This window comes from Coleofasciculus sp., from assembly GCF_046565525.1.
Taxonomy (GTDB): Bacteria; Cyanobacteriota; Cyanobacteriia; order Cyanobacteriales; family Coleofasciculaceae; genus Coleofasciculus.
This window is the reverse complement of the sequence record NZ_JBKHUP010000030.1, coordinates 1-57,671: the sequence shown is the minus strand read 5'-3', so window position 1 is coordinate 57,671 and position 57,671 is coordinate 1. Positions and strand designations below refer to the sequence as shown.

Sequence of the window (57,671 nt, the reverse complement as noted above, 5' to 3'; positions counted from 1 at the left end):
ACTGGATGATACTCGGAAAGATGAGTTAGGACGTTTAGCCAATCTATTTAACTCAATGGCGATTAAAGTTTACGTCCGTGAGCAATTCTTAAAACAAGCCGAATCGGAAGCGAAGCGCTTACAAAAAACCGAAGCCGATACCCGGCAGCGGGTTGAAAGTATTAATCAAATTCTCGAAGGTAGAGTCGAAGAACGAACCGCTCATTTAACGGCGATTATTAATAATTTAGTCGATGGTTTACTCGTTACCGATACCCAAGGAAAAATATCCCAGTTTAATCCCGCTCTCTTAAGAATGTTAGGGTTAGGAGAACTCGATATTACAGATAAAAATGGTCAAGATGTATTAAGCCGTAAGTTAGTGGAATTAATTACCCAAACCCAGAACCACCATCGGGAAGTCTTTACCGCAGAAATTGAGCTTGCGGAGGGACGTGTCGGTAAAGCTGTAGCCACGGCTATTGATAAAGTGTCCTCGGCTGATGGTGCAGTTGAGGAGTTTCTTGGATCGGTTATTATGATCCGAGATATCACTGTTGAAAAAGAAGTGGATCAGATGAAAACGGATTTTATCTCTACCGTTTCCCATGAACTGAGAACACCGCTGACTTCTGTACTGGGATTTACTAAAATTATCAAGAAAAAACTTGAAGATGTAATTTTTCCCCAAATCCAGACCGAAAATAAGAAAATTCAGCGCACGGTTCGCCAAGTGAAAGATAATGTGAATATTATTGTATCTGAAGGAGAACGATTGACCGCATTAATTAATGATGTTCTTGATATTGCCAAAATGGAGGCAGGAAAAGTTGATTGGAACATGCAGCCGTTATCAGTCAAAGATATCATTGAACGGGCAGTAGCCGCGACAAGCTCTTTATTTGAGGATAAACAAATACAATTTATTAAAAATGTAGATAGCAATTTACCGGAAATTTCTGGAGACAAAGACAGACTGATTCAAGTCCTCATTAATTTAATTTCTAATGCTGTTAAATTTACTGAAAAAGGTTCGATAACTTGCCGTGCTAGAAAAAGGCATAGTGAAATTATTATTAGTGTTATTGACACGGGTATGGGTATTTCTCCTGCCGATCAGCCTAAAGTATTTGAAAAATTTAAGCAAGTCGGCGATACACTAACTGACAAGCCTAAAGGAACAGGTCTAGGATTACCCATTTGCAAGCAAATTGTCGAACATCATGGCGGCAGAATTTGGGTTGAAAGTGAGCTAAAAAAAGGAAGTAAGTTTTCTTTTACACTTCCTATCCATACTGATTTACCCGTTCAAGTGAATATGATGGATATGGATACGTTAGTTAAGCAGCTTCAACGCACCGTCACCACCCAACCCTCATCAACTAAAAACACTGCTAATAAAACTGTACTCGTTGTCGATAATGAAGCATTAATTCGTCAACTCTTGCGACAAGAACTAGAGTCACGGGGATATCAAGTCCGAGAAGCAAAAGATGGTCTAGAAGCGATCAAACTCATCAAGCAAGAACGACCCGATCTTATCACCCTAGATGTAATGATGCCGGAAATGAATGGCTTTGATGTTGCCGCCGTATTAAAAAATGACCCATCAACAATGGATATTCCAATTATTATTTTATCCATTATTGAAGACCACGAACGAGGATATCGGTTAGGAATAGATAAATATATCACTAAACCGTTTGAATCAGAACAGTTGCTTCAGGAAATTGACTGTTTAATCGCTCAAGGAAGTTCAAAAAAGAAAATATTAGTGATTGATGAAAATATCTCCACTGTTAAAACTCTAGCTGATATTTTAACCACCCGAGGATATAATGTGATTGAAGTCTTTGAGGGAGAGGATTTTAAAGAAAAAGCCATTGCAGTCAAGCCAGATATGATCATTGTGAATTCTGAGCTATCTGAACGATATAATATTGTTAAAACCCTGCGATTTGAGAAAGGTCTGGAGAATGTCTTTTTTCTCCTATTAGCGAATGAAAAACCCGATGGTTACTATCAGTCTAAAGAAGTTGCTGAATAAAAAAGATGTTTTATCTCTGCTCAAAGAGATGAGTTCTGTCATGGAGACACCCATTCTGATTCAGGATACCCAAGGTCGTCTCCTTTTCGGTGAAGCAACCCAAGAGAAACTGGAAAGCTATCCGGTAAAACTTGCTAATGATATTATTGGTTGGATCAGAGGTAGCGAAAAAGCATCATCTTTGGCATCTCTACTGAGTTATATTGCCAATAAAGAGCTTCAGGAAAAAATGTTGGCAAGGGAAACCTTGGATAAATATAAAGAAATTAACTTGCTTTATAATATCTCAGGGCGGTTAACAGCTTGCCTCGATCTCAAACAAGTTGCTAATCTGATTATTGATGAAGCCACCCGATTAATTAAAGCTACCAGTGGTTCACTTATGTTATTAAATTCCGACACGAGTGAGTTTGAGTTAATCGCCGCCATTGGTCAAGAATATGACCCAAAAGCACCCTTGGCTTTGGGAAAAGGAATCGCGGGTCATTTAATCTTGACGGGTAAAGCTGAAATTATTAATAATGTACAATCGGATATTCGATTTATTGAAGGTTATAATCAAATTTATTCTCTAATTTGCGCTCCATTAAAAACTAAAGATGGTATAATTGGAGTGATTAATATTAGTCATCAAGAGCCGATTAACTATACGGCGGCTGATTTAAAGCTATTGACTGCCCTCGCCTCCCAAGCAGCATCTGCCATTGAAAATGCGATTTTGCATGAACAAAAACTAAAAGAAGAGCGGATCAAAAGTAATCTTGAACGTTATGTATCCGCTAAAGTAGTTGAGGCAATTTTGGAAGAAAAAGATGATTTTTCCTTCGAGCCAGCTAAACGAGATATTGCTATTTTATTTTCAGATATTAGAAATTTCACCACTAAATGCGAAGAATTACCTCCGGAATTAATTGTCGAATACTTGAATGAGTATTTTACCCACATGGTTGATGTAATTTTTAGCCATGGCGGAACTGTAAATAAGTTTGTGGGTGATATGATTGTGGCAATGTTTGGCGCTCCCTCTCGTTTAGTTTATAGTGAGCAAGGCGCGATTAAAACGGCGATTGAAATGCAAAAGCGGATTAAAAAAATCCCTGTCCATTGGATTCGACAAAATTTTATCACCGGAATTGGTATCAGTTCTGGGGAAGTGATTGTCGGTAATGTTGGCTCTCCTCAGCACATGGACTATACCGCCATTGGTGATAAGGTCAATATTGCCTCTCGCTTACAATCAATTGCCAAAGGGGAACAAATTTTGGTGTGTCGCAGTGTCTATGAAGTTACCCATAATCTGTTTAAGTTTAAGGAAGTTGGCACGGTTCAAGTTAAGGGCAAGAAAAAACCCGTAGATGTGTTTGAAGTGATCTATTAATATGAACAAAAAAGTCTTGATTGTTGATGACGAACCACACATTCGCCTGTTAATGGCACAAACCTTAGAAGAGTTGGAAGACGAAGGGGTAGAAATCCTGATTGCTGAAAATGGGGAAGAGGCGATTGAAACCATTAAGACTGAAAAACCTGATCTAGTTTTCCTGGATGTGATGATGCCTAAAATGAATGGTTTTGATGTTTGTTATGCGGTTAAAAATAACCTGGATATCAAAGATGTCTATATTATTATGCTAACCGCAAAGGGGCAAGAATTTGACAAAGAAAAAGGTCAACAAGTCGGCGCAGATTTGTATATGACTAAGCCTTTTGATCCCGATGAAGTCGTCGAAAAATCCTGGGAAGTTCTGGGGTTGTGAAATCAATTTTGATTAAATTATTTCCCTGGGATAGTTAATAAGGTTTCTGGGCAGAAAGTCAGGGCGTGTTTAATCTAATTTGATAGCTTAGTTTTATACCCAGAACCCGTAGGGGCGCACCGACGTGCGCCCACCGCGCCCACCAACACGGTGTAGTACAGTAACTATGAGATAGTGCTTTTCTACTCTTGGAAAGGGTGTATCACCTCGAGTTTGAAAACGCTGTAGAAATAGGGGAGTTCTCTTGTTAATGATTGTCCAGAATTGGGGCGGGTTTAGTTGCATCTCCTGTGAAGTCAAAAAGGATAATCGTAAAACCCGCCCCTACACAACACTTGACTTTTATTAAATTTATTTCATCGCAGTGCTGTACATTTTATTTCCACAATGAGTCCCGGCTCAGACAAAGCCGTTACACCCACCTTTGTCCAAGTCGGATATTTCTCAATGAAATAGCGATCTTTTACGTCCATAAACAGCGACAAATGGGGAATTGTTAGTGGTTGTGATCCTGGAACCGAAGCGGGAGTTGTGACATGATAGGTCACCATTTTTACAACATCCTCAAAGGTTACGCCTGCGGTTAAAAGAACTTTATTGACATTTTCAAACGCCTGGACAAACTGAGCTTCTATCCCCTCAACCACCTGTAAATTTTCGTCGCGACCCACTTGACCGGAGACATAAACGGTATTTCCGATTCTAATACCCGGACAATAGTGATACTTTTCATAGAGGATTTCCATACCCGTGGGAATAATGACTTCGCGAGTCACGACCATAACTAATCTCCTTTGGTAGACAATTATGCCAATACTCTACCTCTAAACCTGGGGATAATCAGGGTAGCTTTTAGATTTTGAAGCTTGGATTTTAGAGTTTAGAACTATTGCTGCTTGATTAATTGTCTAACTAATTCAGCCAAATGGGAACAACGTGACATCCTCCTACACCGAATCAAGATTACGGTGTAGGCTTCCAAGCCTCACGACTTAGCTTTCCTGCTTGTTCCCTTACGGGGTTTCGCCACTTGCCTAGACGAAGTTCCCTTCGTCCCCAGTAGACCGACTTCACAGGCAGTTTCCATTCCTGTCTGCCCGACAGTACTAATGAGGGTTATCCCTCGATTTCTAATCACCTGACCACTGGCAACATCTCTGTCCGTCGTATAGTTACAATTCGGACATTGATGAATCCTTACACTCAGGTCTTTTTTGACTTCACCACCACAATTAGGACACTCCCCTGATGTGCCTCTAGCATCGACAACAGCAAAGAACTTTCCACGTTTGAAGCAGATGTACTCAGTGATGGCACGGAACTGACCAAAGCCACCATCTAACATCTGTTTTCCCAGGAACCCTTTAGCGGTGATGCGGTAATCAATGTCTTCCATGAAGATCATGTCACCCTCATCGCACAAGGCATGAGCTTGTTTGAAATGGAAGTCTTTGCGAGTGTTGTCGATTTTGTGGTGTAATAGAGCCACCTTAATTCGGGCTTTCTCGTAATTTTTTGACCTCTTTTGTTTCCTGCTTAGCCTGCGTTGCAGTAATTTCAACTTGCCTTGTAGCTCGGCAAAAAACCTGGGAGGTCTTACAAGAGTGCCTTCAGAAGTTGCTAAAAACTTCTCTAACCCAATATCAACACCGATGGGATACCCATGTGGTTTATGGTCTGGGACAGAGACATCACACTGAATATTGATAGATGCGTACCATTTATCGGCTTTCTTGATAATACGAACCTGTTTCACCGTGAATCCAGAGGGGATAGGACGGTGCAGATTAATTGGGATTATCCCCAGCTTGGGTAGCTTGATATGCTCCTTTGTTACCGGATTTTCCTTGAACTGAGGAAACAGTAACGATTTGAACTGCCCAACCTTTTTGAATCTGGGAAAACCAAACCCTCTGTGTTGGAAGTGTTTCCAAGCCGTGTGCAGTTGTTTAATAGCTTGCTGGAGAACCTGAGAAGGAACTTCGCTCAATCGAGGGAATTCCTTCTTTGCCTTGGGCAACTTATTAAGCTGACTGGTTTCGTTGGGGAACAGAGCATCAGCCGGGATGATGTACTCTTTTTCGATAGAGCATCTATCGATTATACACTTTCTACTATTGCACCAATCTTTGATTTGCCTAAGAGCGTAGTTGTACGCTTTCCGGCAAATCTCCATCCAATCAAGCAGGATAAACTGTTGATTGACGTCTGGATAGATGCGGTAGCGATAGTTAAGTGTCAGCATCGGTGTTTATTGGTGCATGAACTGATTATAAAACATTTACAGGCTAACGCAACACCGTTAAATGTTAATTTAGGTGACAGCGATCCACCTAAATTAACTTGGGGGAGTTGTATATCCCAACGCTGAATAAAATTACAGCGTGGGTCTTACAACTCCCCCAAACCCCCTGGTAAGATAAACGGGCAAGTAGTGCGATATAGCCTAAAAAACTACTTTTTATAACAAAATGCCACACTAAGTGATGGGAATGACTAGCACACCGCCGCAGAGATAGCCACAGGGGGGTGAGGTGTCGCGATCGCGTAACCCAGTCTTAGTGTTGCGCCTGTTGCCAATGCTGGTGAAAAGGGTATCAATAAAGGTTTTAACCGCTGGTCACGGTCAATTTAAATCAAACATGTATTGCAAATGAATTAAGATTCAACTAGAATTAAAATGCAGGCACATTAAAGCGAAAATTACGGATTCGTTATAGGAGTTTTACATTATGAGAACCCAATCCACTCAGCACCTCTGGCGATCGCGTCAACGGTTCATGGCTCTAGTGCTAGCAGGGGTAGCCATGAGTAGCGCGATCGCAGCTTGTTCCAATCCCCCCAGTAACACCGCTGACGCCGACAGTCCCGTCAAGTTAACCCTGGTATCCTATGCGGTAACCCAGAAAGCCTATGAACAAATCATTCCCCAATTTGTTGAACAGTGGAAAGCCAAGACCGGTCAAACCGTCACCTTTGACCAAAGTTATGGCGGATCAGGCTCCCAAACTCGCGCCGTCATTGATGGCTTAGAAGCCGATGTTGTCGCCTTAGCTCTAGCTTTGGATACGCAAAAGATTGAAAAAGCCGGACTCATTGAGCCGGGTTGGGAACAAGAATTTCCCAATGATTCCATCGTTCATACATCGGTGGCGGCTCTGGTCACACGGGATGAGAAAGTAAACGTGACTCAATGGTCTGATTTGACGAAAGATGGCGTCAAAGTCATCACCGCCAATCCCAAAACCTCTGGGGGAGCCAGATGGAATTATCTGGCGCTATGGGGAGTGATTACCCAAGCCGGGGGTAGCGACAAGGACGCCGAAACCTTTGTCGAAAGCGTCTATAAAAATGTCCCCGTTTTGCCAAAAGACGCTCGCGAAGCCAGTGATGTATTCTTTAAACAAGGTCAGGGTAATGTATTAATTAATTATGAAAACGAAGTCCTTCTCGCCAGGGAACAGGGAGATAATCACCCCTTTATTATTCCCACGGACTATAACATTTCTATCGATAATCCCGTCGCTGTTGTTGATGCCAATGTAGATGAACATGGGACTCGCGAAATCGCCGAAGCCTTTGTTAAATTTCTATTTACTCCAGAAGCACAGCGAGAATTTGCCAAAATCGGCTTCCGTCCTATAGATGAAACTGTTGCTCAAGAGTTTGCCAGTAAATATCCTACTGTCGAAAATCTGTTCACGGCGAAAGATTTGGGCGGCTGGGATCAAATTCAAGCCAAATTTTTTGAAGATGGTGCCGCCTTCGACAAAATGCAAGCAAAACTAGCTCAATCCAAATAGAAAGAATAACCCCTAAAGCCCACCGACTCCAATGACTCACAACACTTACACCACTCCAATTAACTCAGACAATAGTTCTGAGAACCACAGACTCACTCACACTCGTGTCCGAGTCCGCATTCCTCAGATATATCATCAGGAACCCCTCCTCTCAAATCTAATTTCCCAACAAGGATTAAACATTACGATTAATGCCGCCTTGTTAGGAGGGAATGCAAAAGGAGATGGTTGGTTTGACCTAAGACTTCAGGGTACTGCTAAGCAAATTGACAGTGCCTTAATCTACCTTTCGGACTTGGATGTCGAGGTTTGGCATGAATCCAGTGCGGAAGCAGATGGCTGGTAGTCAAGGAGTATTAAAACTATCATGATTGTTTTCCTAGGATTTTACAGTTCTGTCGCCCTCTACTGTTTTGCCGTTTACTTGAAAGCGTTTCAGCAAGAAACTGACTTATCGACTGAGGAATTACGTTTATCTTGGCTCATTATCGTGTTAGCTCCTCTGTTGTGGTTCATTGTTGTTCCCATTTCTTACCTGGAGAAATATCATAAATCTTCAACCTCCCATGACTAATTCAGCGGATTATTTTCAATCTTTAACCACCTGGGGGCGGCATAAAATTGCCACCATTTCTATACCCTGGACGATCACTTTCGTTTACCTCAGTCTAGTTTTATTACTGCCGATCGCGGCATTGATGAGCAAGTCCCTCAGCCTAGGAGTCTCAGAGTTTTGGCGGATTGCCACTTCTGACGTGGCTCGCTCGGCTTACAATGTTACCTTCGTTACCGCTCTCCTCGCCGCCCTGATAAATGGTGTGATGGGAACTCTCGTGGCTTGGGTTTTAGTCCGCCATGATTTCCCCGGTAAAAAATTCGTTGATGCGGCGGTCGATTTGCCTTTTGCGCTCCCAACTTCAGTGGCTGGATTAGTGTTAGCTACTGTTTACAGTGATAAAGGTTGGATTGGACAATTCTTTGCTCCATTTGGCATCAAAATTGCTTTCACTCGCTTGGGTGTATTTGTGGCAATGGTATTTATCTCGCTTCCGTTTATTGTCAGAACTTTACAACCCGTTTTGCAAGAGATGGAAAAAGAAATCGAAGAAGCGGCTTGGTCTTTGGGTGCATCTAGCTATCAAACCTTTTTCAGAGTCTTACTTCCTCCCCTAGTTCCACCCATTCTGACGGGGGTAGCGCTGGGTTTTTCGCGGGCGGTTGGAGAATATGGTTCTGTGGTGATTGTTTCATCGAGTATTCCTTTCCAAGATTTAATTGCGCCAGTACTTGTGTTTCAACGGTTAGAACAATACGACTATGGGGGAGCCACTGTAATTGGTACAGTTTTACTTGTCGGTTCATTACTGTTGCTGCTGGTGATTAACGGACTACAACAATGGGGGCGTCGTTATGCTGCGTAATTTGTTTTCTCGTGTCTCCATTAAGGAAAAGGGGGGCGAGTTTGGTAACATTAAGGTGACAAAAAATGAGAATCGTAAAACTCACCCCCAAACACAATTGTTAATCGCGATCGCGTTAGGTTATCTGTTCCTTGTTTTATTCATTCCCGCCTTAGCTGTGTTCTATGAAGCCTTTCATCAAGGGATTGGTGAATTGTTCGCCGCGATGGGGAGTCGGGAATTCTTACACGCTGTCCGCATGACTGTGATTATGGCTGCGATCGCGTTACCTTTAAATACGGTGTTTGGACTCTGTGCGGCTTGGGTAATTGCCCGTAATCAGTTTCGTGGACGTGCTTTACTGATTAGTATTCTTGACTTACCCTTTGCCATTTCTCCAGTTGTTGCGGGTTTAATGATTGTCTTACTCTATGGACGAAATGGCTGGTTTGCGCCGCTACTCAATAGTTTAGACATCAACGTTCTTTTTGCCATACCTGGAATGGCAATGGCGACAATTTTTATTACGTTACCGTTTGTGGCGCGGGAAGTTATTCCAGTGATGGAAGATATGGGTTCAGATCAAGAAGAAGCGGCGCGTATCTTGGGGGCGAATGACTGGCAAATTTTCTGGCGTGTCACTTTACCCAATATTCGCTGGGGTTTACTCTATGGTATTTTGCTAACTAATGCTAGGGCGATGGGGGAATTTGGGGCGGTTGCTGTAGTTTCTGGTGGCATTTTAGGTCGGACTCAAACGTTACCTATTTTTGTGGAGCAAGCCTATAAAAATTATCAAACCCAAGCCGCCTTTGGTGCAGCGGCAATTTTGGCACTTTTAGGATTTGTGACGCTGATTGTCAAGGAGATTTTAGAGCGCAATACAAGCCGTCCGGTTCATCATTAAGGGGTCATTGGTCAAATGGTCATTGGTCATTAGTCATTAGTCATTAGTCATGATTTGTGTAGGGGAGAAGCATTCGTGCAGCCAACCTTGTCCGAAGCAAAAAACCTTCATTCACGAATGCTTCGCCCAACCCTCAACGTCATTGGTCATTCGGACACAAAGTACAAAGGACAAAGAACAAAAGACAGGAGTTATTATGAGCATCATTGTTGAACAGGTTTCTAAGCAGTTTGGTAATTTTGTTGCCTTGGATCGAGTCAATTTGACGGTAAAAGAAGGGAGTTTGGTGGCGCTCTTGGGTCCATCGGGTTCCGGGAAATCTACACTGTTACGGGCGATCGCCGGATTGGAACCTCCGGATAGTGGGTCAATTGTAATTAATGGTCAGGATACAACCCATTTAGATGTCAGTCGGCGTAATATTGGTTTTGTGTTCCAGCATTATGCCTTATTTAAACATTTAACCATTCGCCAAAATATTGCCTTTGGTCTAGAAATTCGTAAGCGTCCCCGACGATTTGTCAAGCAACGGGTTGAGGAATTATTAGAGTTAGTCCAGTTGCAAGGATTAGGCGATCGCTATCCGTCTCAATTGTCGGGGGGTCAACGCCAGCGAGTCGCATTGGCGCGGGCTTTGGCGGTACAGCCGCAGGTACTGCTTTTAGATGAACCTTTTGGTGCTTTAGATGCTAAGGTGCGGAAAGAACTTCGGGCTTGGTTGCGGCGGTTACATGAAGAGGTTCACGTTACCAGTATTTTTGTTACCCATGATCAAGAAGAAGCCATGGAAGTGGCGGATGAAATTGTGGTGATGAATCAAGGACGAATTGAGCAAATTGGCACCCCTGACCAAATTTATGATCATCCGGCTAATGCGTTTGTGATGAGTTTTATTGGTCCAGTGAATGTGCTACCGAGTACCGCCCATCTTTTCCGAAATAATGATATGACGGCGATAAAAACTCAGATGTTTGTTCGTCCCCATGATATTCAGGTACAAACCTCGGCTAATGGAGTTACGTCACCGGCTATCGTCAAACGGGTTATTCATTTGGGCTGGGAAATTCAAGTTGAGTTAGCCTTTATGGATGAACAAACGATTGTGGCACATTTGAGTCGCGAACAGTTTGATACACTTAATCTAAAGCCCGGTCAGCAGGTGTTTGTTAAACCCAAGGATGTGAAGGCGTTTCCAGCGTTGACGTCGATGATTTATCAAGCGTCTTGAAAAAAACTAGAATACCTATTTCATAATCCGGTTAAACTCCAAAATTGCAACATTTGCTACCTGATAACCCATTGTGTTCCAGACGTAGGATGCTACGTCTGGAACAACCACCAAATAACCTATGAATATTCTAGAATTTTCTGTACTGGTTTGGGCGGGATCATTCACCGCTGGTTTTTTAGGCGCAATTACTGGCTTAGGGGGTGGTGTGGTTATTGTTCCCTTTTTGGTGTCCGTATTTGGGGTAGATATCCGATATGCGGTGGGTGCGTCTTTGGTGTCAGTGATTGCTACGTCTTGCGGTGCAGCTTCTTCTTATTTAAAAAAAGGCTATGCTAATTTGCGAATTGGCATGTTTCTGGAAGTCGCCACCACAATGGGTGCTATTATGGGTGCCTTGATTGCCGCTTATGTATCGGTTAAAGCCTTGACATTGGTGTTAGCGATCGCACTGATTTATTCTGCCTACTTTTCCTGGCAAAATCAACCCAAGCCGGACACCCCTGAATCCCCTGATTCCCTGGCTACTTATCTGAAACTTAATGGAACGTATCCCACCCCTGATGGATTGATGATGTATCACGCTAATTCTATTCCCATGGGTTTTGGTGTGATGATGGTTGCTGGCGTATTATCGGGGTTACTGGGTATTGGTTCGGGGGCGTTTAAAGTGCTAGCCATGGATCAAGTCATGGGTTTACCGTTTAAAGTGTCTACCACTACCAGCAATTTTATGATTGGGGTAACGGCGGCGGCGTCAGCCGGAGTTTATTTAAGTAGGGGTTATATTGACCCTGGATTGGCAATGCCTGTAATATTGGGGGTATTACCGGGTGCTTTATTGGGGGCAAATGTTCTTATCGGCGCCAAGACAGAGATTTTGAGAATCGTCTTTAGTCTGGTACTTTTAGTGATGGCGCTTAAGATGATCTACCAGAGTTTTATCGGGGTGGGATAAAATGAATCGAGTTAATTTCAAGTTGCTGAAACCCGAACCTGCGATCGCGAATTCTACCTGTGAACGAAAGGTGAGACAGAAGTCAGAGGGTAAAGGAGTTTCAGAAAAGGAGGAATGTGGCGATGTCGCCGGAAATGATAACGGTTTAGAGGGATATGAGATAACGGATTTATCCCGTAATTTTCAGGTTAATGATCAAGAATCGGCGACGGAATCCGCTAATCCGCTACAACTTGAACAGTGGATTGGTAATCTGCTGAACTATGGCGTAATTTTGTCAAGCAGTCTCGTTTTGGTGGGGGGAATTCTTTATTTAATTCGCCACGGATTTGAACCGGTGAATTACCGGATGTTTCAAGGAGAACCTGCTGAATTTCGCTCGCCTGTTGGTGTCATCCAAGGGGTGTTGTCCGGTCGCCGTCGGGGTATTATTCAATTGGGATTACTGGTTCTCATTGCTACTCCGATTCTCCGAGTTGCTTTTTCCTGCATGATGTTTATCCGACAGCGAGATTGGATCTATACTGTTTTGACGTGGCTGGTTCTGTTTGGGTTGATTTACAGCTTTGTCGGCGCGTATTACTAATTTATTATGAAATTTATTTAATGGGGGGTCAGACCCCTCCCTAGCTCTCCCCTGGGAGGGGAGGGAAGCAAGCCAATAGGATCATTTATTTCCTGGCGTCTAAGGATAGCGACATTCTGCTTAAGTCAGAGATGATTTGGTAGCTTTTGTTACAATTGCGGAGAAATTTTTCCTTCGATTTTGATTATTGGACGGGTATTTTAGCATCGGGGAATTCACTCCAATGGCGTTTGGACTGGCTCCGTAATAACACGGTGTGAAAAACTCGGTCAGATTCTGTAAACTGAAGATATCAGCTATCGAATTAGTGATAGTGAGCCTCCTAGCTCAATTGTGGATTAAGCCTATTTCAGGTGATAACCAACAGCAATATCGCTCTTGCGATCGCGTACTCTGTCGGTAAAACTCTCTTTCTTAGCGGGAGATCAGGGGAAGTCACGGAATATCTGGGACTTCTCGTCACGTTTACCCGAAAAGCCATGTCCTGGAAGTGAATTGCACTATACGATCCAACTTTAAGATCCCTCTTTGCGATCCCTCTTGGGCATGTCATTATTAAACTAACTATCAAGTTTTGATTTTTAGGGGTGCATCAATTGAATCATAAATCTTTGTCTGGGGCAAATCTTGCTCCAAATGTTATTACGGTATCACTGCGATCACCGTCTTATAGTGTGCCAATTCAACAATGGCACTTTACCGATCAACCGATTATTAAAATTGGGCGATGTGCGGATAACCATATTGTGCTACGGAGTTCGGTTGTCTCGCGTTACCATCTAGAACTGCGGTGTGTGGGGAACCGATGGAAACTGATTAATTTTGGCAACAATGGGACGTACAAGAATGGTCAACCGATTACGGAATTGGAAATTCCCGATGAGATTATTATTCAACTCGCCCTTTCGGGTCCCCAATTGCAGATTAATCTCAGTACCAATGTACCAGAACCGTTGTTAAAGCTGCTTCGCCATCAAGATTTAGACCACCGCAATCTTCCGGGACGGTTACGTACCATGTTCAGCGGAAGTTGAGCATAGATAGGGCGACCCGAGTTAATTAAGCGGACTCCCGTTCGTTGTTCATTTGTGGAAGCGGGTCGCCTCTAGGTGAGAACTAGGGATGGGATGCCAAATGAATTTCAAATGAATTTCAATCAATTTCTATTTTAAGAGCAGGCTGGGTAAGCTGGTAATATATGTGCAGCCCGGATTAAGAGATGGCAAAAGCAGCCAAACCGCCTAAATCTGACTTGACAACACGACTCCAGAGTAATTACCTATTTAAGGAATTAGACGCCGACTGGTTGGGTGATTATCTGAAAACCTTAGATCTCAAGGGAGAAAAGCTTTACTCTAGTCGTCCCGTCTATACCGCCTTTCGTCCCGGCGTTTCCTTGGATTTCCTGTATGTAATTGTCAATGGCGGACCGGTGATTACTCGCAGTACGCCGTTAGATCGGGTGATATCCATTAGCTATCCCGGTGGTTGTTTTGGGATGAGGAACTTGGCATTTAGCTATGGACAGGTGTCGAGATCCTTTCCGAGTTTGGTGGAAGCCTATAAAACTACAGATGTATTCCAGATTCCCTTGGACGTGATTGAGTCCATTTATAAAGAAAACCAGACATTTCGCGATCGCTACGATTTGCTGTTTGAGTTGCGGGAGAAGTTTCAGTACCATTTACTCAATTGCAGCACCTATCCCCCTCAAGCTGTTGCGGCGCTGTTGCGAGCCTTGGTGTATCAGGAGCGATCGCTAGGGAATCAACCGGATGCCAATGGTGTTTATGTATTTGATCTGCCTGTGGATGTGATTGCTCATGCCAGTCAGCTTAACCATCGTACCGTAGAACAGGTACTCAAGGGAATGCAACAAGTTGGATTATTAGCCTCCCCAACCGCCAAGGATACCTCTAGCGATATCGTGCGCGTTGCTGATCCAGAAGGGTTAAAGGAAGTCTACAGTGCGACTAGGGATAAAGTATCCTGGTGGCCCCTAAAGTGAGCGACTATTAGTTGAAGTTTATACCTCACTTACTCAGTAAAAAATGCTGGATACACAAAAGCAAATGCCGTCGAACTGGGAATAGGGGTTCCATCTAGTTCTTCAACAATAACGGTTTCCAGTTCATTGTCCCAACGGGCACTAATTTGCCGACCATTGAAATCTACAATCTGTGTACCCACTTGCTTGAGTTCTTGGTGAGGAAACTGATGACTGATACCAGAAAAGCGATTGTTTGGGGTTTGATTATCTGGTTCCCACACATAGCTAATAATGGCTTTCGGATGAAGCATCAGCTCATCCTGATTGCGAACCGGAAACACAAGCTCGTTGTTGGTGTAATACCCGATTCCCCAAGGTGAATCGTAAAGTAAACATATTCTCCCTCAATGACGAGTGGATGAGAGGGGTAAAGATAATTAATTTTTATCAACTGTCCAGATGATATCTAAATCTCTGAGATAGTAAAGGGCAAAGCAAGCCGCAAGCATGGGCCAAGCCGCGAAAAATAGCAAATTTTCAAAGGGAGCGAAATATTGCCGAAAAGATGAGAAGGTGGAAACAGAATGGAAAAATAGCACTAACAAATAAGTCCACCGCTTTTGGAAACCTGCTACAAATCCCAGAATAATTATAAGCTGAATCCCCCCAATGATGTAAATTGGCACATTACTCAATCCACCAATCAAATAAAAATTCTGGAAAATTGCGGCGGCATGGTCAGGGTTCACAAATTTATCTAAAGTCCACATCAGCATGACCAGAAACACACTCAGTCGTAGCAAGAGTAATACAACTGGAATTCGGCGATCGCTATTCATCGGGCTTTTATCAACTCCTAACTATACCTAAACAGTGAAATGTTCCTTTAATAGTCCTCAAGAATTCGATAAAAAGCGTTAAGACAACTTAGTGAGCAATCCCAAGATTTTTTTCGAGGTTGGTGTAAGCAGTGTACGGCGATAAGCATCCGCTGCTTTCTTTCTTAATGCCTTCAGCTTGAGTTGGATAGGGATGAATTACACCCGATAACCCACTCAAACCCACCTTATTCACAATCGCTGTAGTCACTTCACTAATCATCTCACCTGCATGACGAGCGACAATGGTTGCTCCCAAAATTGTATCGGAACCTTTCTGGTGATGAATCTTAACAAATCCATCTTCTTCACCATCTGCGATCGCGCGGTCTACACTACTAAACGGAATCTTGATCGTATTGACCTCAATCCCCTTTTCCTGAGCCTCATGTTCGTACATTCCCACATGTGCAATTTCTGGATCAGTATAGGTTACCCAAGGCATCACTAAGCTGCTGAGTTGGGAACGTCCTAAGCCAAACGGAGACTCTTCAATTTTTGTTACTATCGAGCCATCACCAGGATTCTCGCAGCCCACTGGAGAAACAGTAATGACCGGAGGCGGGGGTATGTCACTTTAATTTGCGACTTTGGACAAACTAAAAATAAGCTTATCGCCCATCTAGGTGTCAAAACGAAAGCAGTTTTTGTCGAAAAATGGATTGAAACCCTTGTATTGTATAGTTTTCACCTTAATACAGCAAGCCCTGCATCGCCATCATCCATCACGTTTTCACTTCCCCAAACTTGGGACTCCAAAACGTCCCCTTTTTCGTCCAAAAATAAGCCACATTTTTACATTTCCCCTGGCGAGACTTGGGATTCGCACAACGCAGCATCTTCTTAGACTCACCCTCTTTCTCATATTCATACAACTCCAACGGCTTCCCACAACTCGGACAAGCATACTCCGTTAACTTGTCTGGCTTGGCTGGCTTGGCTGGCTTCGCTTTCGGTGCAGGGCGATCTGAACGCGGTAACTCATACTCCCCAGCCTTGGCATTCCAAAACATTACCACCCCACATCCCCCTTGGCGATTATCGCAACTGAGGAAATGATCCGCTTTCAGCTTCTGAGACTGAGAAAACACCTTAGTCATCAGATGTTGACATTTAGGACAGGGATAATCCGTGGATTCCGTTCTCGGACGCCGTTTCGATTCACCTTTCGGGGTAGAGTGAGTTTGACTGGATATCTCTGGAACTTGGGCAAACGCCGAGTTGAGCGCGGGAGCAAAATAATCCCGATTCCACCCCGTCAAATAACACTCCCAATCCAATTTACCTGACGCGATCGCATCTAAATCCGATTCCATCTTAGCCGTAAATTCTGGCTGAATCAGATCAGGTAACACCTGTGCCAAAAATACATCCAATTCCATCCCCAGTTGGGTTGGCTGCAATTTCCCTTTACTTAACTGAACATAGTTACGCGCTTTCAACGTCTTAATTGTCGGCGCATAGGTGCTAGGACGACCAATTCCGGAACGTTCCATCGCCTGCACCAGTTTGGGTTCGCTGTAACGGGGTGGCGGCTGCGTCTGTTTCTTATCCGCACCTGCCTTATCTAAGGTAAGCGGTTGACCCTGCTGTACCCGTGGTAATTGGGAATCGGCGGCAATATTATTCCAATAGCGAGTATAGCCCGGTATGATTAACACCTGTCCCCTAGCTTCCCAAAATACATCCCCCGATTGGGTGATAATGCGAGTTTTGGATAATTGAGCTTGACAGCATTGGGTTGCGATCGCGCGATTCCAAATTAAATCATACAGTTTTGCCTCATCCCTGGGGAGTTGAACCGATAATTGCTCTGGTGTGCGTTCAACATGAGTGGGACGAATCGCTTCATGGGCTTCTTGCGCCCCGGATTTAGAGCGATGGGAGGCTACTCTAGAGGGTACATTATCTGGGTCATGCTGCAAAAGCCACTGCTTTGCCCCTCGACAAAACTCTGGAGACAACGCCACGGAATCCGTCCGCATATAGGTAATATGCCCAGCTTCATAGAGGCTTTGGGCAATTTTCATCGTCACTTCTGGATTCAGCTTGAGTTTAGCACCGGCAGATTGCTGAAGCGTAGAAGTTGTAAATGCGGCGGGGGGAGATTGTTTAACTGTCTTCCCCTCTACTGTGACGACATGATGGGAATGAGAACGCGCGATTGTGACTAATTGATCCGCCTCGTCCTGAGAGAGTACCCGCTTCCCCTCCGATACTGGATGATCTTCTCCCGTATCATCCGGCTGATTCTTCGTGTTCCTAGAATTCTGGGGCGGCTGAGTTCGACCCGCGAAAAGGGCTTTAAATCCCTCCTGATATTCTACCCACACTACCCAATAATCCTGGGGTTTAAATGCCAGAATCTCTTGTTCTCGCTTCACCAGTAGATGTAAGGTAGCACTCTGCACTCGTCCCATGGACTTGCAGCCGTTATTCAAGCGCCAAACTAATCGACTCCCTTTATATCCCACCAATTTATCCAAACAATCCCTAGCACGTCCGGCGGCGATAAGGTTTGAGTCAATGGTTTTCGGATGTGCGATCGCGCGTTCTACGGCGGATTTAGTAATCTCTGTGTAAGTCACCCGCAGGGGATGCTTCAATCGTAATTCTTCGGTCAAATGCCAACCAATCGTTTCTCCTTCTCGGTCTGGGTCAGTCCCTAGGTAAATTCGGTCGGCTTGGCGGACAGCAGAGCGCAACTCCGATAAGATTTTCTTGGCTTGTGAACTGCGAGGAACATAGCGACAGTGGATGTGGGAACCCTCCAAATCAAACCCTAGAGAATCTTGACCATCATCAGCTAATTCCCGAACATGACCCATACTGGCTTTAACCGTCCAGCCAGCACCGAGAATGGATTTGAGTTTTTTGACCTTACCGCCTGATTCGATAATGAGTAGATTCGCCATGGCTGTTGGCAAGAGATGATGGAGCAATCAATATAGAGGTATGCCCGGAAAGGGGTTCGATGACCCAAAAATTGGCACAGCTAAATTGCCAGAGTTGACATTTTGTGTATTATATGCATATTAGGTATTAGGTCAAAGTTTGGGACGCGATCGCACAGAAAACCCAGCCTATACGATAAACCAACATCAACTTAAACTGAATGGTACTGACTTAAGCTTAATGGCACTATAAGCATTTTTGGATCGCCTCCACCCTTAATATACCGTAGGGTGGGCACTGCCCACCAGCCTTGGAGCGTGCCATTCAACTTAAACCCAGCCCCTGACTTCGGAATCGGTTAAAATTTTCCCCAACTTAAGACATTCGCTTTTCGTCGCTTGTAAAATATGTTTCATCATCACAGGTTCACCCGCATCAGCCGCAATAAACGCCGCATTTAAAGCAATACTGCGGATATTTCCCCCCGCCATATTCAACTTGCCCAACTTTTGCATCTCTAATTTCTGAGTCGGTGTTTCTTGGGGAAAAATGCGCTGCCAAATCGCGGATCTATCGTCGGCATTTGGAAAGGGAAATTTAACCGAGAAATTGATTCGACGCATAAACGCTTGATCTAAGGCTTCAATCAAATTTGTCGTCAAAATTGCTAATCCTTGATAGGCTTCCATTCGTTGCAATAAATAACTCACTTCCACATTGGCGTGGCGATCATGAGAATCTTTAACTTGCGTTCGTTTACCAAACAAAGCATCCGCTTCATCAAACAATAAAATCGCCCCACTGGTTTCCGCAATATCAAAGATTCGTCGCAAATTCTTCTCCGTTTCACCAATATATTTACTCACCACCGCACTCAAATCAATTCGATAAAGGTCAAGGCTTAACTCCTTTGCCAACACTTCCGCCGCCATGGTTTTCCCAGTTCCACTTGGTCCGGAAAAAAGAGCGCTAATCCCTAATCCACGCCCGCCTTTTCCCGCGAATCCCCATTCTTGATAAACCTTCGCTCGTTGTTGAACATGAGTCGAAACTTCATGTAACGTCTTTTTTTCCAAGTCAGGTAGAATCAACTCCTCCCAAGTCGCTACAGCATCAATCCGTTGCGCCAAATCATCTAAACGGGGACGCGCTTGAACCTTACAGAAATCCCATAAGTGAGTTTGCAGGGGAGATGAATTACTTTCTATTTTAGGTTGAGATTTTTGAGTTTTCGATGAGCGACGGCGGGTTGAGGATGAGGACGTTTTTTCAAGTTCTTTATTGTTTTGTTCATCATCAGGCTGTTCATCCGTTGGTGTGGGTGTATAGTCCCTATTATTCAGCGATAAACAGGCAGCTTTAATTGTTGCTGCGTTGAGATTAAATTGGGAGACTAGGGTATCAAGTTGTCCATTCAGTTCTGTTGTCAGTGAACCGAGATGGGATTTCCAGATATCTCGTTGTTCAGCATGAGTCAGTTGACCCACATCTAAGGTAATCATCGGGCGTTGATGTTGCGGTTGTCGTTCCTGGGTGCTGAAAATTAATGGCACTTGTAATTGTTCAACAAACTCAGCAATTGCCCACTCTCGCCGAGGATCACCTGGATTCATCTCATCAGCATTTAGAAACAAGAAACTGTGGTTTAATAAAGCTTCCCGGAAACACCGTTGCTTTAACTGATACAGTTCATTAGGATTAAATGGAACAACAGATGCTGATATCATCTGAAGACTCCACCCTAATGCGCTACAGGCAACGGTGGCAATGGATTGTTTCGCGGCTAAATCTGAACCACATAACTGGACAACGGGATGGTCAGAAGTTGCTAAAGACTTAGACCAAGTGGCGATAATTTTGTCAGCGATTTTTTGATACGAAGGGGGGAGAGAAGTTGAAGATGAGGGCGGTACAGGTACAAGAATACCTGCCCATTCCTTATCGATGCAAGGTTCACTCAACAGATAACAGAGAATGCGCCGATTAATGCGTAGAGGCGATTGAGTAAAGGGTAATCCTTCCACCATTTCAACCAGTTCCCAGTGGTGTAATGGAGATTGGGAGGAAAGAATGCTCAGATGAGTCTGGCTAAACGTGGATAACGCTAAATTAAGTGTCGGATAATTTCGTTTAGGATTGCCGTTAATTTTGGCACATAAGACTTCAAACTCACTATCCAGCTCCATGCCAACGCATAATAAGAGAATATAGCGGTCAAATGGGGAGAGGTGAAATAAAGCGCAGAGTTTATCTAGGGCTGGTGGTGCATAGTCGAGAAGGGCTGCGGCATCTGGGGATAACCTCGTTTCCAATTTGGCTAAGTTGGGCTGATTTTGCTGGTAAGCGATGTAATCTTCTAATACCTGACGAACTTGATTAACGGCTATCTGGAGATAGTGAAAGTTGGCTTGATACCAGGTGATTGGTGTGGGAATATCCATACATGTTTATATGTTTTAATAGTGTTAAAGTTTATCGTCCGTTGGGAGCGTGAAAGCGGGTAATAATTAAGTTGGTTAGGAAGAGCGATTCCCTCCGGGATAGCTTCGCTTACCGCCAAACTCAACAATCTCTCCCCTTGCTCCGGTTGGATGGCTCTTATGTTAAAACATATTTCCGGTTGAATTCGGTTTAGACAAAATAGTTTATAATTTAGCCACAACTCAAGATGTCTTAGGTCAAGCCGCTTTCCGGCGTTTTCTCGGAATGGACAGGTATTGGCTTCTCGGAGAATCACCCAGGATTCTTGAGGGAATCGGCTCCAATCCTTACATTATCGGGCAACTGAGGCGGCATCATGGAGTATAAACCTGTACAAAAGAAAAATTCATCCTGGACTCCTGCGAAGGTACAGAAAAAGGGTAAAAGCCCTGGTAAATTGGGACATTTTTCAATTCAACCCAAACCCAACCAGACATCTGCCCCACCCCAAGAAATCGGGGACTATTCCAGAGCATCAGCCGATAGACTCGCCGCGAATGTGATGCGAGGACTTCAAGCCAAGGAACAGGAGCAAGCCGAAGGGTCAACAGTACAGCGTAAATCTGAATCACCATGGACAGCCCGGTTTGATGTCGCCCCACCCACAACACAAACTCCTACTCCTCAGATGGGAACAGCTTTTGCCCCAGTCTCAGAAAACCCGATTCAACGCCAATGTGCTGATTGTGCCAAAGAAGAGGAGGAACAGGCGGGAGAAGCAGGGAAAGACTTAGAGGAAATTGGCATTCAAACCAAGTTGACTATAGGAGCGCCAGGAGATGCTTACGAGCAAGAAGCTGACCGAGTAGCATCTCAGGTGATGTCAATGTCAGCGCCTCCTGATAGTTCAGCGTCCGTTCAGCGTCGGTTGGACACCAATAACCCCAATCAAATATGGCAAAGAGCGCAGTCAATTACACCTGTGGTACAAAGGCGAATTGATCCGCCTGTGCAAATGGGGCAGATGGTACAACGGGCAGCTCAAATAGATGGAAATCAGGCATCTGGGGATTTAGAGAGTCGTTTGAATGCGTCTAAGGGTGGAGGTTCTCCGTTATCGGAGGACGTGAGAGGGTTTATGGAACCGCGCTTTGGTGCTGATTTTAGTGGAGTGCGGGTGCATACGGGTGGTGAAGCGGTGCAGATGAATCAGGAGTTGGGCGCACAGGCGTTTACTCATGGGAGTGATGTTTATTTCGGGGCTCTTAAGTCACCGGGGAATAATGAGTTGACAGCGCATGAGTTGGCGCATGTGGAGCAGCAAAATAGTGATAGTAGGGCGGTGCAGCGATTACCCTCATCCAATCCAAAGACCCTGCCAGTACCAACAAATAGTCTCTCCATGAGCCAGTTAGCCTCATCAAAGGCTGCTGCTTTTTCCCATTTGCATGGTCGTCCGAGTTCAACACCAGGTGCAATTATTCAACGTAGGCGTAGCAATGGTGTTAGCGTGAGCAGAATGAAATTTTCACCAAGCGAGATTCCTGCTGATAGCAAAACTACCTCTCAAGCAACAGTCAACTATTCTGGGCGTATTGCTGGTGGTGCAAAAATTAGATGGACTATTGACGGCCCAGCGTTTGGCACAAAGGTTGATGCTAACGGTTTGATCACCCCTGGTGCTGCAATTAAGAAAGGAGCAGATAAAGTTCGAGTTAAGGTTAAAGCTGAGGATAGTAAATACGCTGGTGCTCACACATATGGTTATATCACCCTTTGGGATGCTGAGTATCTACAGGCAAAAACCGACTATCCTAAGTTCCGTGGTAAGACTTTCAAGAAAGATCCGTTCATAATAAACAGAAACGGAAAATTTGCACTTGCTTATAGACCTCGATCCCATCGGCTTGACGCAACGATTAGGGTAAGCTTCACTTTCAAAAATAACGTTGTAGGGGCTGCAAAGTGGAATAAACACACTAAGCGAGCTTTTGAAAGGACATTTATTAGGGTCGTTCAGAATCGATGGTCTAATCAGTATAAATTCGTTAATGTGCGTGAACCACAAAGTATCTGGAAAAAACTCAATCCGGTTAGAGTTCGGGTGAAGGTTAAGCAAGATAATAAAAACCCCCACTTTAACATCACTGTCAATAAGAATCATCCAGTAGGTGTTACTAGTGCAGTTGGTGTGGGAGGAAATCAAAGTGGTAAAGCCAGATTTGAAGCTAGTGATACAAGACCACAACCAGCGTTTAATCCGGCAACAGGTAAAGCTGAACTTGCTGCTTTAGCTAACGTCACACCAACGCCAATTCAATTTGCCGCTGGTTCATCTGCCATCAAAGCAGCCGACAAAGGGAAAGTTGAGTTTATGGCGACGTACCTTCGTCGGATTAAGAACCCAAGATTTAAGTTGATAATTACTGGTCATCACCAGCAGGTAGTACACGCACCTAAGGCAACTAAAGCTCAGAAGAGAGCTACAGAACAACAAGCTACAAGATTATCGAAACAGCGTGCCAACGAAGTATTCAAGATATTAAGAGAGGGCAGAGCAACCTATCATCAAATCCGAAAACAAGGAGTTGGTGATGCTGGTGCCGCTGCTACTCCAGCTTGGGATAAAGCAGAAATTGCTGCTGCACTTCCTAAGGGATGGCAAAACGTTCAAACTACTCTTGAACACGAGGCAGGTCACATGCTGGGTCTTGGTGATGAGTATATAAGTGGAGGTGCACCAGTTGGAACTAAAACCACTCACTATGCTTTGACTATGCAAGCCTTCGGAAAACAGTATGCTGATGTGCAGGCTACAATAGTTGCAGACAGTGCCAGCCTGATGAATGGTGGCAATGATATTCGTCCGCACCATTACGTCACTCTTTGGGATGGACTGGCTCAACTAACTCAAGCAGCCGCAGTACCAAAAGTTCCCTTTAAACACGCTGATTGGCAGTTCCAAGGTGAGGGATAAGATGCTAATTGTAAAGTTGTACTGTAGAAAAGATAATTGGCAAAGATCAGCTATAAAGAATTATGCGGTGCTTGTGCTTACATTTGTTTCGATATCTGTCATGGCAGCGAGCTGTCAAGGTGAGATATCTTCGAGTATGAGTAATAGTAAAGCAGAAATTCAAGAAATATCAGCTCCTACTTATAATGTTTCCTCTAATAATGTTAAATACCAACCACAAGAACTTCGACTAGAGGCAAAAGAAGTGACCAATATCGAAACCTTTGACCAATTGCCAGAAGACTATGATCCACGTCTAACGGCAATCTTAAGTGAGGCAGTTCCTGACAACGTGATCGTGAGTTATTATTACATAGCTGCCTCAAAGAATCCTCGCAACAATTATCGCTGGGAACTCAACCAAGATGGCAGACTGTTCGCTGTCCAGCATTCTGGTCAAAATCCGTCTTTTGAAATCACTTTTGACCAGCCGTTACCATCACAACCAACAAAGATTCTCTCGAAAGATGAAATTCAAACTTTATATTCTCAACTTGAGCAAGGGAAATTCTTCGACCAACCTCAGTTACAAAGAATTTCTGTCGAAGGTGGCAACTATGTGATTTTGCGTGTACGCCAAGGTGACAGATTTCACGAAGTTGTATACGAAAACGTCGAAAACCCTCTTTTAGAATATCTTTATTCAATCACTGATTGAAGCTTACATACCAACCTAATTACATACTAACCTAATGATAAACCAGATGAATAAAAAGAAAAAGATAAAGAGTAGCCAGCCTGAATCTCCCATCACCGGATCTTTGCCGCAATCTCAAGCGCCTCTAAAGACTAGCCAAATTGAAACTCAACCTTCTCCCTCTGGTCGTTTGCTGACACTTGACCAGATCAGACAGGAGTATCCCTGTGATAACTGTAGTGCCCCGTGTTGTTCATACTTACCGCTCCACACCTTCAATGTCTCGAACATACGCGAACTTGACCATGCACTTTACCTCCTCAACTTTCCGCGCATCGAATTAGGTCTTAGTGCAACGGGAGAATGGGGAGTTTACTACCGTTACCCATGCCGCTTTCTCAATCGCGAAAAGGGTCTTTGCTCTATTTACGGAGATGAATTGCGACCAAGTATTTGTGCTCACTATAGTCCCTATTCTTGTTGGTATAAGCGAGTTATTGGGCCAAATGTTCATGAGTCATTCCTACGTCTCAATAGAACTCGGATAGAGGCTCTGGTAGAACAATTGACTTTTGATGAAGATCATAATATTGTTGGTATCCCTGACTGGGCAACGATATGCTCAATATTTGAAAAACTGCCTCTAACTGAGGAATTTGATGAAGATTTCGATGAAGAAGATCCTGTTTTCGAGCGCTGGCTCTACGAAGCAGCTTATGAAGCTTCCAAGCAAGAAGTTGTAGAGACAGGATATTCCTATAAGTCTCTAATTAATCCATGTACTGACTGTAGTGCATTCTGCTGTAAATACTTGGTTTTTCCCCAAGCTATGCCAACAACCAGAGTGAACCTCGATTACTTGCAATTTGTCCTCGGATTTCCTGGCATTGAGATTGGAGTGAGTGATGGAGATTGGTTCGTTATTGTGCAGACACGTTGTCAGCATTTGCTGGAAAATCGATGCTCAATCTTTGGTAAGCCTGAGCGACCCCAAATCTGTACCTTCTATGATGCCCATGGTTGTCAGTATGTTGCCCAATTCGGTGTACCGAGACCAAGGGATTTCATGCGAGTCAAGTTAGAACAATTTTACTGGCTAGTAGAACCGATGGAATTTGACAAGTATGGCAATATAACCTATATGCCCAGTGCGGAGGCTCTGCGAGGACATATAGAGCAGGAGTGGCACAAAACAGTCTGTGTCGAGGCAGAGCAGGCTGCTATCAGCCCAAAATTTGATAGCGATTAATTGCTGTTTGAATAAAAGGAACTCTAGCCGTACAGTTATCAGAAAAATTATCAAATTTTAGCAAAAATATTAAATCCAACTAAAGTTCATACTTCTTCCTCATCTCTTATATTTCAGGTGTATATCAATTGCATCTAAAACCTTGCGCGATCGCGTCTCTAGCAACAGCTTACCCTACCCCCCAATGACATTTATTGGTTAATTTAGGTATCAAATTCAACCCTTTCCTATGACTTAAACGATAAAGCTTCAGAGTCTAAAACGAATGGTACTGAAATTTTGGCTGGTGGGCGATGCCCACCCTACGGTGTATCAAGGGTGGAAGCGATCCAAAAAGGCTGACAGAAGCGTACCATTGACCCTAAAACACCGTCCGGGATTCCAGATGCGCCTCGATGTCCTGACGAGTCCGCCAAACGGGTCGCAATTCATGCCTTGCATACAAGGCTAACTGATCCCCTATATGCCCAGAACCCGGTTGTGTGGCATTGCCATAAACCGTGAGTACCCTTGCTTTAACCGGATCAGAAAATTCGATCGCGGCAATATAACTATCCCCAGCCACTGATCGCAACTTTGTCTCATCCATCGGTGCGAAATCAATCACCTGGAAACTGCCTAACTGCCCAGAAGCCCCACTTCCGGGTAAATCCACGTCCCCATACTTCAATCGCGCCCTCTCACCCCAAGGGACATCTAACCTACCATAATCCGACTTAACCCTAGCGGCGGCTCCTGCTAAAGTCTTCACCGCCGCCACCGGATCTGCCAAACTATCTGGAGTAGTCAGAGGCGATTGAGGGTTCCAACTTGTGGCAAACTGATTATTATTAGGCATTAACTGTACCCAAGTAGCAAACAAAACCGTCCCCCGACTGTCTGCATTTGCCTGTCGATCCCAGTTGGCTAAGACATTCGCTGCTTCATTGGCTAATTTATCCCCCGACTGTCGTGTTGCAGCAATTAAGTCATCTAATATCCGATCTGCCAATTCTAGACGCGAGGAGAATTTTTTAGCAATCATCTGCTCAAAACTAATTGGATTCTCCGCCATCAGCATCTTCGCTGATCCCTGGGCGCGGAAATTCATCGATTGGGGTGCCATATAGGGCGGATAATCATCAGGATTAATCCTTTGGGGGAATGTGGTTGTCCAGGGTGGATCATTGGCATTTTGTAACCAACCCGTTTCTGGGTCAAGAATACGAGGTAAATCTGAATATGGATGATACTTTGTCCATAAGGTTTCGGAGGTATCGCCGGGAACTACACCCTGCCAATATTGCCAATCTCCCTGAGAACGCACTGGCACTTGACCGTTAAATATATGCAAAATATGCCCGTCTCGGTCAGCATACAGGATAGTAAACATGGGCAGTTGTAAACGGGCGACGGCTGTCTCAAACTCTTGGCGGTTACGCGATCGCACCATATCCCACAACTGCGCCATTAACTGAGGTTGATCTAACCCCACCACCCGCAACGCGATCGCATTCCCTTCTTGTTGTGTGACGACAGCACCATGAATCGACCGCCGAATCACCAGTTCCTCTTCCTTTATTGTCCCATTTTCCTGCTTCACCTTCAGGGTTTGGGTTTCACTTTCAAAGGGACGAACTTGCCCATCGAACTCATATCCCCCATCAGCCAAAGTGAGTTGATAAGCCGTCCAACCCCGATGGGTATTGACTGTCGCTGTCCAACCCAAGTGATCATTAAACGCGATCGAGAACATAGGCATTCCCACCAACGCCGCCCCATAAGCATCAATTCCTGGGGCGGTTAACTGGGCTTCGTACCACAGGTAAAAATTCGACCAGGGTAAGTGGGGATTCGCCAGTAGCATGGCATTTCCACTCGCCGAATGAGACGGTGCGATCGCCCATCCATTAGAACCGGCTTGAGACTCTCCCGATTTCAACGATTCCAAGCGCTGGGGATTCACCACAAAGTTAAAATGAGTCACCCGTTGCAAATGTGCCAACACATCCACCCCATCCACGGGCAACACCACCTTGACCTTATCGTCAATTTGGTCATCATGTTCGGAGGCATAGCGATTAATCCCCGCCGCAAAGCTATCCAAATAACGCCGCATCGTTGGATCTTGCGCCTCGTACCATTCCTGCGCCCTAGTGGGAATGCCCATGGTTCGGACATACTTATCAGAGTCCAAATAGTCTTGACCCCAATACTCGGCTGCCTTACCCCGTGCCTGTCCATATAACTGTAGAATCAGGTTGCCATGACTCGCCGCTTGCGCCCAGCCAAACCCTTGGAATAGATTCTCTATATTATTCCCGTAAATATGCGGTACGCCCCAAGTATCCCAAAGAATCTCTGTTTGATCGTCTCCAGTAACTGGACGGTTCATTCCCCAGGCTACAGTAAATATAACCGTCAGCAATACTACGACCAAAACTGAAAATTTTTTGTTCAATCGGGGCATTTTAAATCTAAATCAAATTAGGCATTTTTTCCAGTTATCAATTATAGCTGCTATTTTTCAAATCAACCACAATCCGTTGTCAGATATTCTTTTCTTCTGAGTTTCTTCCTTGACTCTCAATTTAAGTTTTATGCGTTAAACTAATAATTAAGTTAAGAATTTAAACCCAAACATCTCTAAAAACAATAGAGGATAATGTCCACTGCTTTAATTACTGGAGCGTCGGCAGGACTGGGTGCTAGCTTTGCTCAGGAACTCGCTAAACGCCAAACAGATTTAGTTCTTGTCGCTCGTTCCCACGACAAACTACAGCAACTTGCCCAAGACTTACAAGCCACTTATGGGATTCAAGTAGAAGTGATTCCCCAAGATCTTACCGAACCTGATGCTGCCTCGAAAGTCTTTGAAAGGATCAACCAGAAAAATATTACCATCGATTTACTGATTAATAATGCTGGGTTTGGCGACTATGGCGTCTTTAGTCAGAGTTCCCGACAGAAGCAGCTAAAAATGATTCAGCTTAATATCCTGGCGTTGGTAGACTTGACTCATCACTTCCTCCCCCAGATGCAACAACGAGGTTCTGGAAGTATTATTAACGTCTCTTCAATTTCTGGGTTTCAACCGCTCCCTTATCTATCAATTTATTCATCGACTAAAGCCTTTATTATCAGTTTCAGTGAGGCGCTTTGGGCAGAAAATCAGCACACGGGTGTTAAAATTCTGGCGGCTTGTCCTGGACCTACGGAAACAAGTTTTTTCGCAGCGGCTAATTTTGACCAATCTGCTCCTGAGAGTTTAAAGCAGCAAAAAACCGATTCCCCAGAGGTAGTGGTGCAGGAAATTCTCAAGGCTCTAGACACTGATGATTGTACAGTAGTGACAGGGCGGTGGCAGAATCATTTGCTGGTTAATCTGTCGCGACTCTTGCCCAAAAAAACCCTGGTACAGATTGTCGAGCAACAGTTTCGTCCTCAAAAATGACCAAAGCAAGGCACAAGGAAATAGGGAACGGGGAACAGTAAAGATTCTCAATCGATGACAAAGGTGCAACCTGATTAAGGTGGCACCTTTTTCGCGATCTGTAAAAATCGAAGGGTCTGACAATGTTTAGATTAATCGAGGTAATCAAGAAACTATGACCAATTCGTCACTCCTGTACTGCTATTGGCGTCAGTTGGAGATCAATAGTTAGCCACTGGCATAATTTCGTCAACTAACAGGGGTCCATATAAATTGGATGTTCCTGTTTCGTGACTATTCCAGTTTCCTTGAATAAAGTAGATTCCCTCCTGGCAGGAAGCAGCGATTTTTCCCGTGTGACCTTTTAAAGAGCCTTTGGTGATTTGCACGAGTTCATTCTGCTTGTAAACCATTGTGATGCCTCCGTTTCAAATTTAGTCAAAAATTAACTTTTCTTAGATATACAGTATTTTGGCAAAAACCATACGCTATTAACGACAATCTTTCGGCATATTTTGGCAAAATTTAAACTTTACAATGCTTTACAATTAAGCAGGTTTATTGAAATCGTTGGTATCGCAGGTGTCTGATCAATAGGCATCCAGGGGTGTTGAGCGCTTTTGGGATCAGGCTGTATCAATAACACATTTGACTTGGGCAAAAGATATACAACTCTGGTTGATCTATCTGAGGAAATACGAGGAAAACTCAGGATTGAGACGAAGGGAGAATATCTCACCCTTCCCAAACATGAAATCTGCTGAGTCTGATCAAACGTCATTCATACCCTACCCCTATAGAACTATTACGTCTTTTTTCTAAAGGCAGATCTTCTCTGGGTGATGGATTTACAGTAGAAGTATGGTCTCCTAAATTTCTCCTCATGTAAAAAGGACGCTAAAAAATGATAGTTAAATCTTACCGCCGAGTGATCCTGTCCTTTATCATCATGGTTGGTCTGATATTCGTGACTTCTCTTCAGTCCGTTGCCCAAGCTGGCGATGATGTCGTGGATGTCTATTTCTTTCAAAGCAAAACCTGCCCCCATTGCCTCAAGCAAAAACCCTTAATGACCTATATTGATCAACACAATAAAAATGTTGACATTACGTCCATTGAGGTCAACGACAATCCCAGGGAATGGCAGAAATTCCGAGAAGCCCGGGGAATCTCGTCTGGCGCTGTTCCCAGGACGGTGATTGGGGAAAAAATGTTCATTGGCTATAGTGAAGCCGAAGGACCCTTGGAATACAATTCGGTTCATCAAGCTTATATCGGCTACAAAAACCAAATTATTGCGGCGATAGAAACAGAAGTCGGATCTCCACTCAATTTACCCACAACGGATCAAACGACTCAGCAACAGACTAGCCCCCCGTGGCGAGTCTTTTTAATCCCGTTCTGGTATCTATGTAGTTATCCGTTTTTGAAAGACCAACTTGAGAAACGACAAGGTAAACGTTATTGGATTGGCGGGTTACTGGCAACAACTATCGTCAGTCTATTTGTGTTTCTTGCCCTCACGCCTGATGCTGTAATTAAAACCTTTGCCCAAGGGCTTCCCTTCCCCCTATTTGTCTCTACTATTGCCCTTGCCGATGGATTTAATCCTTGTGCGTTCACAGTTTTAGTTATTCTGTTGTCGTTACTCACCTATACCCGCAGTCGCAAGGATATGACTTTGGTGGGGACAACCTTTATTATCACGTCAGCGGTGATGTATTTTATATTTATCATGCTGATGGTCTTGGCAGGTTCAGTCTTTCTGGAAAACTATGGCACTCAATTTCTGCTGATTCTGGGAATTCTGATTACCGGGGCGGGTTTGATCAATATCAAGGATTATTTTTGGTTCAAAAAATCTATCTCCCTATCCCTCTCAGAAAAACAACAATCAACGATACATAAACGAGCGGGAAAGATCGTCAGAAATCTGAGAAATGCTAAAGGCGATCGCAAAATGTTTCTCGCGGCATTAGCCGGGACTGTTTTATTAGCCGTCTTCGTCAATATTGTCGAACTTGGCTGTACAGCGATTCTGCCTGCTGTTTACATGACAACACTGCTACAGTATTGCTCGGATACGATTGGCTTGTGTCATCTCTCGTGGACAGGTTTGTATGCCGTGATTTACATTATTCCGCTGTTGGCGATTTTAGGCAACTTTATCTATTCGTTTAAGTCCACTCGACTCACTGAAAACCAAGGGAGAGTGCTGAAACTGGTGGGCGGACTATTCATGCTGTTCTTTGGTCTGGCGATGATATTTAAACCTGAGCTATTAACCCTTGGCTAGAACTCTATCGCAGAAGGCTCCAGGGCTCCAGGGCAGAAGGAAAAAGTATCCAAGTTATAAAGGGGGTGATTTTTTTCTCCCCCTGTTTTCGCCTTGTCTAAGTGAGGTCACTTTAATAGGCTAATGGTGAAATTTCGTCGCCAAGAAGTGGTCCGTATAGGTTAGATGAATCGGTTTTTTGATTGGTTAAGTCTCTGGCAATAAAATAGCTACCTTCATGGCTACAAGATGCGATTTTTCCTGTATGACCTTTGAGAGAACCTTTGATTATTTTTACGCGATCGTTTTGTTGGTAGAGCATGATGCCACTGGCACTTGTAAATTTTCAGGTAAACCATTTCATCATACGAATAATATTTTTTTAATTCGATGAAGCTGAACAGGCTTTTTAATAAAGTTTTGGCAAAGTTTATTTGATAAAACTTTACATTTTGAAACTTAATCTTCTCTCCCCCTATTTCCTGAGAAGGGCGGGTTTAGTCAAGTTTCGGGACAGTGCCAAAATGTTATCGGTAAAACCCGCCCCTACAGCCCTACTATTCTTTAGGTTTTCCCCCAAAGCTGGGATAGCTGTTGACGCACATCAAAAAAGTCATTCCAGGGTAGGTAGGGCTTTTGACGTTCATCGAGATACTGGCTGAGGCGATCGCGGGCGAAGACGACAGAGGCGTGCAATGCCATATTAAAATCCGTCACCGAATCCCCGATCGCAATCTGTTCTTGTGCGGGGTATTTTGCCATCACCTGAACTTTGGCAACCAGTTCCCTATCCCCCTCAAACTCGGACAATGGCTGAAGGTAATCACCACTCGTATCCACATCTACGGCATACACCCCTGCCACCCGTTCGAGCAGCGACGTTCCTCCCCGCTTTTCTCGACCCAGCACCGTCTCCACCATACCGCGCAATCCCCCGGAAACAACCACAAAGGGTACGCCGCGATCGTCGAGAAAATCAAGTAATTCTACCAAACCTGGGCGAATCGGTTTAGATTGGGTATGGGTAAGGATATCCGGATATCGCGAAGACGGAATTGATTCCAGGATGCGGCGTACCCCTTCCCGTAGTGTTAGCCGTCTGGTGTAGAGTTGGGGCATCACTTCGGCAGATAACTCAGGGGCAAAATCCTTTAACATGCCGGCAAAGGTTTCTACTGCCGTAATCGTACCGTCGAAGTCACAAAAGACAACTCGCTGCATTCGAGATCAGAAATTAAGTTTAAGATTAATAAAGATGGTAGATTTGCCATCCCACTTGCTTGATTATGCCGCATTAAATCACTCTGAGCAAAGAATAGATCAGATATTTTTAAATTTTTGGATAAATTGATAAAAATTATCCGGCTATAACCTATAAAGTCATGAACGATGAAATACACCTAAGTTAAGCCAAAGCCTTCAGAACTTGATCTCCCTTATTTGTAATATCCCCAGCGCTCGCCTACAGTATTCGTCTCTCCTGCAACAGGTGAGACTCATAAAATTACCATGTTTTATCCATAAAATAACTTTAATCAAATCATTGATATGACCAATAGTTGTTGGGTTATTATTGAGTCAGAATATAGTGGTTCTCAAGCCGATGAAGTACACCCCGCTCATGGGAAAAGGATGAGAGATAGGAGATGAGGGATAAATTCGTGTATTTCCTCAAGAGTAAGAACCACGTTCAGTATAAAAACCTAGTCCAAAGCGATTAGCTCGCATCAGGGAGTATGTACCAGGTAAAATTGTGAACATAAGCTAAAGGAATGACTCTAAACTATCCCATCATTGAAACCCAACTCAGACTCATTAGAGCTTTACAGCGCGGATACGCTGAAGCCCTAGAAGCTGGAGATTGGCAAGCGGCGGAGTATCGTTGCGCCCATTTACACCGATTGTGTGAAGGGTTACATCATCTGAGTTATTTGCTCGATCGAGGCAATGCCTTATCCACCTTGACACCCCAGAATCAAAATAATTGGGTGGGAACTATCCGGGGTAACAATCCGATGCACACCTTAAATCAGTCCTCAGAAACGAACGAAAAGCCCCTTTCATCGCGTCCCCTACCCCCTGAACCACCGCCTATTGATGAAGTGTGGAACCAGTAAATGCTTGTGACTTTTCACCGTTGATAGGGGAGATAGGGGAGATGGGGATGTTCCAGACGTAGCATCCTAAGTCTGGAACATTCGGTAGGGGCGGGTTTAGTCAAGTTATCAGATAACGACTAAAGGTTATCGGTAAAACCCGCCCCTATACACAAGTTTATTTTCGCTTTTCTATTGTATAGCAGTAGACACATCGATTAGGACAAGCGAACTGTTGTTCCAGGCGTTCCGGCGGAACGTCTGGAACAAATGATGTCTTCTAACCGCTATGGCGGTTGCTATATGCTTTTTTTGCCAATCAAAAGCGCCAGTTCTAGCCATTTCCAGTAACAATCGACATCAGTATAACCGATTTCCCGTAGCCATTTCAGTTGAGTTTCTACATCTAATAATTTATTCGAGGGATCATCGGGTTTGTCAGCAATCCCCATGCTAGCGCGGAAATGTTCATGGAGTTCTGGCGTGGGAGAAGCAACGTGTTCTAAGTTACAAAAAATACCACCGGGTTCCAGGAAGTTGAAGACTTCAGCATAGAGGGAACGCTTGCGTTCATGAGTTAGGTGATGAATGGCAAAGCTAGAAACGATTGCGTCAAATTTACCTAACTCTGGCAAGGGATGATCTAAATTATGTGCCTTGATTTTTACTGTCTCATCCCCAGCAAACCGCTGTTTAGCAGCGTCAAGCATTGTGGGCGAAAAATCGATCGCGATACTTTCGACATGGGGGCGGTCAATTTTCAGAAGTGCCAGCAGACGCCCGTTTCCAGTGCCTAAGTCGAGGATACGTTTGACTGTTTTAGGAACCTCTTCCAGGACGACGGCTTCACCTTCAGTGCGATGGGGGAGATGATCAGATCGCTCTAAATAAGATAGCGCATGGTCAGCCGATGTCCAGAGATTGGTTGGGTTTGTTATTCGTCCTTCGTCATTTGTCATTTGTGATTAGATAGGGAACGGGGAACAGGAAACAAAGATGAATACAGCCATTCCGTAATAGTCGGGGCGGGTTTAGTCGCATCTGTTGTGAAGTCAGAAAAAATAATAGTGAAACCCGCCCCTACATATAATAAATATTATGTAATTTTACGGCAAATGCACCCAAACCGTAGGGGTTTGGTTACCAAACCCCTACAGTCGCCCCCGCAACCGTGAAGCCGTTGACTGAAAAACCCAAAAATTGGATGTTCATTTTTTTTAGATGCTGCGTGGAAGATGGCAGGGGAGGGGAACAGAAAATTTTGTTGGCGTTACGATTGAGACGGAAAGTGATTTTGGGAAAGTCTATGGCAAAATTATATCACTTGTGCGGTCAATAAAACCTGCTGAGAGTCTACACAAATCTTATGATTGGGACACGACTACGTGGGCGTTATGAAATTATCCAACCGTTGGGACGTGGAGGGTTTGGGGAAACGTACCTGGCAAGCGATCGCGATTTACCTGGACACCCCCATTGTGTGGTCAAGCAACTTAAGCCACAGGTGGCAAATCCGTCTGTGTTAGAGGCGTCTCGCCGCCTGTTTGATACCGAGGCACGGGTGTTGTATCAGTTGGGGAATCATGACCAGATTCCTCAGCTTTTGGCTCATTTTGAAGATAATCAGCAATTTTATTTAGTTCAAGAACATATCGAAGGGGATGATTTACGGCACGAATTATCGGCGAGACGCCGATTGGATGAGATGCAGGTTATCAGTTTAGTCTGGGATATCTTAGAGATCTTAAACTTTGTTCATCAACACCAGGTTATTCATCGTGATATTAAACCCTCTAATTTAATTCGACGGGCAGCGGATGGCAAGATTATTTTAATTGACTTTGGTACGGTTAAACAGGTGAGTACGGCGACAGGTTCCCCAGGATTGGTGACGATTGCTATTGGTACACCCGGTTATATGCCCCCAGAACAATGTGCTGGCAAACCGCGCTTCAGTAGCGATATTCATGCGGTAGGAATGCTGGGGATTCAAGCCTTAACGGGGGTATTACCCCATCATTTGCCAGCGAATCCGAAAACGGGTGAAATAATTTGGCGAGATCAGGTAGCAAAAGCCTCACGTTTTCATGACATTTTAGAGAAAATGGTGTGTCAGGATATTGGCGATCGCTATGGAACTGTGAGGGAGGTGTTAGACGCGATCGCATCCTTGCCTTCTAGTGCGACAATCCCCTTACCTAGCAATACTTTACCCCGTCCCATGAGAACTGTAAATAGTTTACCGTCTCAGCTTCAGACTCAGCGCACCCTAGCCGCGATCGCGTTTACTGATGGTGTGGGATTTAGTGCCAAGATGTCGGCGGATGAAGAACATACCCTGGATTTAATTCACCGGGATTTAGAGTTAATGCGGCGATTATGTCAGCAGTTTTCTGGACAGACGATTAAGTCTACGGGGGATGGCTTATTGATGTATTTTCCCAGTGCGGTTTTGGCGGTGGATTGTGCCATTGAAATTCAGCAATCCCTGGCTCAAGCCGCCCAAACTTTATCAGAGAATGACATCATTTTACATCGAATTGGCATTCACTTAGGCGATGTCTTTGTCAGTGAAAGCGATGTCATGGGCAATGGGGTGAATATTGCTGCTCGTTTAGAAGGAAAGGCACAACCGGGAGGGATTTGTATTTCTCAGCTCGTTTATGATTTGGTAAAAAATCATTTACAGTTACCTACCACATTTTTAGGTAACTTATCGTTAAAAAATATTACCGAACCCGTACCGAGTTATTTAATTCAACCCGTATCCTCTGGAAACAGGGTATATCCACGCTCAAGTTCTCCCTCCAAACCCCAAACTAAACAAACTCGCCAGGATGTTCAATTTCGCCATATATTACTCAATAAAGTGAGAAACTATTGGATCAAAGGAGTATTAGAAACCTCGTTACATGGTCGCGTCTTAATTGAACTGGGATTAGAAGAACGCCTGGATTTAGTCGAACGCCCTTGGGAATTGGTTTGGGAAGGTTCCGGGGAGTTCCAGCAAACCCTATTACCGGGAATCAGAGTCAGTGACAAGTTTCTGGCGATGGGCGAGGGGCGATCGCTCCTGATTTTAGGGGAACCGGGAAGTGGGAAAACCACGACTCTTTTAGAATTAACTCGCGATGTATTGGATCAGGCAGAAACCGATAGTAATCACCCTATTCCTGTGGTCTTCAATCTATCCTCTTGGACAGGGGGGAAACAAACCATTGCTGACTGGTTAGTTAACGAACTTTATACGAAATATCAAGTATCTAAAGATATTGGTAAAACCTGGATTGATTCCGGAGAATTGTTACTATTATTGGATGGTTTAGACGAAGTAAGTATTACATTAAGAGAGGCTTGTGTCACCGCCATCAATCAATTTAGTAGCGAACATGGCACAACTGAACTCGTAGTTTGTAGTCGGATTCGGGATTACCAAGCCTTACAGCACCGCCTGAACTTACAAGCCGCGATTTGTCTACAACCGCTTACTTTAGCCCAAATTGATCGCTACCTGAACAGCGCTGGGACGCAACTTACAGCGGTGCGCCAAGTTCTGCGATCGGATACCACATTGCAAGACTTAGCACAATCTCCTTTAATGTTAAGTATTATTACCCTAGCTTATCAGGGAATATCCCTAGATGAGTTACCGCAAATGAGTGGTTTAGAAGAGTGGCGGAAGCACTTATTTGACAGTTACATTCAGCGGATGTTTAAGCGCAAGCGGGGTCAAGGGAAGTATAGCAAAGAGCAGGTAATTAACTGGTTAATTTGGCTGGCAAAGCGGATGCATCAAGCCTCAGAAACTGTATTTTTAATTGAGCGATTGCAGCCGAGTTGGTTAGAAACAAAGGAGCAAAAATGGCTGTATGCTATGGGAGTTGGTTTAATCGGGGGATTAGTTATCGGGTTAGGCGGGGGACTAAATGTCGAGATGATTTTTCGACAGAGCGTCGGTGTCTTAGCCGGGTTAATTATGGGAATCGGCGGTGGGTTAATGGCGGGGTTAATTGTGGCTTTGATTATGAATCAGATTGAACCCGTGGAAACATTAAAATGGTCATGGGCAAAAGCGAAACGGAATATATTACCGGGGTTGCGAATTGGGTTGACGGTGGGATTAATATTTGGTTTCAGCAGTGGTCTAATTTTTTGGCTAATTTCGCCCAGTGGGAGTGCGATAATTGAGGGGCTAACTTATGGATTAAGTGGAGTAGGGACAGGATTAATTTTTATATTATTGCGCGGGTTAACTGGGGGCGGGATTGAAACGAGTACAGTTCCCAATCAAGGGATATGGCAGTCGGCACAAAATGCGCTAATTTTTGGCTTGATTGGGGTGTTTACCATGGCAGTTTTGGGGCAAATGGTGGGAGTACCGATTTTATTTGGTGCAGTGATTGGATTGTTGTTTGGGTTATTTTCGCCTGCTGGGATTGCTTGCATTCAGCATTTTACGTTACGGTTAGTGCTGTATTTTAGTGGTTCTATTCCCTGGAATTATGCACGATTTCTGGATTATGCGACGCAGCAGATTTTTTTACAGAAGGTAGGAGGCGGGTATATTTTTATTCACCGATTGCTGTTGGAACATTTTGCTCAGATGGAGCGAAAAATGTAATACACGTAGGGGCGCACTGACGTGCATTGGTGTCAACTTAAGGTAAAACCCCCTCACCCCCTGCGCCTCTCCCACCAAGGGAGAGGGGAGCAAAGAAAGGAGCAAGAAGGAAGCGGTGTTTCAGATGTGATACCAGAAGCGTCTTTAGGTGATGGTTCCCCTTCTTTTACCACCTTTATTCCCCCCTTTCAAAGGGGGGCTAGGGGGGATGGAATAGAGTGGGTTAGGCGGAATTAAATCCAGGAAATACCCCTATAATTTGATATCCGCCGTAACCCACCAATAATACACACCTTGCACCATTAAAGCTTGGCGAATAGAATTCGCAGCTATACAAACAAAGTCCGCCTACGCGGACTTTTATTAAACTTGGGTAAGTAGACTTTCTTTATCCAGCCCCAATCCTATCCGTTTAAGCATCAAATTGAGCTTGAATCGCTTGAATTCGAGACTCTAACCTATCGCGCTGTTCCCTTTCAGGGCTTTAGTTCTTGCCTGTGTAGCTAAACCTACCTCTACAATTGATACCAAATTATGGTTATCTACCCCCTTTATAATTCAGTCCGCGCAGGCGGACTTTGTTTGTGTAGCAGCGATTTTAATCGCCCAAATCGCCCAAACACAAGGGGTTATTTACTACCTTAAAAACACCATCGCTGACGCCTGATTCATCCTCGCCACCTTTGCCACCGCCTGACGCCACATCTGTTGATCTTGCTTCCGTGTTTCTAACTCCTTAAATTCCACCCAAACCTTTGCTCGAATATCCTCATCACTCAGAAAAATTTCCCACTCCCGCTTCATATCTCTCGCATAAATCACCAAATCAATAAATTCCTGCACCATATAATAACGAGCTTGACTCGGCGCCGTCAGCCAACTATTTAACGTCTCCTGACAAGCCGCAACCGATTGCTCATGCAACTTTTCCAAATTTATTAGCACATCTGAAGCATTAGACGGATCAGGTAAAATACCGATAACTTCCGCAATACTTAAATCAATATCCGATTGCAGTATCTCATCCAATTGTTTGCGAATTAAATGTAAAAGGACACTCCCATAAGAAAACTCGAACTCCCAAAGTGTTCTAAACCCTAACTCCAGTTGGTTTCCCCGTTGTGCCATTAAATCTGCCATATCTTTGAGAAACTCCGCCCCTCTGGTTGAGGTTAATTCACCCAACCTGCCTTGATTCACAAAAACATCAGTAACCAACGATTTAACTTTATCAATCGACAACCTCAATCCCTTATCGACTTGTAAAAAATGCCGAGACAAATGAATTCGCAGTTCCCGAATATAAACTCGGTAGATAGCTTGATAGGATTCCTTAAACTCAAACTCACAACTCCGGCTGACAATCTCCTGATCCGTCTCTGGAATCCCTTTATCCGTTTGACAGTTTTTCAATGCCGATTGCACCGCTACCTGAAAATCTGGATCAATCGCTTCACATTGCTCTTTTAGTTGATTTCTCAGTTCTAAAAGTCCCTGGATAAGTTCCTGAGACAGTTGCTCGAATAATCGCCTAAATTGGCGAGATTCTCCCGAATAGTAGTCCAACGCTTGAGTCGTTTTTTCCAGTTCACGATTAATCTGCTCATGCAGTTGTTGCAGGTTAATTTGACAACGACTCGCGTATCGCCTATCTAAGTCTTGAATATTAACCGTTAGATAATCCAAAACCTGATTAAATACTCGGTTGGCGTCTTCTGAATCAGAGCAATCAGCAACTTCTGTTTGTACTACCTGAATCGTATCAATATTTTGCTGAAGACGTTGGCAAGCTCTCAGATTCTCCGTTCTCCGACTATAATTTAAAATCATAAATGACCGTTTTTCTAGATCATTGAGAGCTTGCGCCGCTTTATCATACAATTGGGTATCGAGGCGTTGCCATTGATAACGCTGAGGATCAGGTCGTTTGATAAACAAAACCACATCAACTTCATTGCCCAAAGTTTCTAGCATCAGCGTTTCATCGCCTAACTTGGAGTCGCCTAAACCCGGAACATCCACTAGCGCAATTTTGCCAACATCAGGATTTTTAAACGGACAAACTATCTTAACCTCTTTCACCGCTAGGTGTTTGAACGTGGTTAAGTTATTCTGCTGAGTACCATCGCGTTTTTGCGTCACATAATCGGTAATTTCCTCAGCCTTAATTTTTAGCGATCGCGGATTTCCTGACCGAATCAACGAGCGATACTGACTGAGATTTCGATGATAATCATAGCACAGGCGTTTGTACATCTCTTCATCACTCGCCCCTCCTAGTTCTTGTTCGGGAAATATCTGATTGGCAAACTCATCTAAACTAGGGGGTTTCTCCGCCCAACCGAGTTCGTCATAATAGGGATAAATGACTTCGTTTAAAAATGATGATTCAGAATGCAGCGTAACTTCGACTTGAACAGAGGTTGTGGGTTTAGGTAAAACTATTTGGTCTTGAATACCATATAAACTAGAGCTAACCCCATTAACTTGAATCCCTGTTTCCTCTGAATCTTTGTTAGGTAAGGATTCCCCTTGCCAATTTTCAATTGTACTGCGAACCGCCGTGCAAGCGCCTCCTTCTAGTGCTGGAATTTCATTATCGGTGAGTCCACTCAATGTTTTAAGTAACGTACTTTTCCCCTGTCCCATCAATCCGACAACACCAATATTTAAGGTAAGACGAGAGAAGCGTTTTTGCAGATTATTCAGATTCTCTGATTCAATTTGAAGCTGTTGGAGCAGATAAGATAGATGAACTGTATTTAATTTCTCTTGCATTTCACTCTCACCGAAAGATACCTCCAGCCGTTGGCGATACAGTTCTAATTCGCGCAGGGCACAAGAAAGCTGAGCGAGATGGCTTTCTACCCGTTGTATTTCCTGAGCTAGCGGTTGACGCTGTTCGATGATATAGTCAATTCGTTGCGCTCTCGTCCGGGGGGGTTGGCTGGTATTCATGAAACCAGATTATTATTGAATGAACCATAAGATTACTCCAAAGTCAGTGCTGTTTAACTTAAGCTGAATGTCGCTGACTCGTATAGGAATATGGGTGACTTGTATCACCAGGAAATAAATGATCCGGTTGGCAAAGTTGAAAAACCTAGCTCCCGCATCCTCTGTCCTCCCGAGGGGGGTTGGGAGACGGGAGGGGGATCTAATCGGGAACAGGGGTGGGAAGGGGGTGCCTGAAAGCCCCTCCAAATAAAAATATATTCCGCTTCCCTCCTAGTAAAGGCGGGCAGGGGTTGGGTGAGGGGTTTGACCCCCTATTTAATCAACCAACAGTATCCTTTAGTTCAGGGCTTAAGGCAGTGCCATCCAACTAGAATTTAGTATCATACTTAGGCTGGTAAGCATAACCTCAGCTAATTAGCTGAAGCTCCGTGTCTTTAGACCGGGGTTGCTTACTCAAGTTATGATGATTGAAATCACATATTACCTGTTGCCTCTTCCATTTGCCAAAATTGGGATAGGCAGTGCCCAACACCATAGCGCTGATCCCTCTAACTCTTAATGAACCGTTATGTCATCACCTGATCTGGATGGATTTATTTTAAGTCAGCAATACCAACTCAAAGCGACTTTACAAAGTCTTCAGTTGACCTGTCAAGTGATTCAAGATTATGACCCGGATAGTCAACTTTGGCAACAAAACCGATCGCAAGTTCAGCAAATGCTACAGTTTTTGGAAAACGCGATTGAGGTATATATCCAAGACTTTTCACCCGATTCAGAAAAACGCATCCAGTTTTGGGAAGGCTGTTCCTTGGGAAAATCTCATAATCGTATTCTCCACCCCAGCCAACCCCCCAAACCATTAGTTGAGGTACTCAAAGGAAACGGTGATCCCGAAAATCCTTTGCATCTGGGCTTGTTGGTGGGTTATCGCTTTGCTACGCTCAAGCGTTTTCTATCTCGTTTTGAACTACCTGAAGATATGGACATTGATTTAGCGGCGGCTACCTTCGGATAGAACGTCGCTTCTTATGTCTCAATCCCCAGTTACCGAGAATCTTTCAACAATAAATAGTATAGGTTTCCATTACCGCCAATTACTCCTGCGCGATCGCCAGCGAGAACACCTGTTCCCATAAATATATCCACTCGTCCAGGTCCTTTAATCGCACTCCCAGTATCTTGATCCAGAACATAGCGACTCACCCAACGGGATTCGAGTTGCCCTTGGACGTTAGGATAGGGAATCCGAGTTTGAATTAACGCCAAAGCGCCAGGAGGCATTAAGGACTTATCGGTGGCGATGGAGCGTTCGGCTGTTACAGGCACACCCAGGCTTCCAGTAGCAGGTGCGCCATTGGTTTCCCGGAAGAAGACAAAACTTTGATTCCGGGGTAAATATTGATCCAGTTCGCTCGGAAATTGACTGAAATAATCAATCAAAACCGGTAGCGTTAACCCCTCAAGGGGTAACTTACCATCTTTGACCAATTCTCGCCCCACACTGGTATAGGGGTAATCAGTTTTACCCGCATAACCAACCGTCATCAGACTACCATCTGACAATTGCAGACGGGCAGAACCCTGAACATGAACTAAAAATGCCTGGAAGCGATCGCGCAACCAGACGAGTTCTAATCCAGACAGAGAACTACTTCCGCCAAACCCATCGACTCCTTCTAAATCAGCGCGAGTCGGGTGAGGCTTCCTCCAGTTATTGAAGTTCGTCGGTAAACGGTAAAGGGGATAGCTATACTCTGCACTAGGGGTGCGACTGGCAGCATAAATTGGTTCAAAGTACCCCGTAAATAAGACTGTTCCTTGATCATCATTGCCCACCGACTGGTAAACCTCAAACTCACGATTCACCGCCGCTTGTAGTTGGGCTGGAGAACTGGATGTGAGTAGGAGTTGACGAAATCGTACCAGGGAACGGCGCACTCGTTCCAGGGTTATCCCTGGGATGGGATAGGTTTGGTACGTCGCCGCCGCTTTAGGCGTCGCCAGATAGCGCAGACTATGGTCAATCGACTTAAGTAAAGCTTGCCGATCCCCCGGCTGTTCAGGAGTCCCCCAGAGTTGCTCATCGAACCCTAGAGAGTCCAGTGTCACCGATGAAGTATCGGGGTTTATTCGTTCTAGAGGGACATTAGGAACAGCCAAACTGCTGCCACTGAACAGCATTATCCCTAAACTCAGGGATAGACTTGTCAGTTGTTTTCTCATGCTGGTCAAAACTGTCACGTCGTATCATCAATCATTCATCATTAGCCATTGGGTTTTGCCAATGACTAATGACAAAAGACATATCGCTTGATGCTAAAAGCGATCGACGCTACCCCCGAAGATGGGTTCCACCCGAATCGCTAAAACGCTGGAAGGGCGTACTACCATATATTCGCCCTGAATATTTTTAATCGGGACACTGATAAAGTCGTTCGAGGTCGATTTGGGCATGAGTTCGCTACTATACCATTTCTGAAACTCTTGAATTGTGGTAAAGCGCACCTCTTCCCGGTGTCCGCCAGCGATAAGAATGTGAACGGCAAACTCATCTGGAGTTCTTGGCATGAAATTTTCTCCTCAATCCATCCCAATTATTATCTTTGACCACGAGAGGTGACATCCTCCCACACCAGAATCTTTGATTTGGTGTGGGCTTCCAAGCTTCACAACTTGGATTTCCTGGTTTTTCCCTTGCGGGATTTCGACACTTACCTAGACTCAGACGAATACATTTGAGTCCCCGGTAGACCGTCTGCACAGGCAGTTTCCATTCCCGCGAGCCCCGCGGTACTAGTTAGTTTGATTTGCGTTGGTTGTTGATTATCGAATTCGTTACTCAACTCACACTGCAGCAATTTCAACTAGCTTTGTGAGCATCTATATCGAAGCCAATGTCAATTTACAACATTGAGGTTGGGGAAGTCCAGTGTATCCCAACGCCCCATTAAAAATTATGGCGTGGGTCTTATTGCTCCCCCTTTCCTCCCACAACTAGATAAATCACGTTAATACATTAAACCGTTGCAGTAATGTTTCTAATACCACAGGCAAAGTCTTTTGTAAATCCTCAGGTTGGCGAAATAATAACTGCTGGTGCTGGGGAACCTCAAAGGGAAATTGTCCTGGTAAGTCTTGGCGTTCCATCTGCACCAGCAAAATTTGTTCTCGGCGCTTGCTGGTTAGGGCGTAACCGATTTCGACACAGACTTGAGGGCTGGGGATCACGAGGGGTGTCTGTTCTCTGTCCAATTTCGCGATCGCGGTACCATCGGCGACAAACAGCAAACTCTTACGGATGTGGCGCATCTGGGTACTACTGAGGCGCATCGGTTCACCCGCAGGGCGACGGGACTGTTGTAGGGTTAGGGGGAGACGCGATCGCTGATTGAAACCCTCCAGGGTGTCATTGAGGCTATCCCGTAGCGCAACACTTGCACTAGAGCATTCAGTTTGATGACTCAAAAAGATAATCGGATCGAGTTGCGCCATCACCTCTTGCTTGGTGAAGTAAATCTCGTGGGAGATCAAATCAATATTGGAAATGGCATAGCCGCCGCTACCTTCGATGTAAAACTCTACCGTTTCCCCATCCAGGTAGCGCCCAAACCATTCCGATTCTTTGACATCCTGACTATCGTCTAAGAAGTCAGCCCTTAACCCGGACTTGAGCAAGCTGTTTTTGCTTAACCGCAGATCGTGAGGGCGTTTCTCCAGTTCTTTAATCGGTTCGTATTGCTGGAGATACCAGGCTTTCAGAGCAATGATTGCCATGCTGTGTGATAAAGGGTTCGACGCCTAACATTAAAATTCCCAGTCTTGGAATTTTAACAATAAGCGGAAATATCTTCACCACATTCATCTGCCAAATAGCACAGCGCCCGGAAGCGTAACCCTACCACTTCCTCATAGAAGGGATTCAGCTTACACAGAGGCGGAATGTGAAATAGGGTACGCCCAAATAGTTTAATGTCGCGCTCAAAGGGACATTGAGCGGGGATCAGATGGCAGATCAAGTGTGCCAGTTGGGGATTGTGTACTTCAACCCCATCAATCCACCGTTTAATTGGTTTGAGCAAATCAAACCGTTTTTTCGGTTGGGGAGGTTGGGTTGGGGTTGAGGACGGCTGTTTTGGCTCTATCCAAACCCATTTCGTAAAAATCAGTTTCTTTGCTGTAAAATCAGATACACTCATAAATCTTTCCTGTGCTATCAACAAACCAACTAAACCACTTGTTATCTACCTACAACTACTCTGGCATTTACACCGGATGAATGTCCGTAAAGGTTTAGTGAAGTTTCAGCGTGAATTTTGCACGTTCTGTAAACTTCAGACGAGCAAAAGCTAGTGGATTCAAGGTATTTCGGTTCTGTTGGTGATCCCCCAGATATTAAGAAAACTGGGTTCTATAGGCTGCTCTAATCAATAAGCAGCGCATCTTAAAAGCAGTATTTATAAAGCGTGACTGCGTTGTCAGCCAATACGCCAGGACGATTGATAAAAAAGCTGATAATTGTTGATTTATCCCCATTATCAAAGCTAGAGTGCTGATTTTCATGTTGCCAGAGGCTGAACTTGGGGGCACCAGTAATCTAACTGAAGTTCAGTTCACTCGCAGTAGCGGTGTCCGTGACACCACTTATAAGCATAACTCATTAAGGTTATCAGGTTAACTGATAGTTGAGGAAGCGATCGCAAAATCTTCGGGATTGCTCTGGTATCGGCGATTCATCGATATCCGCTCCATGGGGTCAGGTTGCCTCTGCTCAATCCCCTATCTGCCTATCTGGTAGTCACTCATCTGAGATCGGCAAAGGAATGCGATCGCGCCAGCGACTTTTTGCATAAATCTGAAATCGAGAGGCAATACGCACGATGGCTACACAGATACAGACACTGAGGAGGAATGGAACTAAAATAAGCATTTTGGATCGCCGAAACCTTTGATATAGCGTAGGGTGGGCATTGCCCACCAGCCAAAATTTCAGTTCATCAACCATGAAATCAACTAGCGCCGTTGTTCTGATCACAAGTGTATTTATGTTCAGTGGCGGTTCGATTTGCGAGACGTGCGGCAACAGGCGATCGCTCACTTGAATGAGTTTAATCTGTCTACAACCTTAGTCGTCACCCTGAAAAAGGGCTTGAATGATGGCGAAATTGGCAAAATTATCGACTTTGCTCTAAAACAGCGATGTGTACGCGGCGTCACCTTTCAACCTGTTGTGCTGCCTACCTCTGCTCTCTGTACCCGAAGGGTTCACCTATTAAAACATCTTTCGGATTATGATTGTGCAATTTATGGACGCCTACAACTTTGATGTGCGATCGGTTAAACGGTCTTGCATTCACATTGCCCATCCTGATGGACGAATTATCCCTTTTGATACCTATAATTTATTTTACAGAGAAGGCAGTGCTGGATATGAGAAAGTAATGCAGATGAATCAAGCACCATTGTAGAGACTAAAATGCAACGTCTGGAACATAAATGATGTGTCCTAACAGCCATGGCGGTTGCTATATTTTTGCTCATGATAATGATAATCAATAATTTTCTGTAACAGCCTGATCAATACAGGCTTTTAATTTTTCATAAAGTACCTGGACATAAGGGTCTTGGAAAAGAAAACTATGATAGCCGGGGACTTGATGAATTTCTAATCCTCCACCCGCCATTTTTTCTAATCCTGGTGATTGTTTGACCCACAACTCACTACACAAAAATAAGGTTATTTTACCCGGGTAGACTTGAGGAACGTAATTCCAATGAGCGGTATAAAAAGCGTCTATTAATTTACGATGTTGAACTTGAATAGGCAAATCAACATTTAGAACATTTGACTTCAATTTAAATTTACTTTGTATTTCTCGATACTTATTGATAATTTTTTTTCTGTTGTAATTGATGTTCCCTTGAATTTTTTTAAACAAATAATCAAACCCAAACTGCCGGAAATTGTACCAATAGAAATAAAACTCTAACTTAGGAGACTGCCAAATTGTGTCAATAAAAGCGAGTAATGCGACTTTCTGCCCTTGTGCCAAGATTTGTTGTGCCATTTCAAAGGCTATAGTGGAATCCGCACAGTAGGCGGCGATTAGATAAGGTCCTTGAGGTTTGATTTGACGCATATCTCGAACAAATTGCTTGGCAATATCTTGAATGCGTAGAGACGATAATTTTTGCTCATCTATATCCTCAAGTCCAAAAATACTCAATCCATAAATGGGTTGTTCATTCCCAAAATAAGTGCTGAGTTTTCTCGCCGCACTAGGCGAATTTGCAAAAAACAAGGGGGGCTTTAATCCATGGGGTTGAATTGGAACTATAGAGGATTTGGCACTTATATCTTTTTGAGAACGTAAAGAATTTGCAATTTCCTCAATAGTCGCCAGTTGAAACAGAGTAACCAAGGGAATATCTGTGCCAATTATTTTTTTAATTTGATTAACAAGCTGCACCGCCAGTAAGGAATGTCCGCCTAGCTCAAAGAAGTTGTCCCGAATGCTAATTGGCTGAACCCCTAAAACATTTTGCCAAATTTGAGTCAGTTTTATTTCTAAGTCGTCTCTGGGAGACACAAACGTTTCCGTTAATTCTAGTCTGGTTTGCTCCGGTTTAGGTAAGGCGCGGCGGTCAACTTTGCCATTGGCAGTTAGAGGGAGAGTATCCAACTGGACGAAAGCCGATGGCATCATGTAATCTGGGAGCTTAGTCTTGAGGAATGAGCGTAATTCAGCGGTAATTGATTGTTCTGAGTCAGAGACAAAATAGGCAATTAGACGTTTATTGCCCGGTTGGTCTTCTGTGGCAATAACCACAGTATCCTTGACTTGCGGATATTGATTTAATACCGCTTCAATTTCTCCTAACTCAATCCGAAACCCTCGCAGTTTAATTTGATTATCAACCCGACCTATAAATTCGATAGTGCCATCGACTCGATACCGCGCCAAGTCTCCGGTTTTGTACAAACGAGCATGGGGTTGATTGCTAAAAGGATTAGAAATAAATTTCTCCCCTGTTAATTCGGGGCGATTCAAATAACCTCTAGCTAATCCATCACCACCAATGTATAGTTCCCCGATAACACCGATGGGAACGGGTTGCCAATAAGCATCGAGAAGATAAACTTGGGTATTACTTATCGGACGACCAATGGAGATTGATAATTCAGTTTCTGGAAGCTGTTTGGGCAAACAATAGCAACAAGTAAAGGTCGTGTTTTCCGTCGGACCATATCCATTAATAATCTGAGTTGATGGCAAAGCCGCCAGTGCTTTTTTAACCGGGTTAACCGAGAGGGCTTCTCCGCCCGTGAGTAATTGTTGTACTCCCGATAACGCCTCGGCATCTTCAGCCACAATCGCATTAAATAATGCCGATGTTAGCCATAAGGTGGTGATGTTATGGGTGTGAATGACCTGTTTCAATGTCTGAGCCGTTGGCACAGTTTCAGGAAATAGGATGCACTGACCACCATGTAACAACGCTCCCCAAATCTCAAAGGTAGCCGCATCAAAGGAAATGGGTGCCATTTGTAACAATCGTTGTTTGCCATCAAGGTGGACATAATCGATGCCAAACAGTAGACGAATCACCCCTCGGTGCAGCACTTCTACGCCTTTGGGTTTGCCTGTGGAGCCGGAGGTATAGTTAATGTAGGCTAAGTTCTCAGAGGTGACACCCGTCAGCAGATTGTCTGGGCTTTGTTGAGAGATGATTTGCCACTGTGAATCTAAACAAATTAGTTGCGTATGGTTAACTGGAAGTTCTTGAGTTAAACTCTCCTGAGTCAGTAAAAGCTGAACTTGAGCATCTTCAAGCATATAGGTGATACGCTCAGTCGGATAAGTTGGGTCAATTGGCACATAAGCGCCTCCTGCTTTGAGAATCGCCAATAGTCCAACAATCATGTCTAGGGAACGTTCCACACAAATCCCCACTAAGTCTTCCGGTTGTACACCTAATGTTTGTAGATAATGTGCTAACTGATTTGCCCGATAATTCAACTCTCGATAGGTCAGGTGTTCCTGCTCAAATACTACAGCGACAGCATCAGGAGTTCTCTCAACTTGTGCTTCAAATAACTGATGAATACACTTATCCCTGGGATAATCGGTTTGAGTATTATTCCATTCCACTAATAACTGATGTCGTTGAGCTTCGGTTAATATCGGTAACTGGGAAACCGACTGTTCGGGATGAGCCACAATTCCTGCTAATAGGGTTTGAAACTGTTCACTCATTCGGGTAATCGTTTCCCCAGCAAATAAATCCTGGTTATATTCCCACACCCCCGTTAATCCTTGCTCGGTTTCCTGCATCGACAGGAGCAAATCAAATTTGGCAGTTTCGGTTTCAATCTCTAAGCGAGTCAAGGTAATTTCCGGTAACTCTAAGTTGCCTAGGGGAGCATTCTGTAAGACAAACACCACCTGAAATATTGGGCTATAACTTAAGGAACGTTCCGGTTGAATGGCTTCTACGAGTTTCTCAAAGGGTAAGTCTTGGTGAGCATAACCCTCTAATGCCACCTGCTTGACTTGAGCGAGTAATTCCTTGAAGCTAGGATTCCCTTCTAGGTTAATCCGTAAGGCTAGGGCATTGACAAAAAAGCCAATTAATGACTCAATCTCCCGCCGATTCCGATTGGCAATGGGAGAACCAATTACGATATCGGACTGGGAACTGTAGCGATAGAGTAAGGTGGCAAATCCTGCCAATAGGGTCATAAATAAAGTGGCTTCGGCTTTTTGGCTCAGACTTTTTAGCTGCTGGGTTAACTCCAGATTTAGCTGAAACCGTTGACGAGTTCCCCGAAAGGTTTGTTGAGAGGGTCGAGGGTAGTTCGTGGGCAGTTCTAATAAGGCGGGACTTCCCTGTAATTGCTTTTGCCAATAACTCAGTTGATTGTCTAAAACCTCTCCGGTTAACCAGTCTCGTTGCCAGATGGCAAAGTCAGCATATTGGATGGGAAGTGGGGCTAAGGGATTGGGTTTTCCCGTACAAAAGGCTTGATATAAACTGGATAATTCTCGAATCAATATGCCCATTGACCAGCCATCGGAGATGATGTGGTGTAGGGTCAAAAGTAAGATATGAGATTGGGGATTTAACCGCAGGAGTTTGACTCTGAATAAGGGGGCTTGGGTTAAGTTAAAGGGGGTTTTTGCTTCTTGTTGTATTCGCTGCTGAACTTGAGCAGATTGGGGGTCTATTTGTTGGTTGTCTAGGTCAATAATGGATAAGGTGAAATGGATATGAGGATCGATGATTTGTACGGGAGCCTCATTCACCAGTTGGAAACGGGTTCGTAGGGTTTCGTGACGTTGGATTAGGGTTTGTAGGCTTTGTTCGAGGGCGTTGCGATTGAGGTTTCCAGTTAGGTGTAAGGCGTAGGGTATATTATAAACGGCACTTTCGGTTTCAAACTGGTCAATAAACCATAGTCGCTGTTGGGCAAAGGATAGGGGGATTTTTTTTTCTCTGGTTACAGGTTGAATGACTTGAGACGCTTGACTCCATACCTTTGTTTCTAGATGCTTGCTTAATTCAGCAATAGTTGGTGATTCAAATAAACAGCGCAGTGGTAATTCCATTTCCCAACTTTGACGGATACGGGAAATCACTTGAGTGGCTAATAGAGAATGTCCTCCTAATTCAAAAAAGTTATCGTGAATTCCTATTGACTTGATTCTTAACACGGATGTCCAAATTTGAGCTAATTCTTCCTCAGTTGCGGTGCGTGGAGGAATAAAGTTGGTTGAGAGTATATCTTCTATTTCAGGTGCGGGTAAAGCACGGCGGTCAACTTTGCCATTGGGAGTGAGGGGAAGAGCCTCCAACTGGACAAAAGACGATGGCACCATGTAATCTGGGAGCTTAGTCTTGAGAAACGAGCGTAATTCAGCGGTAATTGATTGTTCGGAGTCAGAGACACAATAGGCAACTAAACGTTTATTCCCCCCTTGGTCTTCTGTGGCAATAACAACAGTATCTTTGACTTGCGGATATTGACTTAATACCGCTTCGATTTCTCCCAGTTCAATCCGGAAACCCCGCAGTTTAATTTGATTATCAATCCGACCCATAAATTCAATATTACCATCCGCTCGATACCGCGCTAAATCTCCGGTTTTGTACAAACGGGCATTGGGTTGATTGCTAAAAGGATTAGTAATAAATTTCTCTATTGTTAATTCGGGGCGATTCAAATAACCTCTAGCTAATCCATCACCGCCAATGTAGAGTTCCCCGATGACACCGATGGGAACGGGTTGCAGATAAGCGTCGAGAAGATAAACTTTTGTGTTATTTATCGGACGACCAATGGGGATTGATAATTCAGTGTCTTTCAGAGATTGAGGTAGAGAATAACAACAAGTAAATGTTGTGCTTTCTGTTGGACCATATCCATTAATAAGCTGAGTGGATGGCAACGTCGATAGTGCTTTTTTAACTGGGTTAACTGAGAGCGCTTCTCCACCTGTCAGTAATTGTTGGACTCCCGATAACGCCTCGACGTCTTGCTCAACAATGGAGTTAAACAGTGCCGATGTTAGCCATACTGTTGTGATGTTGTGAGTTTGAATGACCTGTCTTAATGTCTGAGCCGTTGGTACAGTTTCGGGAAAGAGAATGCACCGACTACCATGTAATAACGCTCCCCAAATCTCAAAGGTAGCCGCATCAAAGGAAATGGGTGCCATTTGTAACAACCGTTGTTTGCCATCTAGGTGGACATAATCGATGCCAAACAAGAGACGAATTACACCTCGGTGCAGCACTTCTACACCTTTGGGTTTACCTGTGGAGCCGGAGGTATAGTTAATGTAGGCTAAGTTATTAGTAGTGACAACAGTCACAGGATTTTCTGAGCTTTGTTGAGAGATGATTTGCCACTGTGAATCTAAACGAATGAGTTGAGTATTACCAAGGGGAATTTCTTTGACTAAACTGTCTTGAGTCAACAGCACACCGACTTGAGCATCTTCAAGCATATAAGCCAAGCGCTCAGTCGGATAAGTTGGGTCAAGGGGGACATAAGCTGCACCGGATTTGAGAATACCTAGAAGTCCAACAATCATGTCTAGGGAACGCTCAACACAGATACCGACTAAGCTTTCGGGTTTAACCCCTAATTGTTGCAGATAATGGGCTAATTGATTTGCCCGATGATTTAACTCTCGGTAAGTCAGTTGTTGTTGATTAAATACTACCGCGACAGCATCGGGTGTTTTCTCGACTTGCTCTTCAAATAACTGATGAATACATTTATCTTTGGGATAATCGGTTTGGGTATTATTCCATTCCACTAATAACTGATGCCGTTCAGCTTCCTTTAAAATGGGTAATCGACTGATTACCTGTACTGGCTGATTAATGATTCCCTCTAACAAGACTTGAAAATGATTGGCGATGCGTTGTATCGTTGTTTTATTGAATAAGTTTGTGTTGTATTCAAACTGACAAAACAGTCCCTCAGTTTTATCGATAATGTCTAAGGTCAAATCAAAAGCGGCAATGCCCCGATCAAACTGGCAATCAATAAATCTTAAATCCTGTAGGTTGACAATTTTATTCGGAACATTCCTTAACTGAAACAACACCTGAAACAAAGGAGTATGGCTTAAATCTCGTTCAGGTTGCAGTTCCTCTACTAATTTCTCAAAGGGTACATCTTGATTTTTATAGGCGGCTAAAGCCATCTCACGTACCCGACTCAACAGTTCTCGAAACGTAATAGTTCCCTGTATTTGCGTCCGCAAGACTAAGGTATTGATAAACACACCAATCAGTGGTTCTGTTTCCGTGCGATCGCGTCCAGCAATTGGAGTCCCGACAATTACGTCTTCTTGACCCGTGTAGCGATAGAGTAATGTTTGGAACGCCGCCAGCAGGGTCATAAATAAGGTTACCCCTTCCTGTTGACTCAATGCCTTTAGTGCATCACTCAAAGTCCTAGGTAAAATTAGAACTTCTTTGGCACCTCGGAAGGTTTGAATCGCTGCACGGGGTCGATCCGTGGGTAATTCGAGAACAGGTAATTCATCCCCTAGCTGCTGTTTCCAGTAAGCTAGCTGAGACTGTAACCCTTCTCCCTGAAACCGTTGTCTTTGCCATTGAGCAAAATCAGCATATTGAATAGGTAATTCGGGTAAAGAGTTGGGTTTACCTGTCGAAAATGCTTGATAAACTGCGGCAAGTTCCTGAATCAAAACCCCCATTGACCAGCCATCAAAAATAATATGATGGAAGGTCATTAATAAAATATGGTCTTCCTGAGATTTCTGTAATAAAGTTGCTCTAATTAAAGGTAATTGAGATAAATTAAACGGCTTTTGTGCCTCCTGAGTTGCCAGATGTTGAATTTCAGATTCTTGCTGGTTTTGGGGTAAATCGCTCAGGTCTATAATCGGCAGACTTAAGGTTAACGTCGGTATAATCACCTGAGTTAGCTGTCCATCGACTTCTGTAAACTTGGTGCGTAAAACGTCATGGCGACGTATAATTTCATTGAGACTTTGTTCGAGTACAGTGACATTTAACTGACCCGTGATGTGAATATTAGAAGGGCGATTATAGGCAGCATTTCCCGGCTCCAACTGGTCAAGAAACCACATTCTGGTTTGAGAAAAAGACAGCGGTATTGAGTCGCGATCGCAAAGTCGGGGGATAGACGTTTCGGCAGTAGTCTGGGCTGCTTTTTGTTTCAGTCGCTGCTCTAGCAATGCCCGTTTCGCGGGTGAGAGTTGGGCTATCTGGTTGTTAATATTGTTATTAGTCATTTGTCAAAACACTGATTTCACGGATTTATTGGAGAGATTGGGGTAGGGAGGTGAGAGCTTATTCATACACTGATTACACCGATAAATTTGTTCTCTATCAAGATATTTTTTCATTTTTCATACTCGAAGAGCGCGAGAAGCAAGCTACATCACTTGTCATTACCAACTGATTATTAATTCTTGCCAAACAGGTTTTGATTCAATAGCGCTGTACATTCTCCCACCCCTATTTGGTCTTTCGGCAAAAATCCATCTTGTTCTCGGAGTATTTGCATTTTTGTTTCTAATGCCGTCTGAGCCGCAAATAGACAAGGGGTACTATAATTGACGAGAGAAACACCCGCCGCCTTCAGTTCAGTCAAGCTACAGATTGGTGATTTCCCCCCAGCGATTTGGTTAAATACAATCGGCTTATTCAAATGACGTTTGAGGGTTTTAATCACGTCTAAACTTTTAATCCCATCCGCCAATATTGCATCGGCACCAGCTTCAGCGTAAGCTGTGGTTCTGCTGAGAATATCATCCATCTCAGTAGCATCGGTTCGCGCCACCACCACTAAATCTTTTCGGGTTGCCAGAACTCGTTTCAATTTTTGCAAAAAATCCGGCAACTCCATTAACAGTTTCCCGTCAAAGTGACCACATCGTCGCGGTCGTTTTTGGTCTTCAATAATTACACCCGAAGCACCAATTGATTCCAATAGGGACACAACATGACAAGCCACATCCGTATCCACATAGCCGTCATCAATATCCACGAGAATATGATGCTGCGGTAGCACGGTTTTTACTCGTTGGACAAAGGCGACAATATCAGACCAGGCAATAAAGCCAATGTCCGGTAAGCCGTAATAACTGGCAGCAAAACTAAACCCACTAATAAAAATACTGTCATAATACTTCCCCGCAATGGATGCCGAAAACACATCATAAACCCCCATAAACGGAATAATGTCTCGGGTTTTCAAGTCTTGGCGCAATTGACTGCCTAAATGATTGTTCATGTTCTAACTCATTTCCTGATTAACTTGTGTAAATATCCCTTGCTAATGACCAATGACCAATGACGATCTGTCCACCTATTACATCTGCTCCAGCAATCGTTGGGCTTCTTCCTCAGAAAGAGCGTCAATATCTGCTAACATATCCGCTAATTCCTCAGACTCCATAGCTTCTGCCTGACATTGAGCAATTTTCACCGCCATGCGAGCAACTGTGGGTTGTTGAAAGAAAACTAGGAACGATAAGTCTACCTGGAAAGCTTCTCTGACCCGATTGGTAATTTGAGTGGCGAGAATCGAATCTCCACCCAACTGGAAAAAGTTGTCATGAATTCCCACAGATTCCACTGCCAATACTTGAGTCCAAATTTGCACTAACTCCGCTTCAATACCCGTGCGCGGCGGAGTATAGTCAGGACGAGGGGCAATTGGATCAGAGGCAGTGAGTCCCAGTTTTTCAGCCAAACCAATCCGTTGCCGTTTACCCGTTGGTCCTTTGGGAATTTCATCAACAAATAGCACCACACGGGGAACTTTAAACTCAGCCAATCGCTCGGCGGCAAACTCTTTAATGTCTTGCTCTGTTACCGATGCATTTTCATGCAAAACGACTGCCGCTGCCACATCTTCGCCTAATAATGTGTGAGGAGCGGCAAATGTCACCACCTGATCAATAGCTGGATGATCCAGTAACACTTCATCCACTTCGCGGGGGGAAATTTTTTCGCCAGCTCGATTAATAATTTCCTTAATTCGCCCCTTGAGAAATAAATACTGATCGGCATCTAAATAACCCAAATCCCCAGTGCGGAACCAACCCTTAGTAAAGGCTTTTTCATTGGCGTCGGGATTATTTTCATAGCCTTGAGTCACATTTGCGCCCCGAATCACCACTTCTCCAACAGTTTCTAAAGGGAGCAAGTTACCCGTTTCATCCATAATCCCTAATTCTGGACCAGCTGCAATACCAACAGAACCCGGCTTTCGCACTTGGGGCGGTAACGGATTACTTGCCATTTGATGAGAGGCTTCGGTCATCCCATAGGATTCAATTACAGGAGCCTTGAATGCCTCCTCTAACGCTGCCATAATTTGAGGGGGTAAAGGTGCCGAAGAGGAACGAATCAACCGGATGGGACAGCGTTCTATGATTTCACGATTCGCTTCCACCCGTGCCAATATCCCTTGGTGCATGGTGGGAACTGCTGAATACCAAGTGGGTTTAAATTCATCCACCCAGGTAAAAAATTGAGGCGCATAAAACCCAGGGCTACAAACCACACTTGCCCCCGCACTCAGGGATGATAACAAGGCGCCAATTAAGCCATGAATATGAAACAGAGGCATAACATTCAAACAGCGATCGCTAGGTTCGAGATTCAGGGCGACACGAATGTTCTGGGCAGAGGTGCAGAGGTTACGGTGAGTCAATGGCACCATTTTGGGGCGGGATGTGGTGCCGGAGGTATGTAAAATTAATGCCACATCATCGGGTTGGGCAAATTCCCCCAGATTCAGATCACCCGGTTGACCCCCTGTCAGAGTAAACAGTCCGGCTGCGGCGTCGAGTTGGGGAGACAGTTCTAGAATGGGAATTCCACGTGCTTGGGCAACCTCTTTGGCGGGTTCAGCGACTCCCGACTGAGTAATCAGGACTTTGGCATTGAGATCCGACAAATAAAAGTCAAATTCCTGGGCGCGATAGGTGGGATTCAGGGGGGCGCAGGTTGCACCAGAGGCTACCCCCAGAAACGCCATCGCCATTTCCGGACCATTGGCAAGAGCGATCGCCACTCGGTCATTACGACTTATACCCATGGCGTTTAAGGTGGTGACAACCTGCTGGAGATGATGCCAAACCCCCTGATAGGTCAGGGGGATACGCCCAGGTGCCGTTATCGCGATCGCATCAGGATTTTTCTGGGCTTGATTGTTGAATAGACTGGGAATACACGGATTAGCTGAAAGCTCTGAGATTTGTTGGTCAAGAGGACTCATTTTTTTTCAACTTTAATCATTGCAGAATGCTCCAATAAAAAAGAACCCAAGCCCTAAATATAAAGGGGATTATCAAAGCGGATTTAGGAACACATCTGTACAAAAAACACAAAATACAAAGATAACCCTATCCTGAGATGTGGAATTTATCACTTATCGGCAAATCTCTGAATTGACTAAGTGTAGTGAATTTAATCCATTACTTTTTCTCGTTACTGTTGATTCTTCTTCATCAGACTAGCTCTGAGCCGAGTATAATGAGAAGTAGCTATACTTAATTCTTAATAAATCTTTATAAACTGGACTTTGGACAACTATAGATCTATATAGGGGCTGCTGACTAGGTCTTGTGGTGGGGGGAAGAGGCAGGAGGCAGGGCGTCAGCTGAATTCATCAAATAAGGTGTGCTACGCCACTACAAACCGGATCAGATTTGATGGCATCCTATCAACATTGTAGAGACGTACCATGGTACGTCTCTACAATGTTGATACAGCGCTTTGCGCTGTAATAAAGTACAGTCGATCAAAGTCCCCCTTTTTAAGCAGGGGGATGCGAGGGGGATCGACAATGTACCGCATAGCAGAGCAAACTGCTGTATCCTCAGAAGAATGGCACTGAAAATTTGCCTTTTTGGATCGCCCGAACTCTTGATATACCGTAGGGTGGGTTGAGCGAAGCCGGTGGGTTGAGCGAAGCCGGTGGGTTGAGCGAAGCCGGTGGGTTGAGCGAAGCCGGTGGGTTGAGCGAAGCCGGTGG

40 protein-coding genes and 4 pseudogenes (1 of these 44 running past the window's edge) are annotated in these 57,671 nt (G+C 44.3%); 23 read left to right on the top strand and 21 right to left on the bottom strand.

Annotated features, from left to right (window positions below):
• The 3 genes in view from ACLGGO_RS13045 to ACLGGO_RS13035 are tightly spaced (at most 1 nt apart) and all read left to right on the top strand, a layout consistent with a single transcriptional unit that may run on beyond the window.
• Nucleotides 1–2,026: the 3' portion of a response regulator gene (locus tag ACLGGO_RS13045; RefSeq protein WP_446419630.1), read on the top strand. It extends 1,145 nt beyond the left edge of the window; only the last 2,026 of its 3,171 coding nucleotides appear in the window; its start codon lies beyond the left edge, outside the window; the stop codon is at nucleotides 2,024–2,026.
• Entirely contained in the window at nucleotides 1,992–3,404 is a 1,413-nt protein-coding gene (locus ACLGGO_RS13040; RefSeq protein ID WP_446337121.1) for an adenylate/guanylate cyclase domain-containing protein, read from the top strand. The genes ACLGGO_RS13045 and ACLGGO_RS13040 overlap by 35 nt, the downstream gene beginning before the upstream one ends.
• Before the next feature lies 1 nt (nucleotide 3,405).
• Nucleotides 3,406–3,783, top strand: a complete 378-nt coding sequence (locus ACLGGO_RS13035) for a response regulator transcription factor (RefSeq protein ID WP_446337122.1) — start codon at nucleotides 3,406–3,408, stop codon at nucleotides 3,781–3,783.
• Nucleotides 3,784–4,139: 356 nt separating this feature from the next.
• On the opposite strand, the gene ACLGGO_RS13030 is transcribed toward ACLGGO_RS13035, so the two are convergent.
• Nucleotides 4,140–4,565: a RidA family protein gene (locus ACLGGO_RS13030; protein ID WP_446419629.1), complete on the bottom strand. Its 426-nt coding sequence runs from the start codon at nucleotides 4,563–4,565 to the stop codon at nucleotides 4,140–4,142.
• Nucleotides 4,566–4,768: 203 nt separating this feature from the next.
• Entirely contained in the window at nucleotides 4,769–6,028 is a 1,260-nt protein-coding gene (locus ACLGGO_RS13025) for an RNA-guided endonuclease InsQ/TnpB family protein (RefSeq protein ID WP_446419628.1), read from the bottom strand.
• A 487-nt stretch (nucleotides 6,029–6,515) separates the two neighbouring features.
• Between ACLGGO_RS13025 and ACLGGO_RS13020 the strand changes: the two genes are divergently transcribed.
• The 10 genes from ACLGGO_RS13020 to ACLGGO_RS12975 all read left to right on the top strand — a co-directional run bounded on the left by ACLGGO_RS13020 (nucleotide 6,516) and on the right by ACLGGO_RS12975 (nucleotide 14,673).
• Complete coding sequence (locus ACLGGO_RS13020; protein WP_446419627.1) at nucleotides 6,516–7,586, top strand: sulfate ABC transporter substrate-binding protein; 1,071 nt, start codon at nucleotides 6,516–6,518, stop codon at nucleotides 7,584–7,586.
• A gap of 31 nt (nucleotides 7,587–7,617) precedes the next feature.
• Nucleotides 7,618–7,932, top strand: coding sequence for an NIL domain-containing protein (locus tag ACLGGO_RS13015; protein WP_446360918.1), 315 nt, complete (start codon nucleotides 7,618–7,620; stop codon nucleotides 7,930–7,932).
• A 21-nt stretch (nucleotides 7,933–7,953) separates the two neighbouring features.
• Nucleotides 7,954–8,160, top strand: coding sequence for a hypothetical protein (locus tag ACLGGO_RS13010; protein WP_446360920.1), 207 nt, complete (start codon nucleotides 7,954–7,956; stop codon nucleotides 8,158–8,160).
• Nucleotides 8,153–9,007, top strand: a complete 855-nt coding sequence (cysT, locus tag ACLGGO_RS13005) for a sulfate ABC transporter permease subunit CysT (protein ID WP_446419626.1) — start codon at nucleotides 8,153–8,155, stop codon at nucleotides 9,005–9,007. Before ACLGGO_RS13010 ends, cysT begins: the two co-directional genes overlap by 8 nt.
• Complete coding sequence (cysW, locus tag ACLGGO_RS13000) at nucleotides 8,997–9,893, top strand: sulfate ABC transporter permease subunit CysW (protein ID WP_446419625.1); 897 nt, start codon at nucleotides 8,997–8,999, stop codon at nucleotides 9,891–9,893. The genes cysT and cysW overlap by 11 nt, the downstream gene beginning before the upstream one ends.
• A 196-nt stretch (nucleotides 9,894–10,089) precedes the next feature.
• The gene (locus ACLGGO_RS12995) at nucleotides 10,090–11,121 is read left to right on the top strand and encodes a sulfate/molybdate ABC transporter ATP-binding protein (RefSeq protein WP_446360926.1); all 1,032 of its coding nucleotides are present in this window, start codon (nucleotides 10,090–10,092) and stop codon (nucleotides 11,119–11,121) included.
• Between the two features lie 121 nt (nucleotides 11,122–11,242).
• On the top strand, nucleotides 11,243–12,079 hold the full coding sequence (locus ACLGGO_RS12990) for a sulfite exporter TauE/SafE family protein (protein ID WP_446419624.1): 837 nt from the start codon (nucleotides 11,243–11,245) through the stop codon (nucleotides 12,077–12,079).
• Nucleotide 12,080: 1 nt separating this feature from the next.
• On the top strand, nucleotides 12,081–12,665 hold the full coding sequence (locus tag ACLGGO_RS12985; RefSeq protein WP_446419623.1) for a DUF1634 domain-containing protein: 585 nt from the start codon (nucleotides 12,081–12,083) through the stop codon (nucleotides 12,663–12,665).
• 596 nt (nucleotides 12,666–13,261) lie between these two features.
• Nucleotides 13,262–13,699, top strand: a complete 438-nt coding sequence (locus ACLGGO_RS12980; RefSeq protein WP_446419622.1) for an FHA domain-containing protein — start codon at nucleotides 13,262–13,264, stop codon at nucleotides 13,697–13,699.
• A gap of 185 nt (nucleotides 13,700–13,884) precedes the next feature.
• Nucleotides 13,885–14,673: a Crp/Fnr family transcriptional regulator gene (locus ACLGGO_RS12975; protein WP_446419621.1), complete on the top strand. Its 789-nt coding sequence runs from the start codon at nucleotides 13,885–13,887 to the stop codon at nucleotides 14,671–14,673.
• Between the two features lie 29 nt (nucleotides 14,674–14,702).
• On the opposite strand, the pseudogene ACLGGO_RS12970 reads toward ACLGGO_RS12975, so the two are convergent.
• From ACLGGO_RS12970 to ACLGGO_RS12950, 5 genes and pseudogenes are all read right to left on the bottom strand, one after another.
• A pseudogene (locus ACLGGO_RS12970) lies at nucleotides 14,703–15,020 on the bottom strand (hypothetical protein); the annotation flags it as partial.
• 72 nt (nucleotides 15,021–15,092) lie between these two features.
• On the bottom strand, nucleotides 15,093–15,494 hold the full coding sequence (locus ACLGGO_RS12965; RefSeq protein WP_446419620.1) for a hypothetical protein: 402 nt from the start codon (nucleotides 15,492–15,494) through the stop codon (nucleotides 15,093–15,095).
• Nucleotides 15,495–15,572: 78 nt separating this feature from the next.
• Nucleotides 15,573–16,020, bottom strand: a pseudogene (locus ACLGGO_RS12960) (FAD-containing oxidoreductase); the annotation flags it as partial.
• Between the two features lie 238 nt (nucleotides 16,021–16,258).
• Nucleotides 16,259–18,448, bottom strand: a complete 2,190-nt coding sequence (gene topA, locus ACLGGO_RS12955) for a type I DNA topoisomerase (protein ID WP_446419619.1) — start codon at nucleotides 18,446–18,448, stop codon at nucleotides 16,259–16,261.
• Between the two features lie 309 nt (nucleotides 18,449–18,757).
• Nucleotides 18,758–20,869, bottom strand: a complete 2,112-nt coding sequence (locus ACLGGO_RS12950) for an ATP-binding protein (RefSeq protein ID WP_446419618.1) — start codon at nucleotides 20,867–20,869, stop codon at nucleotides 18,758–18,760.
• Between the two features lie 356 nt (nucleotides 20,870–21,225).
• Between ACLGGO_RS12950 and ACLGGO_RS12945 the strand changes: the two genes are divergently transcribed.
• The 4 genes and pseudogenes from ACLGGO_RS12945 to ACLGGO_RS12930 all read left to right on the top strand — a co-directional run bounded on the left by ACLGGO_RS12945 (nucleotide 21,226) and on the right by ACLGGO_RS12930 (nucleotide 25,751).
• The gene (locus ACLGGO_RS12945; RefSeq protein ID WP_446419617.1) at nucleotides 21,226–23,826 is read left to right on the top strand and encodes an eCIS core domain-containing protein; all 2,601 of its coding nucleotides are present in this window, start codon (nucleotides 21,226–21,228) and stop codon (nucleotides 23,824–23,826) included.
• A 136-nt stretch (nucleotides 23,827–23,962) separates the two neighbouring features.
• Nucleotides 23,963–24,523 (top strand): hypothetical protein, encoded by a 561-nt coding sequence (locus tag ACLGGO_RS12940; RefSeq protein ID WP_446419616.1) that lies wholly within the window; start codon nucleotides 23,963–23,965, stop codon nucleotides 24,521–24,523.
• A gap of 34 nt (nucleotides 24,524–24,557) precedes the next feature.
• Nucleotides 24,558–24,956 (top strand): annotated as a pseudogene (locus ACLGGO_RS12935) (YkgJ family cysteine cluster protein); the annotation flags it as partial.
• A 111-nt stretch (nucleotides 24,957–25,067) separates the two neighbouring features.
• On the top strand, nucleotides 25,068–25,751 hold the full coding sequence (locus tag ACLGGO_RS12930) for a hypothetical protein (protein WP_446419638.1): 684 nt from the start codon (nucleotides 25,068–25,070) through the stop codon (nucleotides 25,749–25,751).
• Between the two features lie 361 nt (nucleotides 25,752–26,112).
• Here ACLGGO_RS12930 and ACLGGO_RS12925 read toward each other — a convergent pair whose 3' ends face one another.
• Nucleotides 26,113–28,200, bottom strand: coding sequence for an acylase (locus tag ACLGGO_RS12925; RefSeq protein ID WP_446419615.1), 2,088 nt, complete (start codon nucleotides 28,198–28,200; stop codon nucleotides 26,113–26,115).
• A gap of 195 nt (nucleotides 28,201–28,395) precedes the next feature.
• Here ACLGGO_RS12925 and ACLGGO_RS12920 point away from each other — a divergent pair, with 195 nt between their 5' ends.
• Nucleotides 28,396–29,184, top strand: coding sequence for an SDR family NAD(P)-dependent oxidoreductase (locus ACLGGO_RS12920; RefSeq protein ID WP_446419614.1), 789 nt, complete (start codon nucleotides 28,396–28,398; stop codon nucleotides 29,182–29,184).
• A gap of 200 nt (nucleotides 29,185–29,384) precedes the next feature.
• Here ACLGGO_RS12920 and ACLGGO_RS12915 read toward each other — a convergent pair whose 3' ends face one another.
• Entirely contained in the window at nucleotides 29,385–29,576 is a 192-nt protein-coding gene (locus tag ACLGGO_RS12915) for a hypothetical protein (protein ID WP_446337142.1), read from the bottom strand.
• 491 nt (nucleotides 29,577–30,067) lie between these two features.
• On the opposite strand from ACLGGO_RS12915, the gene ACLGGO_RS12910 reads away from it, so the two are divergent.
• A complete protein-coding gene (locus ACLGGO_RS12910) occupies nucleotides 30,068–31,459 on the top strand; it encodes a glutaredoxin family protein (protein WP_446419613.1) in 1,392 nt (463 codons plus the stop codon).
• 112 nt (nucleotides 31,460–31,571) lie between these two features.
• Here the strand turns inward: ACLGGO_RS12910 and ACLGGO_RS12905 are convergent, their stop codons facing one another.
• Both ACLGGO_RS12905 and ACLGGO_RS12900 read right to left on the bottom strand, forming a co-directional pair.
• Complete coding sequence (locus ACLGGO_RS12905; RefSeq protein WP_446365070.1) at nucleotides 31,572–31,760, bottom strand: hypothetical protein; 189 nt, start codon at nucleotides 31,758–31,760, stop codon at nucleotides 31,572–31,574.
• A gap of 242 nt (nucleotides 31,761–32,002) precedes the next feature.
• Nucleotides 32,003–32,659 (bottom strand): HAD-IB family phosphatase, encoded by a 657-nt coding sequence (locus ACLGGO_RS12900; protein WP_446337144.1) that lies wholly within the window; start codon nucleotides 32,657–32,659, stop codon nucleotides 32,003–32,005.
• Between the two features lie 551 nt (nucleotides 32,660–33,210).
• Between ACLGGO_RS12900 and ACLGGO_RS12895 the strand changes: the two genes are divergently transcribed.
• Nucleotides 33,211–33,555, top strand: a complete 345-nt coding sequence (locus tag ACLGGO_RS12895) for a hypothetical protein (RefSeq protein ID WP_446337145.1) — start codon at nucleotides 33,211–33,213, stop codon at nucleotides 33,553–33,555.
• A 278-nt stretch (nucleotides 33,556–33,833) separates the two neighbouring features.
• Here the strand turns inward: ACLGGO_RS12895 and ACLGGO_RS12890 are convergent, their stop codons facing one another.
• Entirely contained in the window at nucleotides 33,834–34,493 is a 660-nt protein-coding gene (locus ACLGGO_RS12890) for a class I SAM-dependent methyltransferase (protein ID WP_446419612.1), read from the bottom strand.
• Nucleotides 34,494–34,900: 407 nt separating this feature from the next.
• On the opposite strand from ACLGGO_RS12890, the gene ACLGGO_RS12885 reads away from it, so the two are divergent.
• Nucleotides 34,901–38,155: a protein kinase domain-containing protein gene (locus ACLGGO_RS12885; protein WP_446419611.1), complete on the top strand. Its 3,255-nt coding sequence runs from the start codon at nucleotides 34,901–34,903 to the stop codon at nucleotides 38,153–38,155.
• 636 nt (nucleotides 38,156–38,791) lie between these two features.
• Here the strand turns inward: ACLGGO_RS12885 and ACLGGO_RS12880 are convergent.
• Complete coding sequence (locus tag ACLGGO_RS12880) at nucleotides 38,792–41,113, bottom strand: dynamin family protein (protein ID WP_446419610.1); 2,322 nt, start codon at nucleotides 41,111–41,113, stop codon at nucleotides 38,792–38,794.
• A 568-nt stretch (nucleotides 41,114–41,681) separates the two neighbouring features.
• On the opposite strand from ACLGGO_RS12880, the gene ACLGGO_RS12875 reads away from it, so the two are divergent.
• A complete protein-coding gene (locus ACLGGO_RS12875; RefSeq protein WP_446337149.1) occupies nucleotides 41,682–42,131 on the top strand; it encodes a hypothetical protein in 450 nt (149 codons plus the stop codon).
• Nucleotides 42,132–42,160: 29 nt separating this feature from the next.
• Here ACLGGO_RS12875 and mltA read toward each other — a convergent pair whose 3' ends face one another.
• The 5 genes from mltA to ACLGGO_RS12850 all read right to left on the bottom strand — a co-directional run bounded on the left by mltA (nucleotide 42,161) and on the right by ACLGGO_RS12850 (nucleotide 46,148).
• Nucleotides 42,161–43,339, bottom strand: coding sequence for a murein transglycosylase A (mltA, locus tag ACLGGO_RS12870; protein ID WP_446337150.1), 1,179 nt, complete (start codon nucleotides 43,337–43,339; stop codon nucleotides 42,161–42,163).
• A gap of 93 nt (nucleotides 43,340–43,432) precedes the next feature.
• Entirely contained in the window at nucleotides 43,433–43,684 is a 252-nt protein-coding gene (locus tag ACLGGO_RS12865) for a hypothetical protein (RefSeq protein ID WP_446371459.1), read from the bottom strand.
• Between the two features lie 435 nt (nucleotides 43,685–44,119).
• Complete coding sequence (locus ACLGGO_RS12860; RefSeq protein WP_446337152.1) at nucleotides 44,120–44,890, bottom strand: hypothetical protein; 771 nt, start codon at nucleotides 44,888–44,890, stop codon at nucleotides 44,120–44,122.
• A gap of 53 nt (nucleotides 44,891–44,943) precedes the next feature.
• Nucleotides 44,944–45,312 carry a Mo-dependent nitrogenase C-terminal domain-containing protein gene (locus tag ACLGGO_RS12855; RefSeq protein ID WP_446337153.1) on the bottom strand — a complete coding sequence of 123 codons (369 nt, stop codon included), beginning with the start codon at nucleotides 45,310–45,312 and terminating at the stop codon, nucleotides 44,944–44,946.
• Nucleotides 45,313–45,911: 599 nt separating this feature from the next.
• Entirely contained in the window at nucleotides 45,912–46,148 is a 237-nt protein-coding gene (locus tag ACLGGO_RS12850) for a hypothetical protein (protein WP_446419609.1), read from the bottom strand.
• Between the two features lie 27 nt (nucleotides 46,149–46,175).
• Here ACLGGO_RS12850 and ACLGGO_RS12845 point away from each other — a divergent pair.
• A pseudogene (locus ACLGGO_RS12845) lies at nucleotides 46,176–46,581 on the top strand (hypothetical protein); the annotation flags it as partial.
• An 84-nt stretch (nucleotides 46,582–46,665) separates the two neighbouring features.
• Here the strand turns inward: ACLGGO_RS12845 and ACLGGO_RS12840 are convergent.
• From ACLGGO_RS12840 to ACLGGO_RS12830, 3 genes are all read right to left on the bottom strand, one after another.
• Complete coding sequence (locus tag ACLGGO_RS12840) at nucleotides 46,666–53,913, bottom strand: amino acid adenylation domain-containing protein (RefSeq protein ID WP_446419608.1); 7,248 nt, start codon at nucleotides 53,911–53,913, stop codon at nucleotides 46,666–46,668.
• A gap of 173 nt (nucleotides 53,914–54,086) precedes the next feature.
• Nucleotides 54,087–54,917: an isocitrate lyase/PEP mutase family protein gene (locus ACLGGO_RS12835; protein WP_446419607.1), complete on the bottom strand. Its 831-nt coding sequence runs from the start codon at nucleotides 54,915–54,917 to the stop codon at nucleotides 54,087–54,089.
• Between the two features lie 78 nt (nucleotides 54,918–54,995).
• On the bottom strand, nucleotides 54,996–56,912 hold the full coding sequence (locus ACLGGO_RS12830) for an AMP-binding protein (RefSeq protein ID WP_446419606.1): 1,917 nt from the start codon (nucleotides 56,910–56,912) through the stop codon (nucleotides 54,996–54,998).
• Nucleotides 56,913–57,671: the final 759 nt, after the last annotated feature.

Bases quoted from the DNA above. Each gene is read 5' to 3' on its own strand.
- ACLGGO_RS13040 (WP_446337121.1), top strand. From the start codon at position 1,992: ATGGTTACTATCAGTCTAAAGAAGTTGCTGAATAAAAAAGATGTTTTA.
- ACLGGO_RS13035 (WP_446337122.1), top strand. From the start codon at position 3,406: ATGAACAAAAAAGTCTTGATTGTTGATGACGAACCACACATTCGCCTG.
- ACLGGO_RS13030 (WP_446419629.1), bottom strand. From the start codon at position 4,565: ATGGTCGTGACTCGCGAAGTCATTATTCCCACGGGTATGGAAATCCTC.
- ACLGGO_RS13025 (WP_446419628.1), bottom strand. From the start codon at position 6,028: ATGCTGACACTTAACTATCGCTACCGCATCTATCCAGACGTCAATCAA.
- ACLGGO_RS13020 (WP_446419627.1), top strand. From the start codon at position 6,516: ATGAGAACCCAATCCACTCAGCACCTCTGGCGATCGCGTCAACGGTTC.
- ACLGGO_RS13015 (WP_446360918.1), top strand. From the start codon at position 7,618: ATGACTCACAACACTTACACCACTCCAATTAACTCAGACAATAGTTCT.
- ACLGGO_RS13010 (WP_446360920.1), top strand. From the start codon at position 7,954: ATGATTGTTTTCCTAGGATTTTACAGTTCTGTCGCCCTCTACTGTTTT.
- cysT (WP_446419626.1), top strand. From the start codon at position 8,153: ATGACTAATTCAGCGGATTATTTTCAATCTTTAACCACCTGGGGGCGG.
- cysW (WP_446419625.1), top strand. From the start codon at position 8,997: ATGCTGCGTAATTTGTTTTCTCGTGTCTCCATTAAGGAAAAGGGGGGC.
- ACLGGO_RS12995 (WP_446360926.1), top strand. From the start codon at position 10,090: ATGAGCATCATTGTTGAACAGGTTTCTAAGCAGTTTGGTAATTTTGTT.
- ACLGGO_RS12990 (WP_446419624.1), top strand. From the start codon at position 11,243: ATGAATATTCTAGAATTTTCTGTACTGGTTTGGGCGGGATCATTCACC.
- ACLGGO_RS12985 (WP_446419623.1), top strand. From the start codon at position 12,081: ATGAATCGAGTTAATTTCAAGTTGCTGAAACCCGAACCTGCGATCGCG.
- ACLGGO_RS12975 (WP_446419621.1), top strand. From the start codon at position 13,885: ATGGCAAAAGCAGCCAAACCGCCTAAATCTGACTTGACAACACGACTC.
- ACLGGO_RS12965 (WP_446419620.1), bottom strand. From the start codon at position 15,494: ATGAATAGCGATCGCCGAATTCCAGTTGTATTACTCTTGCTACGACTG.
- topA (WP_446419619.1), bottom strand. From the start codon at position 18,448: ATGGCGAATCTACTCATTATCGAATCAGGCGGTAAGGTCAAAAAACTC.
- ACLGGO_RS12950 (WP_446419618.1), bottom strand. From the start codon at position 20,869: ATGGATATTCCCACACCAATCACCTGGTATCAAGCCAACTTTCACTAT.
- ACLGGO_RS12945 (WP_446419617.1), top strand. From the start codon at position 21,226: ATGGAGTATAAACCTGTACAAAAGAAAAATTCATCCTGGACTCCTGCG.
- ACLGGO_RS12940 (WP_446419616.1), top strand. From the start codon at position 23,963: ATGAGTAATAGTAAAGCAGAAATTCAAGAAATATCAGCTCCTACTTAT.
- ACLGGO_RS12925 (WP_446419615.1), bottom strand. From the start codon at position 28,200: ATGCCCCGATTGAACAAAAAATTTTCAGTTTTGGTCGTAGTATTGCTG.
- ACLGGO_RS12920 (WP_446419614.1), top strand. From the start codon at position 28,396: ATGTCCACTGCTTTAATTACTGGAGCGTCGGCAGGACTGGGTGCTAGC.
- ACLGGO_RS12915 (WP_446337142.1), bottom strand. From the start codon at position 29,576: ATGGTTTACAAGCAGAATGAACTCGTGCAAATCACCAAAGGCTCTTTA.
- ACLGGO_RS12910 (WP_446419613.1), top strand. From the start codon at position 30,068: ATGATAGTTAAATCTTACCGCCGAGTGATCCTGTCCTTTATCATCATG.
- ACLGGO_RS12905 (WP_446365070.1), bottom strand. From the start codon at position 31,760: ATGCTCTACCAACAAAACGATCGCGTAAAAATAATCAAAGGTTCTCTC.
- ACLGGO_RS12900 (WP_446337144.1), bottom strand. From the start codon at position 32,659: ATGCAGCGAGTTGTCTTTTGTGACTTCGACGGTACGATTACGGCAGTA.
- ACLGGO_RS12895 (WP_446337145.1), top strand. From the start codon at position 33,211: ATGACTCTAAACTATCCCATCATTGAAACCCAACTCAGACTCATTAGA.
- ACLGGO_RS12890 (WP_446419612.1), bottom strand. From the start codon at position 34,493: ATGACAAATGACGAAGGACGAATAACAAACCCAACCAATCTCTGGACA.
- ACLGGO_RS12885 (WP_446419611.1), top strand. From the start codon at position 34,901: ATGATTGGGACACGACTACGTGGGCGTTATGAAATTATCCAACCGTTG.
- ACLGGO_RS12880 (WP_446419610.1), bottom strand. From the start codon at position 41,113: ATGAATACCAGCCAACCCCCCCGGACGAGAGCGCAACGAATTGACTAT.
- ACLGGO_RS12875 (WP_446337149.1), top strand. From the start codon at position 41,682: ATGTCATCACCTGATCTGGATGGATTTATTTTAAGTCAGCAATACCAA.
- mltA (WP_446337150.1), bottom strand. From the start codon at position 43,339: ATGAGAAAACAACTGACAAGTCTATCCCTGAGTTTAGGGATAATGCTG.
- ACLGGO_RS12865 (WP_446371459.1), bottom strand. From the start codon at position 43,684: ATGCCAAGAACTCCAGATGAGTTTGCCGTTCACATTCTTATCGCTGGC.
- ACLGGO_RS12860 (WP_446337152.1), bottom strand. From the start codon at position 44,890: ATGGCAATCATTGCTCTGAAAGCCTGGTATCTCCAGCAATACGAACCG.
- ACLGGO_RS12855 (WP_446337153.1), bottom strand. From the start codon at position 45,312: ATGAGTGTATCTGATTTTACAGCAAAGAAACTGATTTTTACGAAATGG.
- ACLGGO_RS12840 (WP_446419608.1), bottom strand. From the start codon at position 53,913: ATGACTAATAACAATATTAACAACCAGATAGCCCAACTCTCACCCGCG.
- ACLGGO_RS12835 (WP_446419607.1), bottom strand. From the start codon at position 54,917: ATGAACAATCATTTAGGCAGTCAATTGCGCCAAGACTTGAAAACCCGA.
- ACLGGO_RS12830 (WP_446419606.1), bottom strand. From the start codon at position 56,912: ATGAGTCCTCTTGACCAACAAATCTCAGAGCTTTCAGCTAATCCGTGT.